Below are 55,785 nucleotides of genomic sequence, written 5' to 3'. Positions count from 1 at the left end.
GGCGACGACTGGCTGACCCCGCACTGGTTCCGCTTCGGCGCCTCCAGCCTGCTCAACGACCTGCTGATGCAGCGCCAGAAGCTGACCACCGGACGGTACTCCGGCCCCGACTACGTGACGGTGGACTGATCACCATGGCCAAGAACAAGAAGACCGAGGAGCCCGTGGCCGAGAAGCGCGGCAGCCTCTTCGAGTACGCCCCGGCCCCCGAGTCGCCCGCCGCCGCGGGTGACATCGCCACCTCCTACGGCCACTTCATCGGCGGCGAGTTCGTCGACTCCTCCGGCAGCGAGGCCCTGAAGACGGTCAACCCGGCCACCGAGCAGGTGCTCGCCGAGTTCGCCCAGGGCACCGACGAGGACGTGGACCGCGCGGTCGCCGCCGCCCGCAAGGCGTTCGCCGACTGGTCGGCGCTGCCGGGCAGCGAGCGCGCCAAGTACCTGTTCCGGATCGCCCGGATCGTCCAGGAGCGCAGCCGCGAGCTGGCCGTCCTGGAGTCGATCGACAACGGCAAGCCGATCCGCGAGACCCGCGACGTCGACCTGCCGCTGGTCGCCGCGCACTTCTTCTACTACGCGGGCTGGGCCGACAAGCTGGACCACGCCGGCTTCGGCCCGAACCCGAAGCCGCTGGGCGTGGCCGGCCAGGTCATCCCGTGGAACTTCCCGCTGCTGATGCTGGCGTGGAAGATCGCCCCGGCGCTGGCCACCGGCAACACGGTCGTGCTCAAGCCGGCCGAGACCACGCCGCTGACCGCGCTGCGCTTCGCCGAGATCTGCCGCCAGGCCGGTCTGCCGAAGGGCGTCGTCAACATCGTCACGGGTGACGGCCGCACCGGCGCCGCGCTGACCGCCCACCCGGACGTCAACAAGGTCGCCTTCACCGGCTCGACCCCGGTCGGCCGCGCGATCGCCAAGCAGCTGGCCGGCACCCGCAAGAAGCTGTCGCTGGAGCTCGGCGGCAAGGCCGCGAACATCGTCTTCGACGACGCGCCGCTCGACCAGGCGGTCGAGGGCATCGTCAACGGCATCTTCTTCAACCAGGGCCACGTCTGCTGCGCGGGCTCGCGCCTGCTGGTCCAGGAGTCGGTCCAGGACGAGCTGCTGGACGCGCTGAAGCGCCGGATGGCCACCCTGCGGGTCGGCGACCCGCTGGACAAGAACACCGACATCGGCGCGATCAACTCGGCCGAGCAGCTGGCCCGGATCACCGCGCTGACCGACGCCGGCGAGGCCGAGGGCGCCGAGCGCTGGTCCCCGGCCTGCGAGCTGCCGGGCACCGGCTTCTGGTTCAAGCCGACCCTCTTCACCGGCGTCAGCCAGGCCCACCGGATCGCCCAGGAGGAGATCTTCGGCCCGGTGCTGTCGGTGCTGACCTTCCGCACCCCCGACGAGGCGGTCGCGAAGGCCAACAACACCCCGTACGGCCTCTCCGCCGGCATCTGGACGGAGAAGGGCTCGCGCATCCTCTGGATGGCCAACAAGCTCAAGGCCGGTGTGGTCTGGGCCAACACCTTCAACAAGTTCGACCCGACCTCGCCGTTCGGCGGCTACAAGGAGTCGGGCTACGGCCGCGAGGGTGGCCGCCACGGTCTGGAGGCCTACCTCGATGTCTGATGTCGTTGCGCGTCTTGACGTCCTCAAGACCTACAAGCTGTACGTCGGCGGGAAGTTCCCGCGCTCCGAGAGCGGGCGGGTGTACGAGGTGACCGACTCCAAGGGCGAGTGGCTCGCCAACGCCCCGCTGGGCACCCGCAAGGACACCCGGGACGCGGTCGTCGCCGCCCGCGCGGCGGTCAAGGGCTGGGCCGGCACCACCGCGTACAACCGCGGCCAGGTGCTGTACCGGGTCGCCGAGATGCTGCAGGGCCGGCGCGAGCAGTTCGCCGCCGAGGTGGCCGTCTCCGAGAACATCGGCCCGAAGAAGGCCGCCGCCCTGGTGGACGCCGCGATCGACCGCTGGGTCTGGTACGCGGGCTGGACGGACAAGGTCGCCCAGATCGCGGGCGGCGCCAACCCGGTCGCCGGCCCGTACTTCAACCTGTCGACCCCGGAGCCGACCGGCGTGGTCGGGATCGTCGCCCCGCAGGCCGGTTACGGGCACTCGCTGCTCGGCCTGGTCTCGGTGATCGCCCCGGCGATCGCCACCGGCAACACGGTCGTGGTCGCGGCCGCCGCGGACGCCCCGCTGCCCGCGCTGTCGCTGGGCGAGGTGCTGGCCACCTCGGACGTCCCGGGCGGCGTGGTCAACATCATCTCGGGCCGGACCGCGGACATCGCGCCCACCCTGGCCTCGCACCAGGACGTCAACGCGGTGGACCTCACCGGCGCGATCGCCGCCGACGGTCCCGGCGCGGCGGGTGCCCTGGAGAGCCTGGCCGCGGATACCCTGAAGCGGGTGGTCCGTCCGCAGCTGGACCCGTTCGCCCAGGACTGGACCAATGCGCCCGGTACCGACCGGCTACTCTCCTTCCTGGAGACGAAGACGGTCTGGCACCCGATGGGGATCTGACCGTTCCCGTCGCCCGCTGAGTAACAACTCCACAGACTGGCCGTCCCCTGTGCCCTCTCCCCCCCAGGGCCCGGACGGTCATTGGACGGACCCGCGCCTCTCCCCCCCTGGCGCGGGTCCGTCGACTTTCGTCGCCGCGCGGTTCCGCCTTTCGGCGCTCCCGGCGCGGATCCGGCCCCGGGAGAATCGACCACGAGTGGAGACGATCAAGGGGAGGGCACCGTGGGAGAGCTCGCGGGCGAGCTGATGGCACTGTTCGCGGACGGGTTCCTGCGCAGACTGCACGTGGCCCGCACCCGTCGCCGGCTGGCCGCCGGGCGGCCCGTCCGGGTGCCCTGCTCGGCCCGCTCCGACCGGCCCGGCTGGCAGCCCGGGTACGTCAACGGCCGGCTGCGCATCACCCCGGGGGCCGCCCTCGTCGACTTCGGCTCGCGTGTCCTCGGCCACACCGAACTGGCCGCCGGCGGCACCTTCCACGAGCCCGAGCCCGACACCTGGCACAGCCAGGACTGGGCCGCCACCGCCTACCAGCCGCCCGGCGGCGGCCACCCGGTCCACCTCCAGGTCGACAGCCGGTACCTGCCGCTCGTCCAGGCCGCCCTCACCGACCCCCGGGCCGTGCGGAAGGCCTGATCCGCCCGGTTTCGGCATCGCGTCCCGATGCGTCAGACTGGTGTCTCGTGAGTGACTCCCCGCTGAACCCCGTACCGATAGCCCGTGCCCGGGTGGTCCTGCTGTCCGGTCCCTCAGGTTCGGGGAAGTCCTCGCTCGCCGAGCGCAGCGGACTGCCGGTGCTCCAGCTGGACGACTTCTACAAGGACGGGGACGACCCCTCCCTGCCGCTGCTGCCGGACGGCGCGGTCGACTGGGACTCCCCGCTCGCCTGGCACCGCGAGCAGGCCGTCGCCGCCATCCGCGGCCTGTACGAGACCGGCCGCGCGGAGGTCCCGGTGTACTCGATCCCGGACAACGGCCGCGTCTCCACCCGGGTCCTCGACCTGGCCGGCGCCCCCGCGTTCATCGCCGAGGGCATCTTCGCCGCCGAGATCACCGCCGACTGCGCCGCCGAGGGCCTGCTCGGCGACGCGATCTGCCTGCGCAACGGCGCCCTGACCACCGCCTGGCGCCGGCTGCGCCGGGACGTCCGCGAGGGCCGCAAGTCGCTGCCGGTGCTGCTGCGCCGCGGCTGGCGGCTGATGCGGGCCGAGCGCTCGATCGTCGGCCGCCAGGTCGGCCTGGGCGCCCAGCCGTGCACCGGCCCGGAGGCGGACCGGCGGATCCGCGCGGCGGCCGCGCAGCGGGAGCTCAGCCCCTCGCTCTGACCCGCGCCGACCCGTTCGACGGCGGGACCGGTACGACGGCGAGGACCAACCCCCCGCGAAAACGAAGAACGACGGGCTCGGTGCGTCTCCCCCGCACCGGGCCCGCCGTCTTCCGGACGACCGCCGGACTCCCCCGGCGGCGCCGCTCCCCCGAGCCGGCGTCGCCAGTCCTCTGGCCGTCCTCTTCACCCGTCCCCCGACGGGAGTCCCATGTCGTCGCGCACCACGGCCGGCCTCGTGGCCGGCCGCGCGGTCACGCGACCAGTTCGCCGAACGCCCGGACGGTGTCGCCCGAGTTGTTCAGGTGCTCGTCCTCGCGCAGCCGGCGCAGCGCGCGCCAGATGCTGCTCTTGACCGTGCCGACGCTGATGCCGAGCACGTCGGCGATCTCCGGGTCGGTCTTGCCCTCGTAGTACCGCAGCACCAGCATGGTCCGCTGGTTCTCCGGCAGCTTGGCCAGCGCCTGCCAGAGCACGGTGCGCAGCTCGGTGCCGCCCATCGCGTCGGTATCGCCGGCCGTCTCCGGCAGCTCCTCGGTCGGGTACTCGTTGACCTTGCGGCGCCGCCAGGCGGAGATGTGCAGGTTGGTCATGGTGCGGCGGAGGTAGCCCCCCACCGCGGCCTTGTCGGTGATCCGGCCCCAGGCCCGGTAGGTGCTGAAGAGCGCGCTCTGCAGCAGGTCCTCGGCCTCGTAGCGGTCACCGGTGAGGTGGTACGCCGTGGCGTACAGGGAGGCGCGGCGCTCGCGCACGTACGCGGTGAACTCCGTGATGTGGTCCTCCGCGACGGCCGGGTGCTCCCCCTGCGCGTCTCCCTGTCCCGCCTGGTCGGTGCGGGCCGCTGCGGGGTTCAGCCGCAGCAGCGTCGCACCGGCGGCCTCGCGGCCGGCCGACTCCCCCGAGTCGGCCTTCCGCAGGCCGGTTCCCCCGATCACCCCGGTCCCCCCGTGCCCCCCCGGGGTGTCCTTGCCCTCGACGCGGACGGGGAGGATCCCCCGCAGCGTGAGGGTGTTGCCGGAGTCGGCCGCACTCCCCATCCGGCCGATCCCGTACAGCTCCCCCTGCCTGCCGCCACCGCTCACCCGGCGAGCGACAGTGTTTCCACCGGTGCTGTGTGCGCACCCCCGTACGATCACGGCACCGGAGGCCTCGTCGGTCCTGACCTCGTACCGGGTCCGGTGGGTGGTCGCTGACGAACGCGCGCCGTGGACAGCCGGGTTGGTCCGGGTCTGAAGCATGGCGTTCATCGTGCGCCCCCTTGGTCGGTACGAGCGGTTCCTGTTGCCGCCCTCCAGCCGGCCGGTTGGCCCGCTGTCCTGCGGCGACATGGAAAATCCTGCCCGCCGGTTGTGATGGCGCTGTCCGCCGACTGTCACAGGGGTGTCACAGGGCCGGGCCCTTCGTCCCGCACCTCCGTCTGCCGTCACGGACGCCGGTGGCGCGCGTTCCGGTTCCCGCACCCGCGGTGACCGGTGGACGGACCGGGCCGGGGGGTGATTCGGCGCCCCGGGTGAGCCAGAATGAGGCCGTGCCTTTCCTCCTTCTGATCGAGGACGACGACGCCATCCGCACCGGCCTCGAACTCGCCCTCACCCGCCAGGGCCACAAAGTGGCCACCGCCGCCTCCGGCGAGGACGGTCTGAGGCTCTTCAAGGAGCAGCGGCCGGACCTGATCGTGCTGGACGTCATGCTGCCCGGAATCGACGGTTTCGAGGTCTGCCGCCGCATCCGCCGGACCGACCAGCTGCCGATCATCCTGCTCACCGCCCGGTCCGACGACATCGACGTCGTGGTCGGCCTGGAGTCCGGCGCGGACGACTACGTCGTCAAGCCGGTGCAGCCGCGCGTCCTCGACGCCCGGATCCGGGCCGTGCTGCGCCGCGGCGAGCGGGAGAGCTCGGACTCCTCCGCGTACGGCAGCGTGGTGATCGACCGCGCGGCGATGACCGTCACCAAGGACGGCGAGGACCTCCAGCTCACCCCGACCGAGCTGCGCCTGCTGCTGGAGCTCAGCCGCCGGCCCGGGCAGGCGCTGTCCCGGCAGCAACTGCTGCGCCTGGTCTGGGAACACGACTACCTCGGAGACTCCCGCCTGGTCGACGCGTGCGTGCAGCGGCTGCGGGCCAAGGTCGAGGACGTCCCCTCGGCGCCCACGCTGATCCGCACCGTGCGCGGCGTCGGCTACCGGCTGGACCCGCCCGCGTGACCGCCGCCCACCGCCCGGTCCGGCGGATACCCCGCTCCTCCTGATCTTGCTGATCCCGCGTAACGACAGGCTCCCGTGACTGACCATCAGACGACGACCCGCCGGTTCTCCTCGGGCCCGTGGCGGCGGCTGCGATCCCTCCGGGTGCGGCTGATCGCGGTGTTCGCCGCGGTCGCCCTGCTCACCGCCGTCTCGGCCTCCGGCATCGCCTACTGGCTGAACCGGGACGCGGTGCTCAAGCGCGCCCAGGACACCGCGCTCAACGACTTCCGGGTCTCGCTCAGCCGGAACGTCTCCGAGCTGCCGCTGAACGCCACCTGCGAGGACCTGCGCCAGCTCGCCGCCAACGTGGCCAGCTCCGGCCTCAGTTACGAGGTGGTGGTCACCGACCCCGCCCACCCGGACTGCATCGCCTCCTCCGACCCGGCCCGCTACACGCTCGCCAGCGTCCCGGAGAAGCTGCAGGACATCGTCGGCAAGCCGCGCGAGCTCACCGAGAGCAACCCGTACCCGTACCACCTCTACTGGCAGCGGCAGAACCTGGAGGGCCGGCCGTTCGTGATCGGCGGCACCAAGGTGGTGCCGACCGGCCCGACCGCGTACATGTTCAAGTCGCTGGAGAACGAGCGGGCCGACCTGAACACGCTCGGCTGGTCGCTGGCCATCGCCACGCTGCTGGCGCTGATCGGCTCGGCACTGCTCGCCCAGGCCGCGTCCGCGACGGTGCTGCGCCCGGTCAAGCGCCTCGGCGAAGCCGCCCGGCGGCTCGGCGAGGGCCACCTGGACACCCGGCTGGAGGTCGACGGCTCGGACGAACTCGCCGACCTGGCGCGGACCTTCAACCGCACCGCGGAGTCGTTGCACGAGCAGGTCGAGGAGCTGAGCGCGCGCGAGGCGCAGAGCCGGCGGTTCGTCGCCGACATGTCGCACGAGCTGCGCACGCCGCTGACCGCGATGACCGCCGTGACCGACATCCTGGAGGACGAGGCCGAGTCGCTCGACCCGATGATCGAGCCGGCGGTGCGGCTGGTGGTCAGCGAGACCCGGCGCCTCTCCGACCTGGTGGAGAACCTGATGGAGGTGACCCGCTTCGACGCCGGCACCGCCAAGCTGGTCGCCGACGAGGTGGACATCGCCGACCTGATCATGTCCTGCATCGACGGCCGGGCCTGGTACGACGCGGTCGAGGTGGACGCGCCGCGCGGCGTCCGGGCCGTGGTCGACCCGCGCCGGCTGGACGTCGTCTTCGCCAACCTGATCGGCAACGCGCTCAAGCACGGCGGCTCCCCGGTGCGGGTCAAGGTCCGCGAGTCCGAGGACGCCATCACGGTGGAGGTCTCGGACAGCGGCCCGGGCATCCCCGAGGACGTGCTGCCGCACGTCTTCGACCGGTTCTACAAGGCCGACAAGGGGCGGGCGCGGTCGGAGGGCAGCGGGCTGGGCCTGTCGATCGCGATGGCCAACGCACAGATCCACGGGGGGACGATCACGGCCGCCAACGGGGAGGTGGGAGCGGTGTTCACGCTGACGCTGCCGCTGACCCCGCCGCCCGCGCCGGCCGCCGCTTCCGAGGAGAGTGCGCAGTGAGCGCCGGTTCGTGCCTTCCCTTCCAGCCGTCCCGTTCCTCCGGTGGATCCGCCCGGCGGGCCGCGGGCGCGGTGCTGCTGCTCGCGCTCGCCACCGGCTGCGGAATCCGCCCGACGCCCGTCCCGGTGGACGCGGGTGCGCCGGCCAGCCGGACGGCCTGCCCGACGGTGCCGCAGATACCGACCGCGCCGGCCGCGCCCTCGTCCGGCGGGCCGACGGCGGCCTCCGGACACGGCTCGGCGCGGCCGGGCGTGAAGCCGTCGCCCGCGCCGTCGGCGGTACCGCCCGTGCCGCCGTCGGTGTCGCCGTCCGCGTCGGCGTCGGCGTCGGCCACCGGGGTGGTCTCACCGCCGCCGCCGTCGGACAACGTGTTCAGCGCGCTGCCGACGGCCACGCCGTCGGCGTCCGCCACCTGCCGGTAAACCTCACGGCGCGCACCCCTGACGGCCTTCGGGGTGCGCGCCGGAATGTTCACGCCTCCGGTGGAACCGCCGCGCCACCCGCTCACGTCCTTCCCCGCGTGCAGCGAGATGGCACCAGGACACGCGACGAGCGTTCCGGCGTGCGGACCGAGACCACCGGGCCGGCGACGGCCGTCCACCATTCCCTCCGCCTGGTGGGCCTGTCCGGACTCGCCCTCCAGCTGGTCCTGGCCGGCTGGCTCGTGCTGAGACCGCTGCCGGTGGCCTGGGTCTACGACGCCAACCTGACGCCGCTGGCCTCGCTCCGCTCCTCCACCGCCTGGCAGCTCCTCGGCGAGCTGCTCCTGCTGGCGCCGCTCGGCGTGCTGCTCCCGCTGTCCGGCGGCCGCCTCCGGGCGCCCTGGCTGCCGTCCTTCCTCCGCACCACCGGCGTGTCGGCCCTGCTGGCCACCGCCCTGGAGTTCCTCTCCTCCTGGACCCCGGGCCACGTCCTGGACGTCGACCACATACTGTTCGCCGTCATCGGTGTCGCCGCCGCCCACCTGGCCGTGGTCCCCGCCGCCCGCACGCTCGCCGTCCACGCCCTCCACCGCCCACCCCGGGCCCCCCGCCCGGCACCCTCCCCGGCCCCGGCCCCACCCGCCGTCTACGCCGAACCCGCCCCCAGCCACGGCCGCTGAGCCCCGCGATCGACCAGCGCCCGGCCGGTGAGCACCCGGACGGCCTTGAGCACCTCGATCCGGTGCTCGCCCGTGGCGGTGAGCGTGGCGGTGAACTCCGGTTCCTCCACGGCGTCGCTACGCCGGCCGCACCCGGCCGCCGACCTCGATCAGGCCGTCGGCGCGGACCCCCGTGACGAGCTGCGAGCCGCGCCCCTGGGTGATCGTCAGGCCCCGCCCGAGTTCGGCGGTCAGCAGCAGGGCGGCCGCGCCGGTCGCCTCGTCCTCGTCGATCCCGTCCCCGCGCCCGGGGAAGGCCCGCGCCCGCACCGTACCGGCGCGCTCGTCCTGCCAGGCCCAGGCGTACACCCACGCGCCCGGCGGCGGGACGTCCAGGGACTCCACCTCGGCGGCGGTGGCGTACCGCCGCAGGGTCCGCGGCGGGGCCCAGTCCGCGCGGGCCGTGATCCGCGTGAACTCGCCGTCCCGCCGCACGCCGACGACCCCGGCCGGGGTGACCAGCCGGTCCGCGCCGAGCAGCCAGCCGACACCGACGCACGGGTGGCCGGCGAAGGGGAGCCGGAGGCCGGGCGTGTAGATGTCGATGACGCCGCGCTCGGCGTCGTCCACGAACACGGTCTCGCTGAAACCGAGCCCGCGGGCGACGGCCTGCCGGTCCGCCTCGCCGGGGACGGCGGCGCCGTCGCGGACCACACCGAGTTCGTTGCCGTGCTCGCCGTCCGGGCCGCAGAACACGCGCAGCACCTGGTGGTCGGCCATCTAACCTTCTCCGTCCGTCCGTTCGACGCCCGAGCAGGGCCGGGCGGTGCGCGGGAACGCGTGGAGGCCGCTGCCGGCACGGCCCCCCCTACCGCTGCTTCGCCCCCAAACCTCCGGCAACCGCGGCATCCTAACCGATCGCGCGGACGACTCGTGAAGCTATTTCACCGCCCGACGACCAACGCGCCGCCACCGGAAAGGACTCGAAAGGGCCTCATAACGGACCGTTCCCCCCACCCGGCCAGAACGCCGGAAGGAATGTCGTCATGACTCCGTGACGAAAAAGCGCGACCGGATGTCGGCGGCGTCCAGTACTGTGCGCACTCGTCCCCAACAGCAGTTCCACCTCACTCCCCACAGGAATGCCTTCGTGAACCTCGACTTCAGCGTCGACCCGCTCTTCTCCTGGTACGTCGTGCTGCTGGCGATCAGCGGGATCGCCATGATCCTCCTCGGCGCCATCAACCTCGGCGGCGGTCTGAGCGCGGGCTGGCGTGCCATCAACGTGCTCGTCGGCATCGGGTTCGCCAGTTACGCCTATTACCTGGCGTTCGTCTTCGAGGGCAGCTCGTACCGGATCTTCTTCCAGGCGTTCATCCTGCCGGTGGTGCTGATCGCCAACGCGGTGAAGGCGCTGGTGGCGCGCACCAACGCCCCGGCCCCGCAGCCGGTCCCGGGCGCCGCGCCGTACGACCCGAACGCGCCGTTCGCCCAGCCCAACCCGTACGCCCAGGCCAACCCGTACGCCCAGTCGACCCCGGTCCCGCCGCAGGGCGCCCCGGCCGCGCCGCCGGCCCAGCCGCAGACCCCGCCGGCCCCGCAGCCCCCGGCCAACTGAACTACCCGACCGCGCCGTTCGCCTGGCAGCCACCCGCCGCCCGGCGAGCGGCGCGGTCGTGTTCCACCCGAGCCGGCCCGGGGTCAACCGGTGGCCGGGGCGGCGTGCCGCTGCTGGAGCCCCTTGATCTGCCGGATCCAGAACTCCCACTTGGCGTCCACCGGTGCGCCCTTGGGCAGCAGGCCGAGCTGCTGGGCGAGCGCGTAGAAGCCCGACCCGGCGTCGTTCTCGCCCTGGTAGCGCACCAGCGCGGAGAGCATGAGGCCCGACTGCGGGAAGTCCCGGTCGACGATGAGCCCGAGCAGGTGGCCCATGGCCGCCCGGTCCCGCGCCTGGCCGAAGTCGAAGCCCGGCAGGCCGGTCCGCTCGACCAGCACCGCGTTCATCTCGGTGTACGTGGTCGTGGGATCGCTGAGCCCGGCCCGTTCCCGGAGGAAGTCGAGGCCCGCCCCGACCAGTTCGTCCCACTCCAACTCGTCCCGACCGTACTTGGACATCCAGCCTCCTCGGAGCCGCCCGACGAACGCGACCGTACCGCTGCCGGGGCCGCCGCGTCCGCCCGTCGCGGAGGAGCCACCACAACGGGTGGACGCGGACGGCGACCGGTCAGGGTGTGAGCCGGTGCAGGTCGCGCGGGAAGAGCGTGGTGCGACGGACGTTGTCCGCTCCGGTCAGCCGGGCCGTCCAGCGCTCCAGGCCGAGGGCGAAGCCCCCGTGCGGGGGCATGCCGTGGGCGAAGGAACGCAGGTAGGCCGCGTACGGCTCCGGCGATTCGCCCCGGGCGGCGAGTGCGGCGAGGTAGTCCTCGTGCCGGTGCAACCGCTGGCCGCCGGTGACCAGTTCGAGCCCTCGGAAGAGCAGGTCGAAGCTGTTCGAGTACTCCGGCCGCCCCGGCTCCGGGTGGGTGTAGAACGGCCGTTTGCGCATCGGGTAGCCGACCACGAACAGGAACTCGCTGCCGTGCTCGCGCAGCGCCCACTCGCTCAGCCACCGTTCGTGCGCGGGTGCGAGGTCCGGCTCGTCGGCGCCGAGCAGCCGCATCGCCTCGGCGAAGTGGATCTGCGGGATCTCGGCCGGCACGACGGGCAGTTCCGCCGCCAGCAGCTCCACGGCACCGGCCGCGCGGGCGGCCACCGACTCGGCCATCCCGGCGACGGCCTCGCGGACGACGGCCATCACGTCGCGGTGGTCGGCGATGAAGCCGAGCTCCGCGTCCAGACTGGTGTACTGCGCGAGGTGGCGCGCGGTGTCGTGCGGCTCGGCGCGGAACACCGGCCCGGTCTCGTAGACGCGCTCGAAGACGCCGACCATGGCCTGCTTGAAGAACTGCGGCGACTGCGCGAGGTACGCGGGCCGGCCGAACCAGTCGAGCGCGAAGACGTCGGCGCCGGACTCGGTGGCCGAGGAGACCACCTTCGGCGTCTGGATCTCGGTGAAGCCGAGCCCGTCGAGCGTCGCCCGGAACCCGGCCACCGAGGCGGCGGAGATCCGGTGCGGAGCGGCGAGCCGCGGGTGCCGCAGGGTGACCGGCGCGCCGTCGAGGATGACGGGCAGGGCGGCCTGGACGGTCGGGCGGTAGAGGCCGAACGGCGGCGCCTCGGCGAGGCCGGACAGCACCTCGACGACGGGGGAGGTCAGCTCGACGCCGTTCGGTGCCTGCGGGTTGGCCGTGACGGTGCCCCGGACCCGCAGCACGGTCTCCTCGGGGACGTCGGCCTCCCCCTCGGCGGCGACCACCTGGGCGAGGCCCGAACGGTCCCGCAGCACGAGGAAGGTCACGGACTTCAGAGCGCGGCGGCGGTGCAGCCAGCCGCGGAGTTCGATGGACTCGCCGATCCGGCCGGGTAGTTCGGCGGCCAGGACGCGGGCGGTCGTCGGGTGGATCATCGCGGCCCTCCAGGGGCGTCGTGGTGATCCCTTGGAAGTGCGGGCGAGAAGGGGACTCGCGGTACCACCGCACCTTCGCCGCCACCCGTGGCGGGCGGCGGCCTCGTTGCTGGCCCGGTGACGGGGGCCGGCCGGCGGGGCATTTCCTCCCCGCACTCAGGAGTGTCTTCGCTCCGGGGCGCGAGGCCGCCTTCACAGCTACCGGCGGCTCTCTCGGCTCACGGGTCCCGGAGGTACTCGTCTCCCTCGACGCGTTGCAGGGAGAGTAGACGCGCCGCCCCCGACCGGCAACGGATTAACCGTGCGGGTGGCCCGATTGCCCGCCCTCGATCCCGTCTTCGCCGGGCCCGTCCGCGGCGACGGGCCGGGCACAGGCCGTTCCGCCCGCCGGGGTGAAGACGCCCGCGACGTCGGCCACGTGCTCGCCCTCCTCGGCCGTCTCCCAGTTCGGGTAGTACACCTCGCGGGTGGCCCCGGTGCGGGCGTGGCCCTGCTCGCGAATCCAGGTGAGCACGGCGTCGTGCACCCCCACCATCGTCGCGAAGTCCCGGTCCCCCTTGCCCAGTTCCGTGTACGCCTCGCGGTGCGCCGGCTCGATCCGCACCCCGATCTCCCCCGCGGGCTCGACCGCGTCCGTCGTCGGTACGCAGACCTCGACCGGGCCGTCCGAGTCGTCGCTCACGATGCCGTGGTAGACGGCGAAGAGCGGGCCGGACGGGCCGGCACCGGTCGTCCGCAGGTGCGCGAAGATCGCACCCGTGGCCTCGCCGAGGAAGTCGAGGAGGCCCTCGGCGGTGACACGGCGCCGGATGAACAGCACCTTCTGCTCGGGCACGTCGCGCTCGGCCATCTCGTACATCCGCGGACTCCTTCCGGCCAGTACTTCTCGGGCGTAGCCCACCGCCTCCCGGCGGGCCGCGTGCACGGACCGCTCCTTCCGCCAGTAGGCGTCGAGCAGCCGGACCGACTCGGTTCCGCCCGGGTCGAGCACCCCCGCGATCAGCGCCAGCGGCATCCCGGTGGCGCGCAGCAGGGCGATCCGGCGGGCCCGCTCGACCTGGACCGGGGCGTACCGCCGGAACCCGGTCCGCGGATCGACGTGCGCGGGCGGCAGCAGCCCCCGGTCCGCGTACAGCCGCAGCGCCTTGTGGCTCAGCCCGGTCCTGGCCGCGAGCTCCCCGATGCCGATCAAGTCCTCGTGCATGCCGTCACTCTGGCCCCTGCCCCAGGGGCAGAGGCAAGGAGCCCCCGGAACACGGAGGACTTCACCGAATCCTTACAGTCGTCATTTCGGACAATCAATTCGCTATCGCCGCATACCCCATGACACCGGACTTGACCGGCGTATGCACCACGTAGAAGCCTTGGCCGCCCTTCGGACTCCCCCGGGGGCGTCATTTCTCACTCGGCCTTCGACAGTGAGTTGATAGTCATGCGTCTTACCAACCTCCTCCGCACGTCCGCCACGGTGGCGGCAGCGGCCGGTCTGCTGGCCGCCTCGGCCGTCGCCCCGGCGTACGCGACGGCGGGCACCTACACGGTGCAGCTGCGGCAGTCCCTCCCGCGCACCGCGTCCTCCACCGAGGGCGGCGTCCCCAGCAGCGGCGAGCAGTGCCCCGGGATCCCTTCGACCATGGACGGCTGGCACTTCGTCCTGCCCACCAACGAAGCGCACTTCGTGAAGCTGACCGTCACCTTCGAGCCGGGTGGCCAGCAGGTCGTCACCACCTTCGGCCCGCCGACCGACAAGCACGCCTACGTGGCGTCGACGCCGGGCGCCAAGCTCACCGCGGCCGTCGCCGAGGTGAGCGGCGGTGACGTGAAGCTGTTCAACCTGTCGCACACCTGCGCGGCGGTCGCTCCGACCACGACCCCGTCGAGCCCGGCGCCCAGCACCTCGCCCAGCGCCTCCACCTCGCCGAGCAGTTCCGCCTCGCCGAGCGGCTCCGCCTCGCCGTCGGCCTCGCCGAGCGGCTCCACCTCGCCGAGCGGCAGCACCTCCCCCACGCCGTCGACGAGCGGTTCGTCCTCCCCGAAGCCGTCGGCGAGCAGCTCGACGGCCGCCGGCACGAGCCCGTCGGCGACCGTCTCCGCCGCCGCGCCCAGCGCGTCCCCGTCCGTCACCGCCACCGGTTCGGGCGGCGGGAGCCTGGCGTCCACCGGCGCCAGCGTCGGCGGGGCCGCCCTGGCCGGCGTGCTGCTGATCGGCGCGGGCGGCGCGCTGGTCATGCGCCGCCGCAAGGCGGCCGCCCAGCAGTAGCGGGCGACCGCACCGACGACGAGCGGCGAGGTCCGGACGGGCCCCGCCGCTCGTTCGCGTCTCCGGGTGGGTCCGGGTGGTCCGCCTCCGCGCACGACGACCGGGGCGGCCGCGACGGGGCCGCTCGGGACCGGAGGCCGACCGGCCCGGCTCCCCGCTCCGCCGGCCGCCGGTCTCCGGGGCGCCCCTGAGGGGAACCCCGAGAGGACGTCCGTCTTCCCGATGACGGAGCTCCGGGGCGGGATCGCCGTCCAGGTTGAGGATTCGGCGGCCGCGGCGGCGGAGCATGGAAGTACGCCAGCCGGAGGGACCGGCCCAGGCGCTACGACACGGAGACCGCCATGAGCCGCCTCGCCCGCCCCCGCCACAACCGCGTCATCGCCGGCGTCTGCGCCGGGATCGCCGAGCGCTTCGGCCTGTCGCCGTGGACCGTCCGGATCATCTTCCTGGCCTCCTGCCTGCTGCCCGGCCCGCAGTTCCTGATCTACCTGGCGCTCTGGCTGCTGCTCCCGCAGGAGCCGTGACGCCCTCGGGAACGGTGACCACGGGCACGACGACAACGGGCCGCCCGCGCCCCGGCATCACCGGGGTGCGGGCGGCCCGCCGCGCGACAGGGCGTGTCAGCCGCCGAGGCCCGGCAGCGGGAGGGTCTGGGTCAGCCCGCCGAGCGGGGTCTTGTCCAGGCCCGGGACGTTCGGCACGGCGGCGCGCTGCGCGGCGTCACCGGCGGGGGCGGTCACGGCCTGCCCGGTGCTCGGGTTGAGGGTGCCGAGGGTGCCGGCGACCTTGTCGCCGCCGGGCAGCTTGCCCGCGGTGTCGACGACCGCGCCGGTCACGGCCGGGTTGGTCACCGCGCCCGTGGGAAGCCCGAGGCCACCGGCGGCGGCCGGGTCGGCGGACGCGCTGCCGGCGCCCACCGCCGCGATGGCGATGCCGAGCGCGGCGGTACCGGCGGCCTTGAGAGTGGCCTGCTTCATGTTCGTCCCCTTGAATCCTCGTCGGTGGCCGACATCCACGGCAGGGCGGCGGGTTCCGCCGCCACGGCCGGTCGGCGATGACTGGCACACCGTAGTGATTGGATCGCACGAGGATCAAAGGGCGTTAACCCACACGAGTGGGTAGTCAGATGAACGCCAATTTCCTTACGGGACAAAGGCGTTCATCCGACCACACACCACCCGATCCGGCTTCAGGAGCCGACGCTGAACAGCCACTCCGCCTTGAGCTCGGCGTAACCCGGCTTGATCACGTCGTTGATCATCGCGAGCCGCTCGTCGAACGGCAGGAACGCCGACTTCATCGCGTTCACGGTGAACCACTCCATGTCGCCCAGCGTGTAGCCGAAGGCCTCCACCAGGTGCCCGAACTCGCGGCTCATGCTGGTGCCGCTCATCAGCCGGTTGTCGGTGTTCACCGTCACCCGGAACTTCAGCCGGCTGAGCAGCCCGATCGGGTGCTCGGCGTACGAGGTGGCCGCCGCCGTCTGGAGGTTGGAGGTGGGGCACATCTCCAGCGGGATGCGCTTGTCGCGCACGTACGCGGCCAGCCGGCCGAGCTCGACGCTGCCGTCCTCGTTCACGGTGATGTCGTCGACGATCCGGACGCCGTGGCCGAGCCGGTCGGCGCCGCAGCACTGCAGGGCCTCCCAGATCGACGGCAGGCCGAAGGCCTCGCCCGCGTGGATGGTGAAGTGGTTGTTCTCGCCCTTGAGGTAGTCGAAGGCGGCCTGGTGGCGGGTGGGGGGGTACCCGGCCTCGGCACCGGCGATGTCGAAGCCGACGACGCCCTGGTCCCGGTGGCGGTTGGCCAGCTCGGCGATCTCCTGCGAGCGCGCGGCGTGCCGCATCGCGGTGATCAGGGTGCCGATGCGGATGCGGTGGCCGGCGGCCTTGGCGTTCGCCTCGCCGAGCCGGAAGCCCTCCTGGACGGCCTCGACGACCTCGTCCAGGGTCAGGCCGCCCTCCAGGTGCTGCTCGGGGGCGTAGCGGACCTCGGCGTACACGACGCCGTCGGCGGCCAGGTCCTCGGCGCAGTCGGCGGCGACCTTGATCAGGGCCTCGCGGGTCTGCATCACGGCGCAGGTGTGCGCGAAGGTCTCCAGGTAGCGGACCAGCGAGCCGGAGTCGGCGGCCTCGCGGAACCACTCGCCGAGTTCCTTCGGGTCGGTGGTGGGGAGACCTTCGTAGCCGACCGCGGCGGCCAGCTCGACCACGGTCTCGGGGCGGAGTCCGCCGTCGAGGTGGTCGTGCAGGAGCACCTTCGGGGCGCGGGCGATCTGGTCGGGGGTGGGGATCCGGGGGCCGGTGCCCGCGGTGGTGACGGGGATCTGCTTCTCCATTGCGAGAGTGTAGCTCCTACGCGCGTAGACAGCCACCGTCCACGCGCCGGTTCGGCCAATGCGCACCCGGATTCCACCGAACGGGTGCGCACGCACCACGGGTGCCCCGGGAGGCGGCCCTCAGTCGTGCTGCAGCAACCGCCCCCGCCGCGACAGCACGAAGTCCCGGAACGCCGCCACCGGCGGGGTCGGCGGCCGCCCCGCCGCCCATGCCAGCCCGATCGCCCGGCGGGTGCGCGGCGCCGTCACCTCGAGCTCCACCACCCCCGGCCGCGCCACCAGCGCGGGCGGTAGCAGCGCCACCCCCAGCCCGGCCGCGACCAGCCCGCGCAGCGTCTCCGCCTCCTCGCCCTCGAAGGCGATCCGCGGCGCGAACCCGGCCTCCGCGCAGAACCCGTCCGTGATCGCGCGCAGCCCGTACCCGCGCTCCAGGCCGACGAACGGCTCCTCGGCCACCTCCGCCAGCCGGATCCGCCGCCGCCCGGCCAGCCGGTGGTCGGCCGGCACCACCAGGTACAGCCGCTGCTCGTCCAGCGGACGGGCCACCAGCGCCGGGTCGTCCTCCGGCAGCGGCGAGACCAGGCAGAGATCCAGCTCCCCGTCCTTCAGCCGCTCCAGCATCGCCCCGACGTAGTCCTGCACCAGTTGGAACCGCACCTGCGGGTGCGCCGCCCGGAACCCGCGCAGCAGCGCCGGCACCGCGTCCGTCCCCATGGTGTGCAGGAAGCCGAACGCCACCCGCCCGGCCGCCGGGTCCGCCTCCGCCCGGGCCGCCTCGGCGCCGCGCTCCAACTCGGCCAGTGCCCGCTCCACCGAGGCCCGCAGCAGCCGGCCGGCCCGGGTCAGCCGGACCGTCCGGCCCTGACGGGCCAGCAGGTCCACGCCCAGCTCCGCCTCCAGCCGGGCCACCGCCCGGGACAGCGTCGGCTGCGGCATGCCGAGCACCACCGCCGCCTGCGTCACGTGCTCCAGCCGGGCCACCGCCGCGAACTGGGCCAGCTGCGGCGCGAGTCGGACGGCCGGCGGCTCCGGCCCCAACTCCGCGAGCCGGTGCGGGAGCTCGAACTCCCCGGTGCTCTCCGCCATTGCGCCCGTCCTCCCCGCAGCCACCTGCGCTCATGCACTGACGCATGCATTATCGACCAACCATGCATTGGACGCATCAGCGCCACCCGGCCTAACGTCGACGCCATGCAGCCCTCCAGTACCGGGGCATCCGTGGCCACTCCGGATGCCCTCGCCCAGCCGTCCCCGATCACCGCACGCACCGACGACCGCCACCGCGCCGGCCAGCGCGCCTTCCGCCGCGCCAACCTCGCGCTCTTCGCCGCCGGCATCGCGACCTTCGTCCTCCTCTACTCCACCCAGGGCCTGCTGCCGGTCCTCTCGGCCGACCTCGACCTCACCCCGGGCCAGGCCAGCTGGACGGCCTCCGCGGCCACCCTGGGCCTCGCCCTCGCCCTGCTCCCGGCCAGCGCGCTCTCCGACCGCTACGGGCGCACCGCGGTGATGACCGCCTCCGTGCTGGCCGCCGCCGCCCTCGCCCTGGCCCTGCCGTTCGCCCCGGACCTCACCACCCTGGTCGTGCTGCGCGCCCTCCAGGGCGCCGCCCTCGCCGGACTGCCCGCCACGGCGATGGCCTACCTCGCCGAGGAGGTCCACCCCAGCGCGCTCGCCTCCGCGATGGGCCTGTACGTGGCCGGCAACAGCATCGGCGGCATGGGCGGCCGGCTGCTCTCCGGCTGGGTCGCGGCCGGCCTCGGCTGGCGCTGGGGCCTGGCGGCCTCCGCCGCGCTCGCGCTGCTCGCCGCGCTGGCCTTCCGGCTGCTGATCCCCGCCGCCCGCCACTTCACCCCGGCCCCGGTGGACGCCCGCGCCCTCGCCCGCACCGTCGGCCGGCACCTGCGCAACCCGCTGCTGGTCCGGCTCTACGCGCTCGGGCTGCTCTTCATGGCCGTGTTCGGCGCGGTCTACAACACCGTCGGCTACCGGCTGATCTCCGCGCCGTTCAACCTGCCGGAGTCGGTCGCCGCCTCGATCTTCGTGGTGTACCTGGTCGGCACCGGCACCTCGGCCGCCGCGGGCCGGCTCTCCGGCCGCCTCGGCCGGCGCGGCGCCCTCTACGCCTCCATCGGCGTGACCGCCGCCGGCCTGCTGCTCTCGCTCGCCGGCTCGCTGCTCTGCGCCCTGCTCGGCCTGGTCCTGATCACGGCCGGCTTCTTCGCCGGCCACGCGACCGCGTCCTCCGCCGTCGGCCGCACCGTCACCGAGGGCCGCGCCCAGGCCTCCGCGCTGTACCTGATCGCCTATTACCTGGGCAACAGCCTCGGCGGGACGGTCGGCGCCGACGCGTACCACGCCACCGGCTGGCCGGGTGCCGCCGCCGTGGGCCTCACCGCCATGACCCTGGCCGCCGCCGTCACCCTCTACGCCACCCGCCGGGCCCTCGCCGCCCGCCGGACCGTCCCCGCCGTCCACTGACGATCAAGAACCGGCGGATACCTGACACAGGGCGTCAGGTATCCGCCGTAGCTTTCCTCTCGTCCCACCCGATCGACCAGAGGAACGCACATGGCCACCTTCGTCCTCATCCCCGGCGTCCTGCACGGCGGTTGGTGGTACCGGCCGCTCACCGCGGGGCTGCGGGCCGCCGGACACGAGGTGTTCCCCGTGACGCTGACCGGGGTCAGCGAGCGCGGCCACCTCAACGCCCTGGCCGTCGACCTCGACACCCACATCCAGGACGTGCTCGGGCTGCTGGAGGCCGAGCGGATCACCGACGCCGTCCTCGTCGCGCACAGCTACGGCGGGATGGTCGCCTCGGGGGTCGCCGACCGCGCGCCGGAGCGGATCGCCGGGCTGGTCCACGCGGACGCCTTCGTGCCGCGCGACGGGGAGTCGGCGTACACCATCGTCAACGAGGTCTGGAAGCAGCGGTACCTGGCCGGCGCCGCGGCCGGCGGCGGCCACACCCTGGTCGGCCGGCACCCCGACCTCGACCCGCGCGCCACCGTCCACCCGCTGGCCACCCTGCTCCAGCCGATCAGGCTCACCGGCGCCGCCGACGCGCTCGCCGTACCCCGCGTGTACCTGCACGCCGAGGAGTTCGAGGACACCCCGTTCCTGGAGACCCTCGACCGGCTGCGGCAGGACCCCGCCTGGACGGTGCACACCCTCCCGGTCGGCCACGACCTCGTCCGCGAGGCCCCCGAGGAGTTCCTCGAGCTCACCCTCACCGCGACGGGCTGAGAACAGCCCGTCCGTCGGCGTGCATCGATAGACTCCGCAATATGAGCAACGATCCTGCTGTGTACGCCCGGTTGCGCGAGATCGCCGATCAGCTGCCGCAGGTGCCGGGGATAGGGAAGATCGAGATCGCCGACGGCGAGATCGTCATGATGATGTCGCCGGTCAGGAAGCACGAACTCGCCGTCATCCGGATCGCTCGGCAGCTCAACGCCCAGCTTCCGCAGACGCATCCGGGCCACATCGCGCATCCCGGGGCCGACCTGGAGGACGTCGGCCTGGGCCGACTGCGGAATCCCGACCTGATGGTCTTCGCCGAGAGGGTCCTCGAAAGCGACCAATCCGCCCTCCTGCCGCACGAGGTCCTGCTGGTCGTCGAGATCGTCTCCAAGTCCAACCCCGAGAACGACTACCACGGCAAGGTCCGCGACTACGCGGCCATGGGCATTCCGTTCTACCTGATCGTCGACCCCCGGACCGGCACCGGCATCGTGCACTCGGAACCCGGCTACACCTCGCGCAAGGAGTTCGCCTTCGGCGACACGGTCACCGTCGGCCCGTGGGCGCTCGACACCAGCGGTCTGCTCACGTACGCCTGACCAGGCGTACGTGAGCAGACCCACGGCTCACGCGATGCGGTCGAGCACGATCGGGTTCGGGGTGAACGCCGTCCCCGCCGGGGCGACCTCGATGCCGCCGGCGAGGGCCTCGATGGCGTAGTCGTAGCGCTCCGGGGTGTCGGTGTGCAGGGTCAGCAGGGGCTGGCCGGCCACCACGGTGTCGCCGGGCTTGGCGTGCATCTCGACGCCGGCGCCGGCCTGCACCGGGTCCTCCTTGCGGGCGCGGCCCGCGCCGAGGCGCCAGGCGCAGACGCCGACCGCGTACGCGTCGAGCGTGGTGAGCACGCCGGAGGCCGGCGCGGGGATGACGTGCTGCTCACGGGCGACCGGGAGCGGGGCGTCGACGTCGCCGCCCTGGGCGGCGATCATGCGGCGCCAGTGGTCCATCGCGGAGCCGTCGCGCAGCGCGTCGGCCGGGTCCTTGCCGTGCACGCCGGCCGCGGCGAGCATCTCGCGGGCCAGCGCGAGGGTCAGCTCGACCACGTCGGCCGGGCCGCCGCCGGCCAGCACCTCGACCGACTCGCGGACCTCCAGCGCGTTGCCCGCGGTGAGGCCGAGCGGGGTGGACATGTCGGTGAGCAGGGCGACGGTGTTGACGCCGGCCGTGGTGCCGAGGCCGACCATGGTGCGGGCCAGCTCGCGGGCGTCGTCCAGGTTCTTCATGAAGGCGCCGGAGCCGACCTTCACGTCGAGGACGAGCGAGCCCGTCCCCTCGGCGATCTTCTTGGACATGATCGAGGAGGCGATCAGCGGGATCGCCTCGACCGTGCCCGTGACGTCGCGCAGCGCGTACAGCTTCTTGTCGGCGGGCGCGAGGCCGTCGCCGGCGGCACAGATCACCGCGCCGGTGTCGCGCAGCACCTGGAGCATCTCCTCGTTGGAGAGCAGGGCGCGCCAGCCGGGGATGGACTCCAGCTTGTCGAGGGTGCCGCCGGTGTGGCCGAGGCCGCGGCCGGACAGCTGCGGGACGGCCGCGCCGCAGGCGGCGACCAGCGGGGCGAGCGGCAGGGTGATCTTGTCGCCGACGCCGCCGGTGGAGTGCTTGTCGCTGGTGGGCTGGGCGAGCGAGGAGAAGTCCATCCGGACGCCGGAGCGGATCATCGCGTCGGTCCAGCGGCTGATCTCGCGCAGGTTCATGCCGTTGAGCAGGATCGCCATGGCGAGCGCGGACATCTGCTCGTCGGCCACCTCGCCGCGGGTGTAGGCGTCGATGACCCAGTCGATCTGAGCGTCGCTCAGCTCTCCGCGGTCGCGCTTGGTCCTGATGACGGAGATGGCGTCCATGGCTTGCTCCAAGAGGGGTTCAAAAAGCGAAGAGTGTCGCGAGCTGGCCGGTTTGCGGCCCCACTCGCGACACTCTACGCGCGTAACAGACAGAGAGACTAGAGCCGCTCCGGCCCGAACGCGTCGGGCAGGACCGCGCTCATCGGCTTCACCCCGGAGGGCAGCTCGACCAGCAGCTCCGGGCCGCCGTGCTCGTACAGCAGCTGGCGGCAGCGGCCGCACGGCATCAGCAGTTCGCCGGCCCCGTCCACACAGGTGAACGCGACCAGCCGGCCGCCGCCGCTCGCGTGCAGCGCGGAGACCAGGCCGCACTCGGCGCAGAGGCCGAGCCCGTACGAGGCGTTCTCCACGTTGCAGCCGGTGACCAGCCGGCCGTCGTCCACCAGGGCGGCCGCGCCGACCGGGAACGCGCTGTACGGGGCGTACGCGTGGCCCATCGCCTCGCGGGCCGCCTCGCGCAGCCGCTCCCAGTCGACCACCAGGCCGTCGGCGGACGTCACTTGCCCTGGCCCTTGCGGTAGACCTGGCCGTCCGCCTTCGGCGGCCGCAGCCGCTGCGAGGCCAGCGAGAGCACCACGAGGGTGATCACGTACGGCGTGGCCACGATCAGCGGACGCTCCACCTGGTCGGTGGTGAAGTACCAGGCGAACAGGCCGCCGGAGACCACGAAGGTGATCGCCGCGCCGGTCAGCTTCCGGCGGTAGGCGTTCCAGATCGCCAGCAGGAGCATCGCGATCGCGACGACCAGGATCAGCACGTGCACCGACTCCGGGTCGCGCAGCTGGAGGCTGTCGGTGAAGCCGAACAGGCCGGCGCCCATGGCGAGACCGCCGGGCATCCAGTTGCCGAAGATCATCGCCGCGAGGCCGATGAAGCCCCGGCCGAGGGTCTGGCCGTCCTTGTAGAAGTGCGCGGCGACCAGCGAGAGGTACGCACCGCCGAGGCCCGCGAAGGCGCCGGAGGCGACCACCGCGTAGTACTTGTACTTGTAGACGTTGACGCCCAGCGACTCGGCCGCGGTCGGGTTCTCACCGCAGGAGCGCAGCCGCAGGCCGAACACCGTGCGCCACAGGAGGAAGTAGCTGGCCACGATCAGCGCACCGGCCAGCGGCACCACCACCGAGATGTTGGTGACCAGACCGCCGAGCACGCCGGCGACGTCCGAGACCAGGAACCAGTGGTGGTTCTCCAGGCTCTTCAGCCCCGAGGAGAGGCCGGGGATGGTGATGTACGGCAGCGGATCGGCCGGCGGGGACTGGTTCGCCCCGGCGCCGTCGGCGATGTAGTCCTTGTAGTAGATCCGGTTGACGTACGCGCAGATGCCGGGGATCAGCAGGTTGATGCCGACGCCGGAGACGATGTGGTCGACGCCGAAGGTCACCGTGATGACGGCGTGCAGCAGACCGCCGAGCGCACCGCCCAGCATGCCGGCCAGCAGGCCGACCCACGGGTTGTACAGGAAGCCGGCCCAGGCACCGCAGAAGGTGCCGGCGACCATCATGCCTTCGAGGCCGATGTTGACCACGCCGGCCCGCTCGGACCAGAGACCGCCCAGACCGGCCATGCCGATCGGCACGGCGGCGCTGAGCGCGGCGGTGACCTGACCGGAGGAGGTCAGCGAGTGGTTGCCGGTGGCCATGCCCACGGCGGAGAAGAGGACCAGGGTGCCCGCGATCAGCAGCAGCACCACCGGCCAGGACATCTTGCGCTTCTTGGCGGGAGCGCCCGGCGCCTTCGCACGGGCAGCGGTGGCGGTGCTCATGCCGACACCTCCTTCTTCTCGTTGGCGGCCGCGGCCTGGGCGGCGAGCTCGGCGCCGACCTTCTGCTGCTGGCGCTTGAGGCCGTAGCGGCGCACCAGCTCGTACGCGACGACGACGCAGATGACGATGGTGCCCTGCATGACCGGGACGATCTCCTGCGGGAACCCGCCCTGGTTCGGCAGCAGCGCGCCGGTGGTGTCCAGGAAGGAGAAGAGCAGGGCCGAGAAGGCCATGCCGATCGGGCTGTTGCGGCCGAGCAGGGCGACCGAGATGCCGAGGAAGCCGAGGCCCGGCTGGAAGCTCTGGCCGAAGTAGTACGAGTTCTGCAGCAGCTCGGGCAGGCCGATCAGACCGGCCAGCGCGCCGGAGACCAGCATCGAGATGACGATCATGCGCTTGACGTTCACACCGGACGCGGTGGCCGCGGACTCCGAGCGGCCGGTGGCGCGCAGGTCGAAGCCGAAGCGGGTCCGGGTCAGGGTGAACTGGAAGGCCACGCCGACCAGGATCGCGATGAACAGGAAGCCGTACAGCGGGCCGCCGTTGGTGTCGAGCGTGAAGAAGTGGCTGGACTCCGAGACCGGGGCGGTCTGGATGGCGTTGGTGGTGCCGCCCTTCTCCGGCGCGAAGCGGCCGGGGACCAGCAGCAGACCGACGATGGCGATCGCGATGGCGTTCAGCATGATGGTCGAGATGACCTCGCTGACGCCGCGGAAGACCTTCAGCAGACCGGCGATGCTGGCGTAGAGGCCACCGACCAGCATGGCGGTGATCAGCAGCAGCGGGATCTGGATGAACGACGGCAGGTCGAGCCGGCTGCCGACGAACGCCGCGAACAGCGCCGCGACCTTGTACTGGCCCTCGACACCGATGTTGAAGAGGTTCATCCGGAAGCCGAAGGCCGCGGCCGCGGCGGCCAGGTAGTACGTGGTGGCCCGGTTCAGGATCAGCACCTGGCCGTCGGCCTTGGTGCCGAAGGTGACCATCACGTCCCAGGCGTCGAACGGGTTCTTGCCCGAGGTCGCCAGCAGGACCGAGCAGATCGCGACGGAGAGGACGACGGCGAGCACCGGCGCCGCGAGGGCGAGCACGATCTTCTCGACGCTGAACCGCTGCGCCAGGGAGCTCTTGGCCGCCGGCTTCGGGGCGGCGGGGGTGGGACTGGTCATGTGGCTACTCCCCCGCCTGCGGGTCGGCGGTGTCGGTGGGGGTGTCGGACGGGGCGGCGTCCTGCGGGCCGGACTCGGCCTCGGTGCCCTCGGCGAGGACCTCGTGGAACTCCTCGACGGCCTCCGGCTCGGACTCGATGTGGCCGCGGGCCGCACCGGTCATCGCGGTGCCCAGGTCCTCCGCGGTCACGGTGGCCGGGTCGGCGTCGGCGACCAGGCGGCCGCGGTAGATCACCCGGATGGTGTCGGAGAGGCCGATCAGCTCGTCCAGGTCGGCGGAGATCAGCAGCACCGCGAGGCCGGCCCGCTGGGCGGTCCGGATGTGCTCCCAGATCTGCGCCTGCGCGCCGACGTCCACACCGCGGGTCGGGTGGGCGGCGATCAGCAGCTTGGGGTCGTGGCTCATCTCGCGGCCGATGATCAGCTTCTGCTGGTTGCCGCCGGAGAGGGAGGCCGCGGTGACCTCGATGCCGGGGGTGCGGACGTCGTACTCCTCGACGATCCGCTGGGTGTCGCGGCGGGCGGCGGCCGGGTCGAGCAGCGCGCCCTTGGAGTTCGGGCTCTCGGTGACGTGGCCGAGGATCCGGTTCTCCCAGAGCGGGGCCTCCAGCAGCAGGCCGTGCCGGTGACGGTCCTCGGGGATGTAGCCGATGCCGGCCTCGCGGCGGGCCCGGGTGAGGGTGCCGGAGAGGTCCTTGCCGTCCAGGGTGATCGTCCCGGCGTCCAGCGGGAGCATGCCCATGATGGCCTCGACCAGTTCGGCCTGGCCGTTGCCCTCGACGCCGGCGATGCCGAGGATCTCGCCCTTGTGGATGCGCAGCGAGATGTCGTCCAGGACGACGCGCTCGATGCCCTCGGCGTCGGTCTTGGCGATCCGCAGACCCTGGACGTCCAGCATCTCGGTGGTGGTGACGGTGGACTCGCGGCTCTCCGGGGAGGGCAGCTCGGCGCCGACCATCATCTCGGCGAGCTGACGCGCGGTGACGTTCGCCGGGTCGGCGTCGCCGACCGTGGTGCCGCGCCGGATGACGCTGATCGCGTCCGCCACCGACAGCACCTCGTGCAGCTTGTGCGAGATGAAGATGACGGTGACGCCCTCGGACTTGAGGTCGCGCAGGTTGTCGAAGAGCGCGTCGACCTCCTGCGGGACGAGCACCGCGGTGGGCTCGTCGAGGATCAGGATCTTGGCGCCGCGGTAGAGCACCTTGAGGATCTCGACGCGCTGGCGGTCGGCCACGCCGAGGTCCTCGACCAGGGCGTCCGGGCGCACGCCCAGGCCGTACTGGTCGGAGATCTCCTTGATCTTCGCCTTGGCCTTGGCGCCGATGCCGTGGATCTTCTCGCCGCCGAGGACGACGTTCTCCCAGACGGTGAGGTTGTCGGCCAGCATGAAGTGCTGGTGCACCATGCCGATGCCGCGCGCGATGGCGTCGCCCGGGGTGTTGAACTCGCACAGCTCGCCGTTGATCGCGATGGTGCCCTCGTCCGGCTTCTGCATGCCGTAGAGGATCTTCATCAGCGTCGACTTGCCGGCGCCGTTCTCACCCATCAGGGCGTGCACGGTGCCGGTGGCGACGGTGAGGTTGATGTCGTGGTTGGCCACGACGCCGGGGAAGCGCTTGGTGATGCCGCGCAGTTCGACGGCCGGTGTCGCCGTCCCCGCGCTGGGGGTACCGCCCTTGCTGAGGGCGGGGTCGGATGCGGTGATGGCGATCTCCTGGTGGTCTGGAGGCGCGTCGTTGCGCTGGAGGGCCAAAGGAAAAAACGATGGGGGGACGGGACGGGGCCCGGGGGTACGCATTGAGCGCACCCTTCCGGGCCCCTCCCTGATGCTGCGTCAATCATTGCGCTGCCGGGCAGGTGGCAGCGGCAGCGACGTCCGGGCGCGCCTTACGGGGCGGTCGGGACGGTGGTGGCGCCGCTCTTGATGGCGTTGGCGGCCTCGTCGAGCTTGCCCTTGATGTCGTCGATCTTGCCGCCGGTGGTGGCGAGCGAGACACCGTCGGCCTTCAGGTCGAAGTTCTTCACGCCGGTGAAGACGGAGCCCTTCTTGGCCGACTCGATGTAGGCGTAGACGGCCTTGTCGACGTTCTTGACCATCGAGGTCAGGATGTTGTTCTTGTACTTCGACAGGGCCGGCTGGCTGGCCTGGTCGGAGTCGACGCCGATGGCCAGCTTGCCGGCGTTGGCGACGGCCTCGATGGAGCCGTTGCCGGAGGAGCCGGCGGCGGAGTAGATGACGTCCGCGCCCTTGTCGAGCTGGCCCTGCGCGGCCTCCTTGCCCTTGTCGGGCGAGTTGAAGCCGGAGAAGTCCGGGGGCGTGGTCAGGTAGGTGGTCTCGATCTTGATGTCCGGGGTGACGGACTTCGCACCGGCCACGTAACCGGCCTCGAACTTCTTGATCAGCTCGGACTGCACACCGCCGATGAAGCCGATGTGCTTGGTCTTGCTCTTGAGGGCGGCGGCCACACCGGCCAGGTACGAGCCCTCCTGCTCCGAGAAGGTCAGCGAGGTGACGTTGCTCGGCTGGGTCTGGGAGGCCGAGTCGATGATCGCGAACTTGGTGTTCGGGTTCTCCTTGGCGACCTTCTCGACCGCCGACTGGTACACGAAGCCGACCGCGATGATCGGGTTGTAACCGGCGGTGACCAGGTTCTTGAGGCGGGTCTCCTTGTCGGCCTCGGCCTCACCGGTCTTGGCGTCGGCCTCGGTGACGGTGACGCCGAGGTCGGCCTTGGCCTTGTCCAGGCCACGGGCGGCGGAGTCGTTGAACGACTGGTCGCCACGGCCGCCGATGTCGTAGGCCATGCCGACCTTGAGGGCGCCCTCGGAGGAGCCGGAAGAAGCGGTGGTGTCGTTGCTCTTTGCGCCGCAAGCGGCGAGCGAGGCGATGCCCAGGGAACCCGAGAGCACAACCGCGGCGAGCTTAGTTGAACGGCGCAAGGGAGTATCTCCTTCTCACACGCACCCGTTTAGCGTGGTCGGACGCCACCGTAACGCGCGTAGAACACGGTTGGGTTACGGGCCGCCGGAGCATTCGGGTTGTTATCAAACCGTGGTCTCACGGCTTCCCCGACGCTCCCTTGCCCTCCACCGAGGGTGCTCGGAACTGGCGCAGCCCAGTTTACGTAACTGAACATAAAGCCCTGATTCCGACAAACCGGGCAGAGTCGGGACCTCCGGCCCTACGCTCCCCCGCGCCCGCGCTCCCCTACTGCCCCGCCGGTCCCTCTCCGGCGTCCAGCGCCAGCGCCGCGAACAGCTCCACGCCGACCCCGATCGCCCGCTCGTCCACGTCGAAGCGGCCCTGGTGCAGGTCGCGCACGGCGGTGTCACCGGGGGCGCGGACGCCCAGCCGGGCCAGCGCGCCCGGGGCGTGCTCCAGGTACCAGGAGAAGTCCTCGCCGCCGAGGCTCTGCTCGGTGTCCTCCACCACCCCTTCGCCTCCGCGACCGAACCGGGCCGTCATCGCGGCTTCCAGCAGGCCCACCGAGACCGCCTCGTTCACCACCGGCGGCACCCCGCGGTGGTAGTCGAGCGTCCACTTCGCCCGGTAGGTCTCGGCCAGCTTGGCGATCAGCTCGTGCAGCAGGTCCGGCGCCTCGCGCCAGCCGGCCAGCTCCAGGCAGCGGACCGTGCCCTCCAGCTCGGCGTGCTGCGGGATCACGTTGGGCGCGGAGCCGGAGGCGATCCGGCCCCAGACCAGGCTGACGCCCCAGCGCGGGTCCATCCGGCGGGCCAGGGCGGCCGGCAGGTCGGCGGCCATCCGGGCGATCGCGGTCACCAGGTCGGTGGTCAGGTGCGGGCGGGCCGTGTGGCCGCCGGGACCGTCCAGGTGGAGCACCAGCCGGTCGCAGGCCGAGGTGATCGCCCCGGTGCGCAGTCCGATCCGGCCGACCTCCACCTTGGGGTCGCAGTGCACCGCGAAGATCCGGCCGACGCCGTCCATCCCGCCCGCGTTGATCACGTCCAGCGCCCCGCCCGGCATGACCTCCTCGGCGGGCTGGAAGACCAGCCGGACCGGGCGGCGCAGCTCGCCGGTACGGGCGGCCTCCGCCAGCACCAGCGCCGTCCCCAGCACCACCGAGGTGTGCACGTCGTGGCCGCAGGCGTGGGCCCGGCCGGGGACGGTCGAGCGGTACGGCACGTCCGTCTTGGCGTCGTCGATCGGCAGCGCGTCGATGTCGGCGCGGAAGGCCAGGAACTCGGCGCCCCGCGGCGTCCCGGCCGGGACGATGTCGACGATCATCCCGGTGCCGCCGGGCAGCACCCGGGGGGCCAGGCCCGCCGCCGTCAGCCGGTCGCGCAGCAGGCCGGTGGTGCGGAACTCCTGGCGGCCCAGCTCCGGGTGCCGGTGCAGATCGCGGCGGAAGGCGATCAGCTCGGGCTCCAGCGCTCTGACCCGGCCGCGCAGGTCGGCGGCTGGGCGGGCGGCGGTGAGCGTGACGGCCGGCTGGGCGGAGTCAGGACGGTTCATCTCAACAAGAGTAGGCCTGTTGGGGGGATTTGGCCCGACTTCCGGAAAAGTCGTCCCCGGATGGGCGCATACTGGCCGAGCAGGTGGGTATGACATCTCGTTTCAGCCGCCTTCCCCATGGTGCGTGTCCTGTGCAACGACCGCCCGCGGCGGCGGTCACGGGCCTGCGACGACTGTTGTGTGACGATCCTTCAGAACCGCTCGGTGGGTGTGTGCGTTCCCCACACGTCGCGCAGCGCGTCGCAGACCTCACCGAGCGTGGCCAGGCCCGCCAGCGCCTCCCGCATCGGGTACAGCACGTTGTCCCGGCCTGCGGCGGCCCGGCGCAGCTCGTCCAGCGAGCGGCCGACCGCCGCGGCGTCCCGCCCGGCCCGCAGCCGAGCCAGCCGTCCGGCCTGCTCCGCCTCGATCGCCGGGTCCACCCGCAGCGGCCGGTACGGCTCCTCGGCGTCCAGGCGGAAGCGGTTGACCCCGACCACCGTCCGCTCCCCGGAGTCGGTCTCCTGCTGGACGCGGTAGGCGGTGCGCTCGATCTCGGCCTTCTGGTGACCGGCCTCGATCGCGGCCACCGCGCCGCCCAGCTCCTCGACCCGGGCCATCAGCGCGAGGGCGGCCGCCTCCACCTCGTCGGTCAGCGACTCGACCACGTAGGAGCCCGCGAACGGGTCGACGGTCGCGGTCACGTCGGTCTCGTAGGCGAGCACCTGCTGGGTGCGCAGGGCCAGCCGGGCGGCCTTCTCGCTGGGCAGCGCGATCGCCTCGTCGAAGCTGTTGGTGTGCAGCGACTGGGTGCCGCCGAACACCGCCGCCAGCGCCTGCACCGAGACCCGGACCAGGTTGACCTCGGGCTGCTGCGCGGTCAGCTGCACCCCGGCGGTCTGGGTGTGGAAGCGGAGCATCTGCGACCTCGGGTCGCGCGCGCCGAACTCCTCGCGCATGACGCGGGCCCAGATCCGCCGGGCGGCGCGGAACTTGGCCACCTCCTCCAGCAGCGTGGTGCGGGCCACGAAGAAGAAGGAGAGCCGGGGCGCGAAGTCGTCCACCGCCATGCCTGCCGCGAGGGCGGTGCGGACGTACTCGATGCCGTTGGCCAGGGTGAAGGCGATCTCCTGCGCCGGGTCGGCCCCGGCCTCGGCCATGTGGTAGCCGGAGATCGAGATGGTGTTCCACCGGGGGATCTCGGCCCGGCAGTACCGGAACACGTCCGCGACCAGCCGCAGCGAGGGCTTCGGCGGGAAGATGTAGGTGCCGCGGGCGATGTACTCCTTCAGCACGTCGTTCTGCACGGTCCCGGTCAGCCGGGCCGGCGGGACGCCCTGGGCCTCGCCGACCAACTGGTAGAGGAGCAGCAGCGGGCCGGCCGGCGCGTTGATGGTCATCGAGGTGGAGACCTCGCCCAGCGGGATGCCCTCGAACAGGACGCCCATGTCCTCGACGCTGTCGATCGCCACCCCGACCTTGCCGACCTCGCCGGCCGCGAGCCGGGCGTCCGAGTCGTAGCCCATCTGGGTGGGCAGGTCGAAGGCGACCGAGAGGCCGGTGGAGCCGCCGGCGATCAGCTGCCGGTAGCGGGCGTTGGACTCGGCGGCGGTGCCGAAGCCCGCGTACTGCCGCATCGTCCACGGCCGGCCGGTGTACATGGTCGGATAGACGCCCCGGGTGTACGGGTACTCCCCGGGCCGGCCGAGGCGCTCGTGCGGATCCCAGCCCTCCAGCGCCTCGGGGCCGTAGACCGGCTCGACGGGGAAGCCCGACTCGGTGCGACGCGGCTCGGCTGCCATGGTGTCCTCCCGGGGGTGCACTCCATCCCTTCGCAATCTAGGGCCTCTCCGGCGGATCCTCGCGGGCCCGGCGCGATCCGCCGGGCGGGCCCGAGGGGGTGGTGGGCCGCGCGGACACCATTGAGATGATCGGCACAACGACCGGATATCTCAGGAGTGGCAATGAGCGAGCAGAAGGTGGCCGTGGTCACCGGTGCGAGCAGCGGAATCGGCGCGGCGACCGCCCGCCGGCTCGCGTCCGAGGGCTTCGACGTGGTGCTGACCGCCCGGCGGACCGAACGGATCGAGGCGCTGGCCAAGGAGATCGTCGCCGGCGGCGGTTCGGCCCGCGCCCTCACCCTGGACGTCACGGACCGGGCCGCCGTGGACGCCTTCGCGGCCGAGGTCGGCCGGGTGGACGTCCTCGTCAACAACGCCGGCGGGGCGATCGGCGCGGAGTCGGTGGAGACCGGCGACCCGGCGGACTGGCTGGCCATGTACCAGGTGAACGTGCTGGGCGTGCTGCACGTGACGCAGGCCCTGCTGCCGGCCCTGCGGGCGAGCGGCGACGGCACCGTCCTCGTCCTCTCCTCCACCGCGGCGCTGGCCGCGTACGAGGGCGGCGGCGGCTACGTGGCGGCCAAGCACGCGGCGCACACCATCGCGGCGACGCTGCGGCTGGAGCTGTGCGGCGAGCCGATCCGGGTGATCGAGATCGCGCCGGGCATGGTGAAGTCCGAGGGCTTCGCCGTGACCAGGTTCCGGGGCGACGAGGAGAAGGCGGCGGCCGTGTACGCGGGCGTGGCCGAGCCGCTGACCTCGGACGACATCGCGGACACCGTCGCCTGGGCGGTCACCCGCCCCTCGCACGTCAACATCGACCTGCTGGTCGTGCGGCCGCGCGCCCAGGCGGCCAACCACAAGGTGCACCGGGCCTGACGCCCGGCGGGCGGCCGGCCCGGAGGCGGTCCGGGGGCAGCCCGGGGCGACTCGGGGGCAGCCCGGGGGGTCATGATCGAACGTGTCACCCGCCAGTGGTACACACGTGCGATGAACACTCTTCGGGCTGCCCGCCCGCGGGTCCTGCTCGCCGCCCTGGCGACCGGGACCATGCTCCTCGCCTCCGCCTGCAACGACAGCGCCAAGCCGGCCCAGGACCAGGCCGCCGGCACCGCCTCGGCCACCGCCGCCGCTCCGACGGCCACCGCGACGCCGACGCCGACCCCCAAGCCCACGGGCGCCGACGACCCGGCGCTCAAGCCGTTCTACGGCCAGCAGATCGCCTGGGCCGCCTGCCCGGCCGACCCCGTCGCCGCCAAGGCCAAGATCGACATATCCGGGATGCAGTGCGGCAAGCTGCACGTCCCGCTCGACTACGCCAACCCCGGCACCGACGCCCTCGACCTCGCGCTGATCAAGCTGCCGGCCGCCAAGCCCGAGCAGCGGATCGGCTCGCTGCTGGTCAACCCGGGCGGACCCGGCGGCTCCGGCATCGAGATGGTCAAGTACGGCGCCAAGGAGTTCGACGGCGTCCTGCACAACCGCTTCGACGTGATCGGCTTCGACCCCCGCGGCACCGGCGAGAGCTCGCCGGTCGTCTGCTACGACGACAAGCAGCAGGACGCCCTCAACGAGACCGACACGCCGCTCGACCCGGCGGCCCGCAAGGCCGCCCACGTCAAGAACGCCACCGAGCACGCCGCCGCCTGCCAGGCCAAGTCCGGCAAGCTGCTGCCCTTCGTCGGGACCCGCAACACCGCCCGCGACCTGGACGTGCTGCGCGCCGTCTCCGGTGACAAGAAGCTCAACTACCTCGGCATCTCCTACGGCACCTACCTCGGCGCCCTCTACGCCGAGGAGTTCCCGAAGAACACCGGCCGGCTGATCCTCGACGGCGCCGTCGACCCCGCCCAGGACAAGCTGGACCACGGCGTCGACCAGCAGATCGGCTTCGAGAAGTCCTTCGAGCGCTTCGCCGCCGACTGCGTGGAGAACCACGCCGGCGAGTGCCCGCTCGGCAAGGACCCGGCCAAGGCCGCCAAGAAGGCCGCCGACTTCCTCGACGGCCTGCGCGACCACCCGATGACCGCCAAGGACGGCCGCAAGCTCGGCACCGACCTCGCCTGGACCGGCGTCATGTCGATGCTCTACGGCGACGAGAAGATCGCCTGGCAGAACCTGCGCAACGGCCTCGGCTGGGCCATGGTCGGCAACAAGCCCGACCCGCTGCTGTCGTTCGCCGACAACTACAACGGCCGCGACGAGAACGGCCACTACAGCCCGATGGAGGAGGCGCACGGCGCGATCAGCTGCGCCGACAGCTCCCGCCCGGCCCCGACCCCGGAGCGCGCGCAGGCGGTGGTCACCAAGCTCCAGACCGAGGCCCCGCTGCTCTCCAAGGGCGTCTCGGTCGAGGACTACACCGAGCCCTCCTGCGCGTACTGGCCCTTCAAGACCCCGGAGAAGCCGCACACCATCCGGGCCGAGGGCAGCGCCCCGATCCTGGTGGTCGGCACCACCGGCGACCCGGCCACCCCCTACGCCTCCGCGGAGGCGCTGGCCAAGGGCTTCGCCAACGCCACCCTGCTGACCCGCGTCGGCGAGGGCCACGGCGCCTTCGGCAAGGGCAACAGTTGCATCGACGCCGCGCTGGAGGCCTACCTGGTCGACGGCACGATGCCGGCGGCCGGCACGCGCTGTTCCTGACCGGCGGCCACGGCCGGGACCGGCACCGTTAGCAGATGACGACGGGGAGGGCGCTGACACCGAGGTGTCAACGTCACAACTTGATAGCTCGATCGGGTGAATTCCGCACGCGCCCTCCCCAACTTATGACTACTCAACTACCGTTGAGCCGCTGCTCGGCGGGCGCTGGACGCCGCCCCGCAGCCCCGATACTTCAGCTGCTCGACCCTCCCTTTCACCGGCCCTTGCCGCCCTCACGAGGAGGACCCGCTGGCCAGCGACATCCCGTCACAGCGGTTCGACCCCCGGTCCGAGCCGAGCCTCCTCGGGTTGCACCGCTTCAACGAGGCCGACGCCGGCGCCGCCGAGGAGGCCCTGCTGGCCTGCTGCGGCAGCCACCGCTGGGCCCTCCGGCTCACCGCGCACCGGCCCTACCCCGACATAGAGTCCCTGCTGGCCGCCGCCAGCGAGGCCTCCTACGACCTCCGCCCGGCCGACCTGGCCGAGGCCCTGGCGGACGAGAGCTGGATGCCGCAGCCGCTCCTCGGCATGCGCGCCCCCGGCAGCCAGGCCGCCCACACCGCACTGCGCGCGGCGCACGCCGCGTACGAGGCCCGGTTCGGGCACGTCTTCGTGGTCTGCCTGGAGGGCGTCGTCCCCGAGGAGATGCTCGACACCGTGCTCGGCTCCATCCGCACCCGGCTGGCCAACGACCCGGACGAGGAGCGGCTGATCGCCTCCGACGAACTGCGCCGGATCGCCCTCACCCGCCTGGAGCACCTGGTCGCCACCCATTCGGAGGCCGGGGCGCGCTGAGCCCGGCTCACCGCCCCGCCTGCGCGGCGCGGAGCTTGGCCACCTGCTGCCGGACGATCCGCTCGTCCGGGGCGGGGGCCGGCTCCGCCCCGACGCCCACCGTGGTGAAGACCGCCAGCGCCGGGCCGACCCGGGCCACCACCGCCCGCTGGGAGAGCACCACCGTGCCCGATTCATTCGTCAGGGTGAACCCGGTCGCCGCGTCGGCTCCCCCGGGCGTGGGCGTGTCGTGCCGGGTCAGCCGGTGCTTCGTCCGCACCCCCTTCCGGCTCCGGTCGGACGCCGGCGCCGGGGCGGTGGAGGTGAAGGAGGCGCACGGGCCGAACAGCTTCTCCAGCTCCGCCTGGAGCTGCGCGGCCCGCCCGGACCGGTAGCCCAGCAGCCCTCCGTACACCCCGCCCCGCGGGTCCGCCGCCCGGGCCACGCTCAGATCGGTCTCGGCGTACGGGCCGCCCGGGCCGGGCGTGGGCGAGGTGCCGCCCACCGACACCGCCGGGGTCACCGCGTCCAGCAGCGGCCGGCAGGCCGGCAGGTCGACCACCTCCCGGGCCCCGCCCGAGCCGGTCTCGCCGTGACCGGGCGTCATCACCGTCACCGTGTAGCCGGGCCCCAGGTCGGCGTCGGCCACCGCGGCCGCCCGCAGCTCGGCGGCGGACAGCTCGCGGGCCGGACCGGCCCGGTCGGCGGAGCCGCCGACCGTGGTGCAGCCCGCCGCCAGCAGCAGGGCGCAGACGACGGCGAGGGCGGACGGGCGGGACGGGCGGAGCGGCACGGCGGCCTCGGCAGGGTGTCGACGCGGGAGCGGGCGGCCACCGTAGCGCAAGCGGACGGTCACTCTGCGTCCACATTCCGCCCGTGGTTCCCGCACTACTACGCCAGTCGTGCCTGATTGATCACACCTTGGGCCCCCGGAGGCGGTTCCCGAGAAGGCGTCGATAGGATGCTCGCGGCCGGTGGACCGTACCCGGCCGGGCTGACCGACACCGAAGCCGGCCGAGCCCCCAATCCGCTTCCGGAGGGTTTTTCCGTGCCGGCTGGAACGCTGTACCGCGGCCGGGAAGGCATGTGGAGCTGGGTGGCTCATCGAGTCACCGGCGTCCTCATCTTCTTCTTCCTGTTCGCCCATGTCCTGGACACCGCGCTGGTGCGGGTGTCGCCCGAGGATTACGACAACGTCATTCAGACGTACAAGACGCCTCTGGTGAACCTGATGGAGTACGGCCTGGTGGCCGCCATCCTGTTCCACGCGCTCAACGGCCTGCGGGTCGTGGCAGTCGACTTCTGGTCGAAGGGCCCGAAGTTCCAGAAGCAGATGCTCTGGACCGTCGTCGGGGTGTGGGTCGTCCTGATGGCCGGCGCCTTCTACCCGATCCTTCAGCACACGCTGACCACCTGGTTCGGGAAGTGATCTGAGACATGTCCACGGAAATCTCCGACGCCCTGGTGGTTCCCTCCGCCCAGGCGCACACCGGCAAGGGTCTCGGCACCGGCAACCCGGCCGACGCCTTCGTGATCGAGCCGGCCCGCCAGCGGACCAAGAGGACCCCGCGCCGCACCCGCACCAACTTCGAGATGCTGGCCTGGCTCTTCATGCGCCTGTCCGGCATCGTCCTCGTGGTGCTGATCCTCGGCCACCTGCTGATCATGCTGGTGCTCGACGGCGGCGTTTCGAAGATCGGCTTCGCCTTCGTGGCCGGCCGCTGGGCCTCGCCGTTCTGGCAGGTCTGGGACCTCCTGATGCTCTGGCTGGCCATGCTGCACGGCGCCAACGGCATGCGGACGGTCATCAACGACTACGCCGAGAAGGACTCCACCCGGCTCTGGCTGAAGGGCCTCATGGGCGCCGCCACGGTCTTCACCGTGCTGCTCGGCACCCTGGTGATCTTCACCTTCGACCCCAACATCTGAGCCGCGAGCATCTAATCGGACATCGGCAGAGGCCAGAGGCGAGTTAACCCCCCATGCAGATTCACCAGTACGACACCGTCATCGTCGGCGCCGGCGGCGCCGGCATGCGCGCGGCCATCGAGTCGACCCAGCGCAGCCGCACCGCGGTGCTCACCAAGCTCTACCCCACCCGGTCCCACACCGGCGCGGCCCAGGGCGGCATGTGCGCCGCCCTCGCCAACGTCGAGGAGGACAACTGGGAGTGGCACACCTTCGACACGGTCAAGGGTGGTGACTACCTGGTCGACCAGGACGCCGCCGAGATCATGTGCAAGGAGGCCATCGACGCCGTCCTCGACCTGGAGAAGATGGGTCTCCCCTTCTCCCGCACCGAGCAGGGCCGGATCGACCAGCGCCGCTTCGGCGGTCACTCCCGCAACCACGGCGAGGCCCCGGTCCGCCGTTCCTGCTACGCGGCCGACCGCACCGGCCACATGATCCTCCAGACGCTGTTCCAGAACTGCGTCAAGCACGGCGTCGAGTTCTTCAACGAGTTCTACGTCCTCGACCTGCTGCTCAACGAGGGCAAGACGGCCGGCGTCGTCGCCTACGAGCTGGCCACCGGCGAGATCCACGTCTTCCAGGCCAAGTCGGTCGTGTTCGCCTCCGGCGGCACCGGCAAGTTCTTCAAGGTCTCCTCCAACGCCCACACCCTCACCGGTGACGGCCAGGCCCTGGTCTACCGCCGCGGCCTGCCGCTGGAGGACATGGAGTTCTTCCAGTTCCACCCGACGGGCATCTGGCGCATGGGCATCCTGCTCACCGAGGGCGCCCGCGGCGAGGGCGGCATCCTGCGCAACAAGGACGGCGAGCGCTTCATGGAGCGCTACGCCCCCGTCATGAAGGACCTCGCGTCCCGTGACGTCTGCTCCCGCGCGATCTACACCGAGATCCGCGAAGGCCGCGGCTGCGGTCCGGACGGCGACCACGTCTACCTGGACCTCACCCACCTGCCGCCGGAGCAGCTGGACGCCAAGCTGCCGGACATCACCGAGTTCGCGCGCACCTACCTCGGCATCGAGCCCTACACGGACCCGATCCCGATCCAGCCCACCGCGCACTACGCCATGGGCGGCATCCCGACCAACGTCGAGGGTGAGGTCCTGCGCAACAACACCGACGTCGTCCCGGGCCTGTACGCGGCCGGCGAGGTCGCCTGCGTGTCCGTGCACGGCGCCAACCGCCTCGGCACCAACTCGCTGCTCGACATCAACGTGTTCGGCCGTCGCGCGGGCATCGCCGCCGCCGACTTCGCCAACGCGAACGACTTCGTCGAGCTGCCCGAGAACCCGGCCGAGAAGGTCCAGGCCCTGGTCGACGGCCTGCGCGAGTCCACCGGCACCGAGTCCGTGGCGCAGATCCGCAAGGAGCTGCAGGAGACCATGGACGCCAACGCCATGGTCTACCGCACCGGCGCCACCCTGAAGCAGGCGGTCGAGGACATCGCCGCGCTGCGTGAGCGCTACAAGAACGTCGCCATCCAGGACAAGGGCTTCCGTTACAACACGGACCTGCTGGAGGCCGTCGAGCTCGGCAACCTGCTCGACCTGGCCGAGGTGCTGGCCGTCTCCGCGCTGGCCCGCGAGGAGTCGCGCGGCGGTCACTACCGCGAGGACTTCCCGACCCGTGACGACGTGAAGTTCATGCAGCACACCATGGCGTACCAGGAGGTGGCCGAGGACGGCACCACCTCCATCCGCCTCGACTACAAGCCGGTCGTCACGACCCGCTACCAGCCGATGGAGCGTAAGTACTGATGAGCACTCCGACCGTGGAGAAGCACTCGGCCGCTCTGGACGCGGCCGAGGCGGGTGCCGTTCAGCTGATCACCGTCACCTTCCGGATCCGCCGGTTCAACCCGGAGGAGCACCCGGACCCGGTGTGGGTCGACTACCAGCTGACGATGGACCCGAAGGAGCGCGTCCTGGACGCGCTCAACAAGATCAAGTGGGAGCAGGACGGCACCCTCACCTACCGCCGTTCCTGCGCGCACGGCATCTGCGGCTCCGACGCCATGCGGATCAACGGCCGCAACCGGCTGGCGTGCAAGACCCTGATCAAGGACGTCAACCCGGAGAAGCCGATCACGATCGAGGCCATCAAGGGCCTGACGGTCCTCAAGGACCTGGTCGTGGACATGGACCCGTTCTTCCAGGCGTACAAGGACGTCATGCCGTTCCTCATCACCAAGGGGAACGACCCGACGCGTGAGCGCCTGCAGTCCGCCGAGGACCGCGAGCGCTTCGACGACACCACCAAGTGCATCCTGTGCGCCGCGTGCACGTCGTCCTGCCCGGTCTTCTGGAACGACGGCCAGTACTTCGGCCCGGCCGCGATCGTCAACGCGCACCGCTTCATCTTCGACTCGCGCGACGAGGGTGCGGAGCAGCGGCTGGAGATCCTGAACGACCGCGAGGGCGTCTGGCGCTGCCGGACCACCTTCAACTGCTCGGAGGCCTGCCCGCGCGGCATCGAGGTCACCAAGGCGATCCAGGAAGTGAAGCGGGCGCTGGTCACCCGCCGCTTCTGATCCCACCCCGCCACGACGAAGGCCCCCGCCCGAACCCCGAGGTTCGGGCGGGGGCCTTCGCCGTTCCCGGGCCGGTCAGTCGGCGGCCGGGGTGCGGCGGGCGGCGCGCAGGCCGCGGAGGCCGACGGAGCCGACACCGATGCCGAGGAGGAAGGAGGTGACGGCGAGGAGGAGGTGGACCCAGAAGAAGGCGGTGGGCTGGGAGTGGTCGCCGTTGGTGAAGGCCTGGCCGCCGGAGTCCTTCCAGAGGTTCTTGACGAAGGTGGTCCAGATGATCATGGACCAGACGCCGAAGGCGGTCAGGAACCAGGAGGTGCGGCGGCTGAGCTTCATGGGGGGTCCTCGGCGGGCGGTGGCGTGAAGATGGTGTGCCCTCCCAGTATGCGCAGGCGGCCGTTCGGCGGACGGTGGCCCCCTCCTGCGGCGGACCGGCCCGGTGGGGCGGACGGCGGGGGCCCCGACTGGGTACGGTCTGCTGGTGCCCACACGTCCTCAGCTCGCACACCTGCTCGCCGCGTGCGCCGCGGCGCTCCCGGTCCTCCTCGCCGCTCCGGCGGCCGTCGCGGCCCCGCACGAGCCGCCTCCCCCGCCGGCCGCGATCGGCGGCGAGCGGATGGGGCTGTCCGGTGTCCAGGTGGCCCCGCTGCCCGGTGCGCCGGCACTGCCGGGCGACCTCACCGGCCGGTCCTGGATAGTCGCCGACGCCGCGTCAGGTGACGTGCTGGCGGCCAGCAACCCGCATCTGCGGCTCGCCCCGGCCAGCACCCTGAAGATCCTCTTCGCGGACACCGTGCTGCCCAAGTTCGACCGGAACCTCGTGCACAGGGTCGCCGACGCGGAGATCCAGGGCATCGGCCCCGGCAGCAGCCTGGTCGGCATCAAGGAGGACCTCGACTACCGGGTCGAGGACCTCTGGCGCGGGGTGTTCCTCAGCTCCGGCAACGACGCGGTGCACGTCCTGTCGCACATGAACGGCGGCATCCGGCAGACCGTCACCGAGATGCAGGCGCGCGCCGACGCGCTGCAGGCGAGGGACACCAAGGTGATCTCGCCCGACGGCTACGACATGGACGGCCAGGTCTCCTCGGCGTACGACCTGACGCTGTTCGCCCGGGCCGGGCTGCGCAACCCCGACTTCCGGATGTACTGCGCCACCCGGGACGCGCTGTTCCCCGGCGCGGTGGACAAGAACACCGGCCAGCGCGGCAGTTTCGGGATCGCCAACACCGACCGCCTGCTCGGCAAGTACCCGGGCCTGATCGGCGTGAAGAACGGCTTCACCACCGAGGCCGGCTCGACCTTCGTCGGCGCCGCCGAACGGAACGGCCGCACCCTGCTGGTGACGGTCATGCACCCGTCGACGTACCAGAAGGTGTACGACGAGACGGCGGCGCTGCTGGACTGGGGCTTCGCGGCGGCCGACAAGGTGACGCCGGTCGGGAAGCTGGTGGACGAGGCCCCGGCCGGGGGCACCGAGCCGACGCCCACCGGACAGGCGGGCGGCACCGCCGGGGCGCCCGCCCCGCCGCCGCACCCCTCGCCGTCCCCGACGGAGTCCGCGCGCACCGCCGCGGGCGCCGCCGCGGGCGGTGGCCCGGACGGGGGCGACGACGGGCTCGGCCCGGCCGGCTGGCTGGGGATCGGGGCCGCCGTGCTCCTGGTCGCGGGCGCGGCGGGCGCGCGGTTCCTGCTGCGCCGGCGCGACCGGTCGTCCTGACCCCGCCCCTCCGGCTCCGGGAGCAGCTCCGGAACGGCTCCGGCGAAGGGCTCGGGGACAGCGCCGGGAAGCCGCCGCGGGAAGGGCCTCAGTCGCGGGGCCGGGCCCGCGGCGGCCCGTCCGTCTGCCGCTCCCCCGCCCGCCGCTCGCCCGCCCGGGGCTTCTCCGCCCGCCGCTCGTCGGCCCGCTGCCCGGCCGCCGCCTCCTCCTCGTCGGCGGCCGCCACCATGGCCCGGGCGCGCTCGCGGGCCCGGGCGCGGGCGGCGGCCGGGTCGGCGGTGGCCGTCCAGGCGACGCAGTACATCAGCAGCCGGGAGACGAAGTTGATCCAGAGCAGCAGTGCCACCGGCACGCCGAAGGCGCCGTAGAGGCTCTTCCCGGCGACCGAGCCGAGGTAGGACGCGAGCAGGATCTTCAGCAGCTCGAAGCCGACCCCGCCGATCAGCGCGCCCTGCAGCACGATCCGCCGGTGCTGGCCGCCGATCCGCGGGAAGGGCGCCAGCAGGTAGGCGAAGAGCACCATGTCGGAGGCGACCGCGATCAGCAGGCCGACACCGGTCAGCAGGTAGCCGCCGGTGCCCAGGCCGATCCAGTGGGCGATCCGGCCGGCCAGCGTCGTCCCGGCGGCGGAGGCGGCGAGCGAGAAGAGCGAGACCAGGCCCAGGCCGCCGAGCACCACGCAGTCCCAGACCTTGCGCAGCACCGGGTTGCCCTCCTCGTCGGGCAGCTGCCAGACGTCCCGGATCGAGGTGCGCATGGTGTCCACCCAGCCGAGGCCGGAGAGCAGCAGCAGCACGCCGCTGACCAGCCCGACGGTGCCCGCGTTGGCCACCAGGGACGGCAGGTTGAGCGCGTCGGAGATGCCCGGCAGCTGGTCGGAGATGCGCTTCTGCAGCTCGTCGACCCGGGTGTCGCTGAGGGTCGCGACCGCGATCGCCAGCGCCACGGTGAGCAGCGGGAAGAGCGCCAGGAAGCCGAAGAAGGTGACCGCGCCGGCCAGCCGGTTGCCGCGGGCGGTGGTGAAGTGCTCGTACGCGCGGTACGGACGGCTGCGCAGCACCCACGCCACGAGCGGGCCGACGACCGGGAGGCGGGTCAGGAAGTCCACCCGACCGGTTATACCGGCCGGTCGCCCGAACGGCGGTCAGGCTCGGCGGGTGCCCGCGGGGCGGCTCAGCGCCTGACCAGCCGGCGGGCGCGGGCCAGTGCGCGCACCGCCTGGTAGGCGCCGTAGCGGCCGTGGCTGAGCAGCTCGGTGCGCACGCCGTCCACCCCGGCGGGCGGCCGGTAGCCGGCCGGGCGCAGCCGGGCGCAGTGCGCGGCGGCCCGGCGGAAGTACTCGCGACGGTCGCCGGGCGGCACCCGGCCGGCCTTGGAGACCACGGTGTTGAGGTGGTGCAGCATCCGGCCGTAGACCACCGGGCGCCAGCGGTCGAGGTCGGGGCGGGAGTCCAGGAAGGCGAAGACCAGGTCGTACTGGGCGAAGACGTCGAAGTGCTTGCGGCTGGCGGTGGCCAGGATGTTGCCGCCCTCCTGCCGCTGGCGGTAGTGCACGCCGACCTGGTCGAGCAGGGTGATGCTCGCGGCGGCGAGCAGCGCCGGGTAGGTCCAGGGGGTGTCCTCGTAGTAGCCCGCGGGGAAGGTGAGGCCCTGTTCGGCGATGAAGCCGCGCCGGTAGGCCTTGTTCCAGACCACCTGGAGCAGGTCGAGCAGGTCGGGGCGGGTGTCGAGGTCGAAGACGTCCGGGGAGGCGGCGCCGAAGACGTGCGCCGAGGCGGCCCGGGTGATCCGGCCGTCGGCGTAGGTGCGGGCGTAGTCGTAGACCAGGACGTCCGGGTCGCCGCCGGCCGCGAGCCGGTCGTCGACGGCCTTGAGCAGGCCGGGGGTCAGCGTGTCGTCGCTGTCCAGGAAGATCACGTAGTCGCCGGTGGCGACCTCCAGGCCGGCGTTGCGGGCACGGCCGAGGCCGACGTTCTCCGGCAGGTGCAGCACCCGCACCCGGGGGTCGGCGGCCGCGGCCCGGTCCAGCAGCGCGCCGCAGCCGTCCGGGGAGCGGTCGTCCACCGCGATCAGTTCGAAGTCCGGGCCGCCCTGGCCGAGCACCGAATCGAGGCACTCGGGGAGGTACTCCTCGACCTTGAACACCGGGACGATGACGCTGAAGCGGGGCATGGGCACAGCCTAGGGCCTGCCGCTCCGGGCCGGGACGGACGGGCCGCCGCGCCCCGCGCCCGAGGGCGCCGGGAGGCCGGACGGTAGGATCGGTGGGCACGTAAGCACCGGTGCGGCCAGACCCCGAACGGGCTGCCACGCTCCTTCCCCCAAGAAAGGCCTGCGTAGCCGATGGCTCCCCGCCTCTCCATCGTCGTCCCGATCTACAACGTCGAGCGCTACCTCGTGGAATGCCTCGACTCGATCGCCGCCCAGACCTTCACGGACTTCGAGTGCGTCATGGTCGACGACGGTTCGAAGGACGACAGCGCGGCCCTCGCCGAGGCGTACGCCGCCAAGGACGCCCGCTTCCGGCTGGTCCGCCAGGTGAACAAGGGCCTCGGCGCGGCCCGCAACACCGGCATCCGGCACATCGACCCGGACAGCGAGTTCCTCTGCTTCGTCGACAGTGACGACTCGATGCCGCCCAGCGCGTACGAGCTGATGATCAACACGCTCGACGAGACCGGCTCGGACTTCGCCACCGGCAACGTGCTGCGGTTCCGCGCGGTCGGCTACTACCAGTCCGGCGGGCACGTGAAGCCGTTCAAGGAGACCCGGCTCAAGACCCACATCACCGAGATCCCCGCGCTGGTCACCGACCGCACGGCGTGGAACAAGGTGTACCGCCGCTCCTTCTTCGACGCGGCCGGCATCCTCTACCCCGAGGGCATCCTGTACGAGGACGCCCCGGTCAGCGTGCCGCACCACTACCTCGCCAAGAGCGTGGACGTGCTCTCCGAGCCGATCTACCACTGGCGCGAGCGCGAGGTCGGCGAGATGTCGATCACGCAGATGCGCACCAACCCCAAGGGCCTGATCGACCGCGTCGCCTCGGTGGAGCTGGTCCGCGGCTGGCTGAAGAAGCAGACCGACCCGCGCTTCGCCCAGTACCTGCGCTCCTACGACGAGAACACCCTCGTCGAGGAGATCCCGATGTTCTTCTGGTCCGTCGTGGACGGCGACAAGGAGTACCGGGACGCCTACCTCCAGCACGTCAGCCGGCTGCTCCGGGCGATCGGCCCCGAGCAGGTCCGCAAGCTGCGCGCGCCGCTGCGCCTGAAGTACCACCTGACCCTGTCCGGCCGGATCGACGAGTTCGTCGAGCAGATCAAGTACGAGGGCGAGAGCAACGGCGGTGTCTCGGCGCGCGGCCTGCTGCGCCCGTACGCCGACTACCCGTTCCTGCGCGGCGGGCGCAAGAGCGTGCCGGCCGGCGTGTTGAAGCTGGACAACTCGCTGGTGATGCGCAGCCGGCTGTACGAGTCGGCCTGGGTCGGCGGCAAGCTGCAGCTGACCGGCCACGCGTACCCGGAGCAGCTGGGCGCCGCGGGCAAGCACGACATGGTCCGCACGCTGGTGCTCCGCGAGGCCAAGGGCCGCCGGGTGATCGCCGTGCCCATGAAGACCACGTACAGCCCCGAGGCCACCGCCAGCTGCAACCACGACCTGTACAGCTGCGACTGGGCGGGCTTCACCGTCGCCCTCGACCCGAAGAAGCTCAAGCAGCGCGGCCAGTGGAAGGACGGCAACTGGCGCGTCCTGGTGGCCGGCGCGGGCAAGGGCGGGGTCTACAAGGGCCGGATCTCGGCCGGCTGGAGCGACACCGCCCGGTACATCCCGGCCACCTGGGTCGAGCCGGACGTGCGGATCGTGCCGTGGGTCCGGGACGGCCACGTCTACCTGCGGGTGGAGACCGTCCGGGCCCGGGTGACCGCGCTGTCCGCGCAGGACGGCCGGGTCGAGGTGTCCGGTGCGGCCCGCTCCGGCCCGGACCTCGCCGGGGCCCGGTTCAAGCTGACCCACGTCGAGTCCGACCGCGAGCTGCTGTTCCCGCTGGAGCTCGCCGCCCCGGTCGGCACGCTGCAGCCGTTCAGCGCCTCCGTCCCGGTGGCCGAGCTCACCGCCGTCCGCGAGGCCTGGGCCGAGCTCGACCCGGTGGCCGCGGAGCGCGCCCGCGACCGTTGGGACACCACCCTGCTGCTCGCCGACGGCAGCACCGTGCCGGTGGCCTGGGACGACCGCAACGCCCCCGAGCAGCTGCACCTCGCGATGAACCCGCAGGCCCCGGCCGCCGAGCGCCGCGCGCTCTACTCGAAGCCCTCCCCGGGCGGCTACCTGCAGTTCTCCGACCAGCTGCTGCAGCCGCTGGTGGACGGGATCACCTCCCGCGGTGCCGACGGCTTCCTGCTCAGCGGCGCCTTCCCGCTGCCCGGCAACCACCGCTGGGAGCTGGTGGTCCGGCACAACTGGCGCGAGGAGGAGCACGTCTACCCGGTGGAGATCGCGGACGGCCGGTTCCGGACCGCGCTGCCGCCGGTGCCGACGGCCTCCTTCGCCGGCCGGGTGCCGCTCGCCCAGGGCACCTGGGACGTCTTCTTCCGCCCGGTCGGCGAGCCGGAGGACACGCCGGTCATCCGGCACGCGCTGATCACGCCGGACTGCTTCGGCACCCTGCCGCTGGAGGTGGAGTCGCGCGGCAAGCGGATCGTGCTGGAGCGCCGCCACTACGACGGCCTCTCGCTGGAGTCGCACTCGGCGCTGCTGCCCGAGGAGCGCAGCGGCTACCGCCAGCGCCGGCTGCGCACCGTGGACTACCCGGCGGCCCGCCGGCTCCCGCTGCGCGACACCGTGCTCTACAACGTGGCGCTCGGCGGCCTCTACGCGGACACGCCGCGGGCGGTCCACGAGGAGCTGGTCGACCGCGGCCTGCCGCTGGAGCACCTGTGGGGCAGCGACGACCTGCAGGCCGAGCTGCCGCAGACCGCGAGCGCGATCCGGCTCTGGAGCCCGGAGTGGTTCGAGACGCTGGCCACCGCCAAGTACATCGTCACCAGCGCGCACCTGCCGGACTTCTTCGTCCGCCGCCCCGGCCAGGTGGTCGTGCAGACCTGGCACGGCACCCCGCTGAAGCAGATCGGCTACGACTTCGAGAAGGTCTGGTTCACCGACGCCAACTACCTGAAGGGCCTCGCCACGGAGGTCCCGAACTGGTCGTTGCTGGTGGCCGGCAACAGCTGGTCGGCGCCGGTGCTGCGCCGGGCGTTCGACTTCAAGGGCGAGATCCTGGAGAGCGGTTCGCCCCGCAACGACCTGCTGTTCGCCCCCGACCGGGAGAAGACCGCCGAGCAGGTCCGCGAGCGGCTCGGCCTGCCCGAGGGCAAGAAGGTCGTGCTCTACGCGCCGACCTTCCGGGAGGACCGCCGGCGCCCGAACGGCGGCTACCAGATCGACCTGCGGATCGACCTGGACGCGGCCAGGGAGGCGCTCGGCGACGACCAGGTCCTGCTGGTCCGCCGGCACAGCGTGATGTGCGGTCAGATCCCCGGGGCCGGCAACGGCTACATCTGGGACGTCGGCAGCTACCCCGACATGGCCGAGCTGCTGCTGATCGCGGACGTGCTGGTCACCGACTACTCGGCGACGCTGTTCGACTTCGCCGCGACCGGCAAGCCGGTGCTGTTCTTCACGCACGACCTGGAGCACTACCGCGACAACCTGCGCGGCTTCAGCCTCGACTTCGAGTCCGAGGCGCCCGGCCCGCTGCTGGCCACCTCCGAGGAACTGGTCGCCGCGCTCGGCCGGGTCGACGAGGTGACCGCCGAGTACGCCGAGAAGTACGCGGCGTTCCGCGAGGCGTACTGCGACCTGGACGACGGCCACGCCGCGGCCCGCGTGGTGGACGGCATGCTCCGCCAGCAGTAGTCTGCAGCGGCCCCGAAGGCGCCCGATGTGATTTTCACGTCGGGCGCCTTCTGATTTCCCGGACCCTCGAACTGGAGTTTCTTGAGCGAAATTCTCATCGTTTTTCCAGGTGACTCACAAATTGACCATGAATGCTTTTCCGGGTGAGATGGAAATTCTCGCCAGGAAAGGTCCGCCATGCCAGTGATCGCCCGGCTCGTCCGACCGAATACCGGTTCCCGGATTCCGGAGGGCACCCCGAACCGCCCCGGGGACGCCGCGTTCGGCCTGCTGCGCGCCCGCTGGACCGCCCGCGGGCTCGAACTCACCGGCTTCGCCCGCCCCGACGACGTGGACACCGCCCACCCCGGCTCCGCCTGGACCTGGCTCACCCTGCACCGCGCCGAGGACGAGCCACCCGTCCACCTGTGCTCCAGACCCCGCCGGCTGCCCGAGGTCACCGACGACAGCGCCCAGCCCGACCACAACCACGACTGGTCCGGATTCACCGCCCTGATCGAGCCGCGCCGGCTGCGCCGCGGCGAGGAGTGGCTGCTCGGCGACTGGCAGATCGAGACCACCCTGTTCACCCGCCCCCGCCCCACCCGGCTGCGCCGCCAGTACGGCACGCTCGCCCCGCACTGGTGCGGCTCCGGCGAGTATCCGCCGGCCCGCTGGGTCGACCACGACGTCCGGCTCCAGCCCCACTTCGCCGACGGCCGGCTGCGGCTGCGGCTCGAACGCCCCGGCGTCCGGCTCTCCCACGCCGCCCCCGAGCCGGACGGCCTCGACCTGCGCGGCACCGCCGGACACTGCCCGCCCGGCACGGTGCTGCGGCTGCGCCACCGGGAGAGCGACGCCGTCCTCGACCGCCCGGTCGCCCGGACCGGCGACACCTTCGCCGTCCACCTGCCGTACCGGCCGTTCACCGCCGACGGGCGCGGCACCGGCGAGCTGGAGCACTGGGACGCCGAGCTGGTGCACCCGGACGGCTCCGCCGAGCAGCTCACCCTGGACGAGCGCGGCGGCCCGGTGGCCGGCCAGCACCCGCTGCCCGGCCACCCCGACCGGGCGCTCTACCTCAAGCACCTGGCCGACGGCCGGCTCCAGTTCTGCGTCCAGCCCGCGGCCGGCTACGTCGAACGGCTGGCGGTCCGGGCCGGCGGCTTCGAACTCACCGGTCACTGCCCCGGCGGCGGACCGCTCGAACTGGTGCTCCGGCACGGCGGCACCGCCGGCGAGGTCCGCCACCCCGTCGACCGCGACGCCGACGGGCGGTTCCGGGTCCGGCTGCCCGCCACCCGCACCGGCTCCGACGGCACCGCCCTGCCGCTGCGCAAGGGGATCTGGGAGGCCGAGCTCCACCCGGTGGACCGCCCCGGCCCGGCCCGGCCGCTGATCGCCGCACCCGCCGTCATCCCGGCCCTGCCGGCCGCCACCCAGGCCGGCGGCAAGCGGATCCTGCTCCAGCGGCGCTGGCACGACACCCTGCTGGTGGACTCCACGCCCGTCCTCACCGCCGGCGAACGCAGCGCCTGGACCCAGGCCCGCCAGCGCACCGCCGGCTACCCCGCCGCCCGCCGCGAGCCGCTGCGCGAGGCCGTGCTGTACGACGTCTTCGGCGGCCGCGGCTACGCCGACTCCCCGCGCGCGGTGCACGCCGAACTCGCCCGCCGCGGCGCGCCGCTGGAGCACCTCTGGGTGGTCGACGACGCCCAGGCCGAGCTGCCCGCCGGAGTCCGCCCGGTGCGGATCTGGAGCCCCGAGTGGTACCGGGCGCTGGCCACCAGCCGCTACCTGGTCGGCAACACGCACTTCCCGGACTTCCTGCGGCGCCGCCCCGGCCAGGTGGTCGTGCAGACCTGGCACGGCTCGCTGCTCAAGCGGATCGCGCACGACGTCGACAACCCCTGGCTGGCCGACCACGGCTACCTGGAGGCGCTCGACCGGGAGACCCCGCAGTGGAGCCTGCTGCTCTCCCCCAGCCCGTTCGCCACGCCCATCCTGCGCCGCGCGTTCCGCTACGCCGGCGAGATCCTGGAGGCCGGCTACCCGCGCGGCGACGTGCTGGCCCGGCCGGACGCCGCGCACGCCGCCGCCGTCCGCCGCCGGCTCGGCGTCCCGGAGGGCAGGCGGGTGGTGCTGTACGCCCCCACCTGGCGCGAGGACCAGCAGCGCGGCGACGGCGACGGCTTCAGGCTGGACCTGCGGATCGACCTCGACCACGCCCGCCGGACGCTCGGCCGCGACCACGTGCTGCTGATCCGCCCGCACGTGCACGTCCGCGAGCCGCTGCCCGGCGCCGGCGACGGCTTCCTGTACGACTGCGGTGACTTCCCCGACGTCCAGGAACTGCTGCTGATCGCGGACGTGCTGGTGACCGACTACTCGTCGATCATGTTCGACTTCGCGATCACCGGCCGCCCGGTGCTCTTCTTCACCTACGACCTGGAGCACTACCGGGACACCCTGCGCGGGTTCTACTTCGACTTCGAGCCGGAGGCCCCCGGGCCGCTCCTCCCGACCTCGGCCGAGCTGCTCGCCGCGCTGCGCGACCTCGCCGACGGCGGCGCCGCGCTGCCCGCCGGGTACGAGGAGCGCTACCGCCGGTTCCGGGCCACCCACTGCGGGCTGGACGACGGCGGCGCCGCCCGCCGGGTGGTCGACCGGATGCTCGAACTCGGCCGGGCCTGACGGACGGCCGCCTGACGGACAGTCGCCTGCCGGGCGGCAGCCTGCCGGACGGTCTCCTGCCGGACGGTCGGCGTCAGGCGAAGTCGTAGGCCCGCCAGGGCCGCCAGACCTCGTCGGCGTCGAACCGGGAGAGGCTGAAGCCCGGCACCTGGAAGGCCGCCCGGAAGCCGCGGGCCTGCTCGTACGCCTGGTCCAGCACGTCGTCCGGCAGGCCGTGCGCCACCGTGACGTGCGGGTGGTAGGGGAAGGCCAGCTCCCGGGCCAGCGGGCCGGAGCGGACGTCCGCCTCCAGCAGCCGGCACTCCTGCGCGCCCTCCTCGACCCGGACGAAGACCACCGGGGAGACCGGACGGAAGGTGCCGCCGCCCCGCAGCAGCATCCGGAACGGCCGGTGCGCGCCGGCCACCGCCGCCAGGTGCTCCTCGATCTTCGGCAGCTCCGCGGCCGCCACCTCGGTCGGCGGCAGCAGCGTGACGTGCGTCGGTATCGACCGGGCCAGCGGGTCGCCGTGCCCGGCCCGGGCGTCCTGGATCTGCGTGCCGTACGGCTCCGGAACGGACACGGACACGCCGATGGTGACGAGCTCCGGGAGCTCGCCACCATCGGGCAGGCGTGTGAGTGGCGTCACCGCTTGGCGGCCGGGAGGAAGCCGATCCGGTCGTACACGGTCTCCAGCGTCGCCGAAGCCACCTCGCGCGCTTTCTGGGCGCCGATCGCCAGCACCCGGTCCAGCTCGGCCGGGTCGTCCAGGAAGGTGCGGGTGCGCTCCTGGAAGGGGGTGACCCACTCGGTGAACAGCTCGGCCAGCTCGGTCTTCAGGGCGCCGTACATCTTGCCCTCGAAGTGCGCGACCAGCTGCTCGACCGACTGGCCGCTGAGCGCGGAGTGGATGCGCAGCAGGTTGGAGACGCCCGGCTTCTCCTCCTCGTCGTAGGAGACGACGGTGCCGGTGTCGGTGACGGCGCTCTTGAACTTCTTGGCGCTGACCTTCGGCTCGTCGAGCAGGCTCACCAGCCCCTTGGCCGAGGAGGCCGACTTGCTCATCTTGATGCCGGGATCCTGGAGGTCCTGGATCTTCGCCGTCTCCTTGAGGATGTACGGCTTCGGCACCGTGAAGGTCGGGCTGTAGCGGCTGTTGAAGCGCTCGGCGATGTCGCGGGTGATCTCCACGTGCTGGCGCTGGTCCTCGCCGACCGGCACGGCGTCCGCGTGGTAGAGCAGGATGTCGGCGATCTGGAGGATCGGATAGGTGAACAGGCCGACGGTGGTCTTGTCGGCGCCGTACCGGGAGGACTTGTCCTTGAACTGGGTCATCCGGGAGGCCTCGCCGAAGCCGGTGAGGCAGTTCATCACCCAGGCCAGCTGCGCGTGCTCGGGCACGTGCGACTGGACGAACAGCGTGCAGTGGTCCGGGTCCAGGCCCGCGCCGAGCAGCTGGGCGGCCGAGATCCGGGTGTTCTCACGCAGCACCGCCGGGTCCTGCGGCACCGTGATCGCGTGCAGGTCGACGACCATGTAGAAGGCGTCGTTCTCCTTCTGCAGGTCGACCCACTGACGCACCGCGCCGAGGTAGTTGCCGAGGTGGAACGAGCCGGAGGTGGGCTGGATGCCGGAGAGCACCCGGGGACGGTCCTTGCCCGGACCAGTGATCGCTGCGTTGACCATGCGGGCCATTGTTCCAGTTCCACCGACCGCTCAGGAAACGTCTGCCCCTGGAGGTTCCGCCAGTGTGACCGCACTCACCCCGACCCGGGCGATCCGCCGGCCCTCCAGCTTGGCCACCGTCAGCCGGACCTCCTCGGCACCGACCGGGATCCGGACCTGGTCGCCCTCGGCCGGCAGCCGGCCCAGCGCGGCGACCAGGCAGCCGGCCACCGTCTCGTACGGCCCCTCCGGCAGGGTGACGCCGGTCTCCTCGGTGAAGTCGGCGAGGTTGAGCAGGCCGTCCAGCTCCATGCCGCCGCCGGCCAGCCGGCGGGTGGGGGTGGGCTCCTGGGTGTCGTACTCGTCGCGGATCTCGCCGATCACCTCCTCGACCAGGTCCTCCAGGGTGACGATGCCGGCGGTGCCGCCGTACTCGTCGACCACGATCGCCAGGTGGTGGCCCTCCCGGCGCATCTCGCCCATCGCCTCCAGCACCCGCTTGGTGCCGGGCAGCAGCTTGACCGGGCGGGCCAGGTCGCGGACCTTGGCGGCCTGCTCGCCGCGCGCGCCGTACAGGTCGCGGACGTGCACGAAGCCGGTCACCGCGTCGTAGCTGCCCTCGACCACCGGATAGCGGGAGTGCGGCGAGGAGCTCGCCTGCTCCCGGACCTCCTCCAGCGGGCGTTCGGCGTCCAGGAAGGTCACCTCGGTGCGCGGGACCATCACCTCGCGCAGCTGGCGCTCCCCGGCGGAGAACACGTCGGCGATCAACGCCCGTTCGTCGCTGCCGAGTTCGGTGTTGGCCGCGACCAGGCCGCGCAGCTCCTCGGAGCTCATCGAGCCGCGCCCGGCGGCCGGGTCGCCGCCGAGCAGCCGGACCATCAGATTGGTGGAGTGCCCGAGCAGCCAGATCACCGGCCGCAGCACCACCGACATCACGTCGACCACCGGGGCGGCCAGCAGGGCGATGGAGTCGGCGCGTTGCAGGCCGATCCGCTTCGGGGTGAGTTCGCCGAGCACCAGCGAGGCGTAGCTGATCACCAGGGTCAGCCCGACCAGCGAGACCGCGTCGGCCAGGCCCTCGGACAGCCCGGCCCGGACGAACACCGGGGCCACCTTGCCGGCCAGGGTGTCCGCGCCGAACGCGGCGGACAGGAAGCCCATGCAGGTCACCCCGACCTGGACGGCGGCCAGGAAGCGGTTCGGGTCGGCGGCCAGGTGGGCCGCCCGGGCGGCGCGTCGGGTGCCCCGCGCCTCCAACGTCCGGATCTGGCCCTCGCGCAGCGAGATCAGCGAGATCTCCGCGACGTTGAACAGGCCGCCCAGCATGATGAAGACGAGAACGAGCGCCGCGTCCTCGATGGTTTCGCTCACGGGGGGTCAGTGTAGAGCGACGGCCCGCCGCCGCCCCGGGAAGAGGCGGCGGCGGGCCGTACGTGGCTCACCAGCGGGGCTGCGCGCCCCGGATCAGTGCGCTCCGATCAGTGCGCTCGGATCGGTGCGCTCGGGTGCGCTCAGATCAGGCCGAGGGCCTGGACCGCGTCGCGCTCCTCGACCAGCTCGTTGACCGAGGCGTCGATGCGGCCGCGGGAGAAGTCGGAGATCTCCAGGCCCTGGACGATCTCGAACTTGCCGTCCTTGGTGGTGACCGGGAAGGAGGAGATCAGGCCGGCCGGGACGCCGTAGGAGCCGTCCGAGACGACGCCCATGGAGGTCCAGTCGCCCTCGGCGGTGCCGTTGACCCAGGTGTACACGTGGTCGATGGCGGCGTTGGCGGCCGAGGCGGCCGAGGAGGCGCCGCGGGCGTCGATGATGGCGGCGCCGCGCTTGGCGACGGTCGGGATGAAGTCGTTCTCCAGCCAGGCCTGGTCGGCGCCGACGGCCTCGAAGGCCGGCTTGCCGGCGACCTCGGCGTGGAAGATGTCCGGGTACTGGGTCGCGGAGTGGTTGCCCCAGATGGTGACGCGCTTGATGTCGGAGACCAGGGCGCCGGTCTTGGCGGACAGCTGGCCGACGGCGCGGTTGTGGTCCAGGCGGGTCATCGCGGTGAAGCGCTCGGCCGGGACGTCCGGGGCGTTGCGCTGGGCGATCAGGGCGTTGGTGTTGGCCGGGTTGCCGACGACCAGGACCTTGATGTCGTCCGCGGCGTGGTCGTTGATGGCCTTGCCCTGCGGGCCGAAGATGCCGCCGTTGGCCTGCAGCAGGTCGCCGCGCTCCATGCCGGCGGTGCGCGGACGGGCGCCGACCAGCAGCGCGACGTTGGCGCCGTCGAAGGCCACGTTCGGGTCGTCGGTGATCGTGATGTCGCGCAGCAGCGGGAACGCGCAGTCGACGAGCTCCATCGCGGTGCCCTCGGCGGCCTTGACGCCCTGCGGGATCTCCAGGAGGCGCAGGTTCACCGGCACGTCGGCACCGAGCAGGTGGCCCGAGGCGATGCGGAAGAGCAGCGCGTAGCCGATCTGGCCGGCCGCTCCGGTGATGGTGACGTTGACGGGGGTGCGGGTCATTTCTACCTTCTCCAGCAAATCGCCAGGTGCCCCAGGCACACCGGCGCACTGGAGCCGAGGATGGTCTCTCGACGTCGAGAGACCGGCGTCAGGTTATCGCAAAGGGAAGCGTACGCCGCGTGCGCGGCGGTGGCTGATGCGTCACAGACGACGGCCCCCGTCCGGGGTCCCGGACGGGGGCCGTCGCGCGGCCGGGGCGGGTCAGTGCCGCGGCCTGCCGATCAACTGGCCGATGTTGTCGAGCACCGGGAGCTCCAGCCACGGGTTGGGCTGGGCGACGAGGGTGAGCAGCACGATCGAGGAGCCCAGGAAGGACAGCACGATCACGTCGGTGAACCGGCTGCGCACCGCCAGCATGCCGACCTCGGGCAGCACCAGCCGGAGCACCGCGCCCAGCAGCACGCCGCAGCCGAGGATCAGCAGCCCGTACTTGAAGCCGTCCTTGAAGTCGGCGAACCAGGTCACGGCGAGCCCGGCACCGACCACCAGCAGGACCAGCGTTATCGGCCACTGGCGCACCGGCAGGGCGTGGTCGCGCCCCAGCGCCGCGGCCGAGCCCTCGGGGGGCAGGGTGCCGGTGGTCTTCACCGGCCTGCGCCGCGACCGCACCGGTCGTGCTTGGTTCATGGCTCGCCGTTCCTCCGGTCTCGGATGCCTCGTGTCAGATGCCGGCGCGGCGCTCGGCCGCCACGACGATGTTGTTCAGCAGCATGGCGCGGGTCATCGGGCCGACGCCACCGGGGTTCGGGGAGATCCAGCCGGCCACCTCGGCCACGCCCGGGTCGACGTCGCCGACGATCTTGCCCTCGCCGTCGCGGCTGACGCCCACGTCCAGCACGGCCGCGCCGGGCTTGACGTCCTCCGGCCTGACCAGGTGCCCGACACCGGCGGCGGCCACGATGATGTCGGCCCGGCGCAGGTGCGAGGAGAGGTCACGGGTGCCGGTGTGGCAGAGGGTGACGGTGGCGTTCTCGCTCTTGCGGGTGAGCAGCAGGCCGATCGAGCGGCCCACGGTGACGCCGCGGCCGACCACGACCACGTCGGCGCCGTCGATCTTCACGTCGTGCCGGCGGAGCAGCTCGATGATGCCGTACGGGGTGCAGGGCAGCGGGCCCTCGATGCCCAGCGCGAGTCGGCCGAGCGAGGTGGGGTGCAGGCCGTCGGCGTCCTTGTCCGGGTCCATCAGCTCCAGGACCGGGTTCGGGTCGAGGCCCTTGGGCAGCGGGAGCTGGACGATGTAGCCGGTGCAGGACGGGTCGGCGTTGAGCTCGCGGACGACGTTCTCCACGTCCTCCTGGCTGGCGGTGGCCGGCAGCTCGCGCTGGATCGAGGCGATGCCGATCTCCGCGCAGTCCTTGTGCTTGCCGTTGACGTACCAGCGGCTGCCCGGGTCGTCGCCGACCAGGACGGTGCCGAGGCCGGGCGTGACGCCCTTCGCCTTGAGGGCCGCCACGCGGACGGCGAGTTCGGACTTGATCGCGGCCGCGGTGGCCTTGCCATCGAGAATCTGGGCAGTCATGACCCCATTCTCCCGGATCCCGGAAGTCCGCGTTGCCAGCCCGGCGGCCACCGGTCCGCGGGTGCGGAACGTGCGGGTCACATTGCGGTTGCGCCACAGTCCGGTCCGGTGCGCGAGCGCGGCTGGACAGCGCCGTGCCGTCCGGTTGACGATTGGCGGACATTCCCTGCCGCATCCGGCCCGGTGACGGGCCGACGGAAACCACGGCGGGGCGTACCCGGGGGAAGAACAGAGTGAGCCGACCACACCAGACCGTGCCGCCGGACCGCCGTGGCCGCGCGCTGCCACCGCGGCCGTCGACGCTCCCGTCCACGCCGCGACCGCGGTCCCCGCGGCCGCCACGGCCCGCGCACTCCTGAGCCGCACCGGCGGGCGCCGATCGCCGCGCGCCCCCGCTGTCACCGTGCTCCGCTATCGTCCCGTGCGTCCGGCCGTCCGACCGGCCGGTCCGATCCGGGTCCTCCGCTGTCCCGTCCCACTGTCCCCACATCCTGCCCGGAGGCATCGATGAGTTACCCGCCCGACCCGAACAACCCGTACGGCCAGCCCCAGCAGCCCCCCGGCTACGGCTACCCGCAGCAGGCCCCGCCGGCCGCCGGCTACGGCTACCCGCAGCAGCCGCCGCAGGCCCCCGGGTACGGCGTGCCGCAGCAGCCGCAGTACGGGTACGCGCCGGTGCCGGGCACCATCCAGGCGAACAACGG

The 55,785-nt window shown here is 72.5% G+C and carries 53 protein-coding genes (2 of these 53 only partly in view); 25 read left to right on the top strand and 28 right to left on the bottom strand.

Annotated elements, in window-relative coordinates; all coding sequences use genetic code 11:
- From deoC to ACFVHB_RS01600, 5 genes are all read left to right on the top strand, one after another.
- On the top strand, positions 1-129 hold the final stretch of the coding sequence (deoC, locus tag ACFVHB_RS01620) for a deoxyribose-phosphate aldolase (protein WP_380314208.1). 858 nt of this gene lie to the left of the window's left edge; 129 of the gene's 987 nt are visible here — the last part of the coding sequence; its start codon lies beyond the left edge, outside the window; the stop codon is at positions 127-129.
- A 5-nt stretch (positions 130-134) separates the two neighbouring features.
- The gene (locus ACFVHB_RS01615; RefSeq protein ID WP_380314207.1) at positions 135-1,616 is read left to right on the top strand and encodes an aldehyde dehydrogenase family protein; all 1,482 of its coding nucleotides are present in this window, start codon (positions 135-137) and stop codon (positions 1,614-1,616) included.
- Positions 1,609-2,511, top strand: a complete 903-nt coding sequence (locus ACFVHB_RS01610) for an aldehyde dehydrogenase family protein (protein ID WP_380314206.1) — start codon at positions 1,609-1,611, stop codon at positions 2,509-2,511. Before ACFVHB_RS01615 ends, ACFVHB_RS01610 begins: the two co-directional genes overlap by 8 nt.
- 222 nt (positions 2,512-2,733) lie before the next feature.
- Positions 2,734-3,144: a hypothetical protein gene (locus tag ACFVHB_RS01605; protein ID WP_380314205.1), complete on the top strand. Its 411-nt coding sequence runs from the start codon at positions 2,734-2,736 to the stop codon at positions 3,142-3,144.
- A gap of 47 nt (positions 3,145-3,191) precedes the next feature.
- Positions 3,192-3,833 (top strand): ATP-binding protein, encoded by a 642-nt coding sequence (locus ACFVHB_RS01600; protein ID WP_380314204.1) that lies wholly within the window; start codon positions 3,192-3,194, stop codon positions 3,831-3,833.
- 253 nt (positions 3,834-4,086) lie between these two features.
- Here ACFVHB_RS01600 and ACFVHB_RS01595 read toward each other — a convergent pair whose 3' ends face one another.
- Positions 4,087-4,869, bottom strand: a complete 783-nt coding sequence (locus tag ACFVHB_RS01595; RefSeq protein WP_380314203.1) for a SigE family RNA polymerase sigma factor — start codon at positions 4,867-4,869, stop codon at positions 4,087-4,089.
- 491 nt (positions 4,870-5,360) lie between these two features.
- On the opposite strand from ACFVHB_RS01595, the gene ACFVHB_RS01590 reads away from it, so the two are divergent.
- Together ACFVHB_RS01590 and ACFVHB_RS01585 are read left to right on the top strand one after the other, a co-directional pair.
- A complete protein-coding gene (locus ACFVHB_RS01590) occupies positions 5,361-6,038 on the top strand; it encodes a response regulator transcription factor (RefSeq protein ID WP_148644494.1) in 678 nt (225 codons plus the stop codon).
- Positions 6,039-6,113: 75 nt separating this feature from the next.
- A complete protein-coding gene (locus ACFVHB_RS01585) occupies positions 6,114-7,625 on the top strand; it encodes an ATP-binding protein (RefSeq protein ID WP_380314202.1) in 1,512 nt (503 codons plus the stop codon).
- Here ACFVHB_RS01585 and ACFVHB_RS01580 read toward each other — a convergent pair.
- Positions 7,558-8,037, bottom strand: coding sequence for a hypothetical protein (locus ACFVHB_RS01580; protein WP_380314201.1), 480 nt, complete (start codon positions 8,035-8,037; stop codon positions 7,558-7,560). The two genes, ACFVHB_RS01585 and ACFVHB_RS01580, sit on opposite strands and share 68 nt — an antisense overlap.
- 150 nt (positions 8,038-8,187) lie before the next feature.
- Between ACFVHB_RS01580 and ACFVHB_RS01575 the strand changes: the two genes are divergently transcribed.
- Positions 8,188-8,727 (top strand): VanZ family protein, encoded by a 540-nt coding sequence (locus ACFVHB_RS01575; RefSeq protein WP_380314200.1) that lies wholly within the window; start codon positions 8,188-8,190, stop codon positions 8,725-8,727.
- On the opposite strand, the gene ACFVHB_RS01570 is transcribed toward ACFVHB_RS01575, so the two are convergent.
- Both ACFVHB_RS01570 and ACFVHB_RS01565 read right to left on the bottom strand, forming a co-directional pair.
- The gene (locus ACFVHB_RS01570) at positions 8,694-8,837 is read right to left on the bottom strand and encodes a hypothetical protein (RefSeq protein WP_380314199.1); all 144 of its coding nucleotides are present in this window, start codon (positions 8,835-8,837) and stop codon (positions 8,694-8,696) included. The genes ACFVHB_RS01575 and ACFVHB_RS01570 overlap by 34 nt on opposite strands.
- Before the next feature lie 7 nt (positions 8,838-8,844).
- On the bottom strand, positions 8,845-9,486 hold the full coding sequence (locus ACFVHB_RS01565) for a PhzF family phenazine biosynthesis protein (protein ID WP_380314198.1): 642 nt from the start codon (positions 9,484-9,486) through the stop codon (positions 8,845-8,847).
- A gap of 370 nt (positions 9,487-9,856) precedes the next feature.
- Between ACFVHB_RS01565 and ACFVHB_RS01560 the strand changes: the two genes are divergently transcribed.
- Positions 9,857-10,324, top strand: a complete 468-nt coding sequence (locus tag ACFVHB_RS01560; protein WP_380314197.1) for a hypothetical protein — start codon at positions 9,857-9,859, stop codon at positions 10,322-10,324.
- 83 nt (positions 10,325-10,407) lie between these two features.
- Here the strand turns inward: ACFVHB_RS01560 and ACFVHB_RS01555 are convergent, their stop codons facing one another.
- The 3 genes from ACFVHB_RS01555 to ACFVHB_RS01545 all read right to left on the bottom strand — a co-directional run bounded on the left by ACFVHB_RS01555 (position 10,408) and on the right by ACFVHB_RS01545 (position 13,415).
- The gene (locus tag ACFVHB_RS01555; RefSeq protein ID WP_380314196.1) at positions 10,408-10,821 is read right to left on the bottom strand and encodes a hypothetical protein; all 414 of its coding nucleotides are present in this window, start codon (positions 10,819-10,821) and stop codon (positions 10,408-10,410) included.
- 109 nt (positions 10,822-10,930) lie between these two features.
- Positions 10,931-12,211 (bottom strand): aspartate--tRNA(Asn) ligase, encoded by a 1,281-nt coding sequence (aspS, locus tag ACFVHB_RS01550; RefSeq protein WP_380314195.1) that lies wholly within the window; start codon positions 12,209-12,211, stop codon positions 10,931-10,933.
- A gap of 295 nt (positions 12,212-12,506) precedes the next feature.
- Positions 12,507-13,415 (bottom strand): MerR family transcriptional regulator, encoded by a 909-nt coding sequence (locus ACFVHB_RS01545; protein ID WP_380314194.1) that lies wholly within the window; start codon positions 13,413-13,415, stop codon positions 12,507-12,509.
- A gap of 228 nt (positions 13,416-13,643) precedes the next feature.
- Between ACFVHB_RS01545 and ACFVHB_RS01540 the strand changes: the two genes are divergently transcribed.
- Both ACFVHB_RS01540 and ACFVHB_RS01535 read left to right on the top strand, forming a co-directional pair.
- Complete coding sequence (locus tag ACFVHB_RS01540; protein WP_380314193.1) at positions 13,644-14,471, top strand: LPXTG cell wall anchor domain-containing protein; 828 nt, start codon at positions 13,644-13,646, stop codon at positions 14,469-14,471.
- 341 nt (positions 14,472-14,812) lie between these two features.
- A complete protein-coding gene (locus tag ACFVHB_RS01535) occupies positions 14,813-14,995 on the top strand; it encodes a PspC domain-containing protein (protein ID WP_238862903.1) in 183 nt (60 codons plus the stop codon).
- 96 nt (positions 14,996-15,091) lie between these two features.
- Here the strand turns inward: ACFVHB_RS01535 and ACFVHB_RS01530 are convergent, their stop codons facing one another.
- The 3 genes from ACFVHB_RS01530 to ACFVHB_RS01520 form a co-directional block, all read right to left on the bottom strand.
- Positions 15,092-15,448 (bottom strand): hypothetical protein, encoded by a 357-nt coding sequence (locus ACFVHB_RS01530; RefSeq protein ID WP_380314192.1) that lies wholly within the window; start codon positions 15,446-15,448, stop codon positions 15,092-15,094.
- Between the two features lie 212 nt (positions 15,449-15,660).
- Entirely contained in the window at positions 15,661-16,809 is a 1,149-nt protein-coding gene (locus ACFVHB_RS01525) for an adenosine deaminase (protein WP_380314191.1), read from the bottom strand.
- A 120-nt stretch (positions 16,810-16,929) separates the two neighbouring features.
- Positions 16,930-17,895: a LysR family transcriptional regulator gene (locus tag ACFVHB_RS01520; RefSeq protein WP_380314190.1), complete on the bottom strand. Its 966-nt coding sequence runs from the start codon at positions 17,893-17,895 to the stop codon at positions 16,930-16,932.
- A gap of 105 nt (positions 17,896-18,000) precedes the next feature.
- Here ACFVHB_RS01520 and ACFVHB_RS01515 point away from each other — a divergent pair, with 105 nt between their 5' ends.
- The 3 genes from ACFVHB_RS01515 to ACFVHB_RS01505 all read left to right on the top strand — a co-directional run bounded on the left by ACFVHB_RS01515 (position 18,001) and on the right by ACFVHB_RS01505 (position 20,654).
- Positions 18,001-19,290 carry an MFS transporter gene (locus ACFVHB_RS01515; protein ID WP_380314189.1) on the top strand — a complete coding sequence of 430 codons (1,290 nt, stop codon included), beginning with the start codon at positions 18,001-18,003 and terminating at the stop codon, positions 19,288-19,290.
- A gap of 90 nt (positions 19,291-19,380) precedes the next feature.
- Positions 19,381-20,058 carry an alpha/beta fold hydrolase gene (locus tag ACFVHB_RS01510; protein ID WP_380314188.1) on the top strand — a complete coding sequence of 226 codons (678 nt, stop codon included), beginning with the start codon at positions 19,381-19,383 and terminating at the stop codon, positions 20,056-20,058.
- Positions 20,059-20,099: 41 nt separating this feature from the next.
- On the top strand, positions 20,100-20,654 hold the full coding sequence (locus ACFVHB_RS01505; RefSeq protein ID WP_380314187.1) for a Uma2 family endonuclease: 555 nt from the start codon (positions 20,100-20,102) through the stop codon (positions 20,652-20,654).
- 27 nt (positions 20,655-20,681) lie between these two features.
- Here the strand turns inward: ACFVHB_RS01505 and ACFVHB_RS01500 are convergent, their stop codons facing one another.
- From ACFVHB_RS01500 to ACFVHB_RS01465, 8 genes are all read right to left on the bottom strand, one after another.
- Positions 20,682-21,959: a thymidine phosphorylase gene (locus ACFVHB_RS01500; RefSeq protein WP_380314186.1), complete on the bottom strand. Its 1,278-nt coding sequence runs from the start codon at positions 21,957-21,959 to the stop codon at positions 20,682-20,684.
- A gap of 98 nt (positions 21,960-22,057) precedes the next feature.
- Positions 22,058-22,459: a cytidine deaminase gene (locus ACFVHB_RS01495; protein WP_380314185.1), complete on the bottom strand. Its 402-nt coding sequence runs from the start codon at positions 22,457-22,459 to the stop codon at positions 22,058-22,060.
- The gene (locus ACFVHB_RS01490) at positions 22,456-23,721 is read right to left on the bottom strand and encodes an ABC transporter permease (RefSeq protein WP_380314184.1); all 1,266 of its coding nucleotides are present in this window, start codon (positions 23,719-23,721) and stop codon (positions 22,456-22,458) included. The genes ACFVHB_RS01495 and ACFVHB_RS01490 overlap by 4 nt, the downstream gene beginning before the upstream one ends.
- On the bottom strand, positions 23,718-24,890 hold the full coding sequence (locus ACFVHB_RS01485; protein ID WP_380314183.1) for an ABC transporter permease: 1,173 nt from the start codon (positions 24,888-24,890) through the stop codon (positions 23,718-23,720). The genes ACFVHB_RS01490 and ACFVHB_RS01485 overlap by 4 nt, the downstream gene beginning before the upstream one ends.
- 4 nt (positions 24,891-24,894) lie before the next feature.
- Positions 24,895-26,691, bottom strand: coding sequence for an ABC transporter ATP-binding protein (locus ACFVHB_RS01480; RefSeq protein WP_380314182.1), 1,797 nt, complete (start codon positions 26,689-26,691; stop codon positions 24,895-24,897).
- An 89-nt stretch (positions 26,692-26,780) separates the two neighbouring features.
- Positions 26,781-27,833 carry a BMP family protein gene (locus ACFVHB_RS01475; protein WP_380314181.1) on the bottom strand — a complete coding sequence of 351 codons (1,053 nt, stop codon included), beginning with the start codon at positions 27,831-27,833 and terminating at the stop codon, positions 26,781-26,783.
- A 268-nt stretch (positions 27,834-28,101) separates the two neighbouring features.
- Positions 28,102-29,367 carry an amidohydrolase gene (locus ACFVHB_RS01470; RefSeq protein WP_380314180.1) on the bottom strand — a complete coding sequence of 422 codons (1,266 nt, stop codon included), beginning with the start codon at positions 29,365-29,367 and terminating at the stop codon, positions 28,102-28,104.
- 191 nt (positions 29,368-29,558) lie between these two features.
- A complete protein-coding gene (locus tag ACFVHB_RS01465; RefSeq protein WP_380314179.1) occupies positions 29,559-31,148 on the bottom strand; it encodes a methylmalonyl-CoA mutase in 1,590 nt (529 codons plus the stop codon).
- A 162-nt stretch (positions 31,149-31,310) separates the two neighbouring features.
- On the opposite strand from ACFVHB_RS01465, the gene ACFVHB_RS01460 reads away from it, so the two are divergent.
- From ACFVHB_RS01460 to ACFVHB_RS01450, 3 genes are all read left to right on the top strand, one after another.
- Entirely contained in the window at positions 31,311-32,066 is a 756-nt protein-coding gene (locus ACFVHB_RS01460) for an SDR family oxidoreductase (RefSeq protein WP_380314178.1), read from the top strand.
- A gap of 111 nt (positions 32,067-32,177) precedes the next feature.
- Positions 32,178-33,833, top strand: a complete 1,656-nt coding sequence (locus ACFVHB_RS01455; protein ID WP_380314177.1) for an alpha/beta hydrolase — start codon at positions 32,178-32,180, stop codon at positions 33,831-33,833.
- Between the two features lie 309 nt (positions 33,834-34,142).
- Entirely contained in the window at positions 34,143-34,628 is a 486-nt protein-coding gene (locus ACFVHB_RS01450; RefSeq protein WP_380314176.1) for a 2-oxo-4-hydroxy-4-carboxy-5-ureidoimidazoline decarboxylase, read from the top strand.
- Between the two features lie 7 nt (positions 34,629-34,635).
- On the opposite strand, the gene ACFVHB_RS01445 is transcribed toward ACFVHB_RS01450, so the two are convergent.
- Positions 34,636-35,463, bottom strand: a complete 828-nt coding sequence (locus ACFVHB_RS01445) for a hypothetical protein (RefSeq protein WP_380314175.1) — start codon at positions 35,461-35,463, stop codon at positions 34,636-34,638.
- 192 nt (positions 35,464-35,655) lie between these two features.
- Between ACFVHB_RS01445 and sdhC the strand changes: the two genes are divergently transcribed.
- From sdhC to ACFVHB_RS01425, 4 genes are read left to right on the top strand one after another with little or no spacing between them, the layout of a single operon-like run.
- Positions 35,656-36,036 (top strand): succinate dehydrogenase, cytochrome b556 subunit, encoded by a 381-nt coding sequence (gene sdhC / locus ACFVHB_RS01440; RefSeq protein ID WP_380314260.1) that lies wholly within the window; start codon positions 35,656-35,658, stop codon positions 36,034-36,036.
- Positions 36,037-36,044: 8 nt separating this feature from the next.
- On the top strand, positions 36,045-36,536 hold the full coding sequence (gene sdhD, locus ACFVHB_RS01435; RefSeq protein WP_380314174.1) for a succinate dehydrogenase, hydrophobic membrane anchor protein: 492 nt from the start codon (positions 36,045-36,047) through the stop codon (positions 36,534-36,536).
- 53 nt (positions 36,537-36,589) lie between these two features.
- Complete coding sequence (gene sdhA, locus ACFVHB_RS01430; protein ID WP_380314173.1) at positions 36,590-38,332, top strand: succinate dehydrogenase flavoprotein subunit; 1,743 nt, start codon at positions 36,590-36,592, stop codon at positions 38,330-38,332.
- Positions 38,332-39,105: a succinate dehydrogenase iron-sulfur subunit gene (locus tag ACFVHB_RS01425; protein WP_380314172.1), complete on the top strand. Its 774-nt coding sequence runs from the start codon at positions 38,332-38,334 to the stop codon at positions 39,103-39,105. The genes sdhA and ACFVHB_RS01425 overlap by 1 nt, the downstream gene beginning before the upstream one ends.
- Before the next feature lie 75 nt (positions 39,106-39,180).
- On the opposite strand, the gene ACFVHB_RS01420 is transcribed toward ACFVHB_RS01425, so the two are convergent.
- On the bottom strand, positions 39,181-39,438 hold the full coding sequence (locus ACFVHB_RS01420; protein WP_380314171.1) for an SCO4848 family membrane protein: 258 nt from the start codon (positions 39,436-39,438) through the stop codon (positions 39,181-39,183).
- A gap of 145 nt (positions 39,439-39,583) precedes the next feature.
- Between ACFVHB_RS01420 and ACFVHB_RS01415 the strand changes: the two genes are divergently transcribed.
- Positions 39,584-40,822 (top strand): D-alanyl-D-alanine carboxypeptidase family protein, encoded by a 1,239-nt coding sequence (locus tag ACFVHB_RS01415; protein ID WP_380314170.1) that lies wholly within the window; start codon positions 39,584-39,586, stop codon positions 40,820-40,822.
- Between the two features lie 88 nt (positions 40,823-40,910).
- On the opposite strand, the gene ACFVHB_RS01410 is transcribed toward ACFVHB_RS01415, so the two are convergent.
- Together ACFVHB_RS01410 and ACFVHB_RS01405 are read right to left on the bottom strand one after the other, a co-directional pair.
- Positions 40,911-41,930 carry a YihY/virulence factor BrkB family protein gene (locus ACFVHB_RS01410; protein ID WP_380314169.1) on the bottom strand — a complete coding sequence of 340 codons (1,020 nt, stop codon included), beginning with the start codon at positions 41,928-41,930 and terminating at the stop codon, positions 40,911-40,913.
- Between the two features lie 65 nt (positions 41,931-41,995).
- On the bottom strand, positions 41,996-42,994 hold the full coding sequence (locus ACFVHB_RS01405) for a glycosyltransferase family 2 protein (protein ID WP_380314168.1): 999 nt from the start codon (positions 42,992-42,994) through the stop codon (positions 41,996-41,998).
- Positions 42,995-43,165: 171 nt separating this feature from the next.
- Here ACFVHB_RS01405 and ACFVHB_RS01400 point away from each other — a divergent pair, with 171 nt between their 5' ends.
- Both ACFVHB_RS01400 and ACFVHB_RS01395 read left to right on the top strand, forming a co-directional pair.
- Positions 43,166-46,738, top strand: a complete 3,573-nt coding sequence (locus ACFVHB_RS01400; RefSeq protein WP_380314167.1) for a CDP-glycerol glycerophosphotransferase family protein — start codon at positions 43,166-43,168, stop codon at positions 46,736-46,738.
- Positions 46,739-46,915: 177 nt separating this feature from the next.
- Positions 46,916-49,411, top strand: a complete 2,496-nt coding sequence (locus tag ACFVHB_RS01395) for a CDP-glycerol glycerophosphotransferase family protein (RefSeq protein WP_380314166.1) — start codon at positions 46,916-46,918, stop codon at positions 49,409-49,411.
- 73 nt (positions 49,412-49,484) lie between these two features.
- On the opposite strand, the gene ACFVHB_RS01390 is transcribed toward ACFVHB_RS01395, so the two are convergent.
- The 6 genes from ACFVHB_RS01390 to ACFVHB_RS01365 all read right to left on the bottom strand — a co-directional run bounded on the left by ACFVHB_RS01390 (position 49,485) and on the right by ACFVHB_RS01365 (position 55,081).
- Entirely contained in the window at positions 49,485-49,973 is a 489-nt protein-coding gene (locus tag ACFVHB_RS01390) for a 2'-5' RNA ligase family protein (RefSeq protein WP_380314165.1), read from the bottom strand.
- A 62-nt stretch (positions 49,974-50,035) separates the two neighbouring features.
- A complete protein-coding gene (gene trpS / locus ACFVHB_RS01385; RefSeq protein WP_380314259.1) occupies positions 50,036-51,031 on the bottom strand; it encodes a tryptophan--tRNA ligase in 996 nt (331 codons plus the stop codon).
- Between the two features lie 75 nt (positions 51,032-51,106).
- Complete coding sequence (locus ACFVHB_RS01380) at positions 51,107-52,429, bottom strand: hemolysin family protein (RefSeq protein WP_380314164.1); 1,323 nt, start codon at positions 52,427-52,429, stop codon at positions 51,107-51,109.
- 140 nt (positions 52,430-52,569) lie between these two features.
- Positions 52,570-53,562 (bottom strand): malate dehydrogenase, encoded by a 993-nt coding sequence (locus tag ACFVHB_RS01375; RefSeq protein WP_380314163.1) that lies wholly within the window; start codon positions 53,560-53,562, stop codon positions 52,570-52,572.
- A 201-nt stretch (positions 53,563-53,763) separates the two neighbouring features.
- A complete protein-coding gene (locus ACFVHB_RS01370) occupies positions 53,764-54,189 on the bottom strand; it encodes a DUF3017 domain-containing protein (protein WP_380314162.1) in 426 nt (141 codons plus the stop codon).
- A gap of 34 nt (positions 54,190-54,223) precedes the next feature.
- Positions 54,224-55,081, bottom strand: a complete 858-nt coding sequence (locus ACFVHB_RS01365) for a bifunctional methylenetetrahydrofolate dehydrogenase/methenyltetrahydrofolate cyclohydrolase (RefSeq protein WP_380314161.1) — start codon at positions 55,079-55,081, stop codon at positions 54,224-54,226.
- Between the two features lie 507 nt (positions 55,082-55,588).
- Between ACFVHB_RS01365 and ACFVHB_RS01360 the strand changes: the two genes are divergently transcribed.
- Positions 55,589-55,785 carry the beginning of an RDD family protein gene (locus ACFVHB_RS01360; protein ID WP_380314160.1) on the top strand. 550 nt of this gene lie beyond the right edge of the window, so only the first 197 of its 747 coding nucleotides appear in the window; the start codon lies at positions 55,589-55,591; its stop codon lies beyond the right edge, outside the window.

It is taken from the genome of Kitasatospora sp. NPDC127111 (assembly GCF_042677465.1).
Classification (GTDB): Bacteria; Actinomycetota; Actinomycetes; order Streptomycetales; family Streptomycetaceae; genus Kitasatospora.
The sequence above is the reverse complement of the archived record's forward strand: the minus strand, read 5'-3'. Positions and strand labels throughout refer to the sequence as shown.

Bases quoted from the DNA above. Each gene is read 5' to 3' on its own strand.
- ACFVHB_RS01525 (WP_380314191.1), bottom strand. From the start codon at position 16,809: ATGGAGAAGCAGATCCCCGTCACCACCGCGGGCACCGGCCCCCGGATC.
- ACFVHB_RS01370 (WP_380314162.1), bottom strand. From the start codon at position 54,189: ATGAACCAAGCACGACCGGTGCGGTCGCGGCGCAGGCCGGTGAAGACC.
- ACFVHB_RS01505 (WP_380314187.1), top strand. From the start codon at position 20,100: ATGAGCAACGATCCTGCTGTGTACGCCCGGTTGCGCGAGATCGCCGAT.
- ACFVHB_RS01530 (WP_380314192.1), bottom strand. From the start codon at position 15,448: ATGAAGCAGGCCACTCTCAAGGCCGCCGGTACCGCCGCGCTCGGCATC.
- ACFVHB_RS01470 (WP_380314180.1), bottom strand. From the start codon at position 29,367: ATGAACCGTCCTGACTCCGCCCAGCCGGCCGTCACGCTCACCGCCGCC.
- ACFVHB_RS01455 (WP_380314177.1), top strand. From the start codon at position 32,178: ATGAACACTCTTCGGGCTGCCCGCCCGCGGGTCCTGCTCGCCGCCCTG.
- ACFVHB_RS01500 (WP_380314186.1), bottom strand. From the start codon at position 21,959: ATGGACGCCATCTCCGTCATCAGGACCAAGCGCGACCGCGGAGAGCTG.
- ACFVHB_RS01520 (WP_380314190.1), bottom strand. From the start codon at position 17,895: ATGGCGGAGAGCACCGGGGAGTTCGAGCTCCCGCACCGGCTCGCGGAG.
- aspS (WP_380314195.1), bottom strand. From the start codon at position 12,211: ATGATCCACCCGACGACCGCCCGCGTCCTGGCCGCCGAACTACCCGGC.
- ACFVHB_RS01545 (WP_380314194.1), bottom strand. From the start codon at position 13,415: ATGCACGAGGACTTGATCGGCATCGGGGAGCTCGCGGCCAGGACCGGG.
- ACFVHB_RS01540 (WP_380314193.1), top strand. From the start codon at position 13,644: ATGCGTCTTACCAACCTCCTCCGCACGTCCGCCACGGTGGCGGCAGCG.
- ACFVHB_RS01375 (WP_380314163.1), bottom strand. From the start codon at position 53,562: ATGACCCGCACCCCCGTCAACGTCACCATCACCGGAGCGGCCGGCCAG.
- ACFVHB_RS01485 (WP_380314183.1), bottom strand. From the start codon at position 24,890: ATGACCAGTCCCACCCCCGCCGCCCCGAAGCCGGCGGCCAAGAGCTCC.
- ACFVHB_RS01510 (WP_380314188.1), top strand. From the start codon at position 19,381: ATGGCCACCTTCGTCCTCATCCCCGGCGTCCTGCACGGCGGTTGGTGG.
- ACFVHB_RS01595 (WP_380314203.1), bottom strand. From the start codon at position 4,869: ATGGGGAGTGCGGCCGACTCCGGCAACACCCTCACGCTGCGGGGGATC.
- ACFVHB_RS01535 (WP_238862903.1), top strand. From the start codon at position 14,813: ATGAGCCGCCTCGCCCGCCCCCGCCACAACCGCGTCATCGCCGGCGTC.
- ACFVHB_RS01400 (WP_380314167.1), top strand. From the start codon at position 43,166: ATGGCTCCCCGCCTCTCCATCGTCGTCCCGATCTACAACGTCGAGCGC.
- sdhA (WP_380314173.1), top strand. From the start codon at position 36,590: ATGCAGATTCACCAGTACGACACCGTCATCGTCGGCGCCGGCGGCGCC.
- ACFVHB_RS01465 (WP_380314179.1), bottom strand. From the start codon at position 31,148: ATGGCAGCCGAGCCGCGTCGCACCGAGTCGGGCTTCCCCGTCGAGCCG.
- ACFVHB_RS01420 (WP_380314171.1), bottom strand. From the start codon at position 39,438: ATGAAGCTCAGCCGCCGCACCTCCTGGTTCCTGACCGCCTTCGGCGTC.
- ACFVHB_RS01395 (WP_380314166.1), top strand. From the start codon at position 46,916: ATGCCAGTGATCGCCCGGCTCGTCCGACCGAATACCGGTTCCCGGATT.
- ACFVHB_RS01480 (WP_380314182.1), bottom strand. From the start codon at position 26,691: ATGCGTACCCCCGGGCCCCGTCCCGTCCCCCCATCGTTTTTTCCTTTG.
- ACFVHB_RS01365 (WP_380314161.1), bottom strand. From the start codon at position 55,081: ATGACTGCCCAGATTCTCGATGGCAAGGCCACCGCGGCCGCGATCAAG.
- ACFVHB_RS01405 (WP_380314168.1), bottom strand. From the start codon at position 42,994: ATGCCCCGCTTCAGCGTCATCGTCCCGGTGTTCAAGGTCGAGGAGTAC.
- ACFVHB_RS01515 (WP_380314189.1), top strand. From the start codon at position 18,001: ATGCAGCCCTCCAGTACCGGGGCATCCGTGGCCACTCCGGATGCCCTC.
- ACFVHB_RS01565 (WP_380314198.1), bottom strand. From the start codon at position 9,486: ATGGCCGACCACCAGGTGCTGCGCGTGTTCTGCGGCCCGGACGGCGAG.
- ACFVHB_RS01555 (WP_380314196.1), bottom strand. From the start codon at position 10,821: ATGTCCAAGTACGGTCGGGACGAGTTGGAGTGGGACGAACTGGTCGGG.
- ACFVHB_RS01460 (WP_380314178.1), top strand. From the start codon at position 31,311: ATGAGCGAGCAGAAGGTGGCCGTGGTCACCGGTGCGAGCAGCGGAATC.
- ACFVHB_RS01425 (WP_380314172.1), top strand. From the start codon at position 38,332: ATGAGCACTCCGACCGTGGAGAAGCACTCGGCCGCTCTGGACGCGGCC.
- ACFVHB_RS01610 (WP_380314206.1), top strand. From the start codon at position 1,609: ATGTCTGATGTCGTTGCGCGTCTTGACGTCCTCAAGACCTACAAGCTG.
- ACFVHB_RS01490 (WP_380314184.1), bottom strand. From the start codon at position 23,721: ATGAGCACCGCCACCGCTGCCCGTGCGAAGGCGCCGGGCGCTCCCGCC.
- sdhD (WP_380314174.1), top strand. From the start codon at position 36,045: ATGTCCACGGAAATCTCCGACGCCCTGGTGGTTCCCTCCGCCCAGGCG.
- ACFVHB_RS01615 (WP_380314207.1), top strand. From the start codon at position 135: ATGGCCAAGAACAAGAAGACCGAGGAGCCCGTGGCCGAGAAGCGCGGC.